General features: G+C 69.6%; 53 protein-coding genes, 1 pseudogene and 1 riboswitch (2 of these 55 running past the window's edge). Of the genes and pseudogenes, 32 read left to right on the forward strand and 22 right to left on the reverse strand.

The genetic code is table 11. From position 1 onward, the window contains the following. From nirB to ACIPC1_RS03430, 6 genes are all read left to right on the forward strand, one after another. A protein-coding gene (nirB, locus tag ACIPC1_RS03405) for a nitrite reductase large subunit NirB (RefSeq protein ID WP_402513392.1) crosses the window boundary here: on the forward strand, positions 1 to 1631 show its 3' portion. It extends 913 nt beyond the left edge of the window; 1631 of the gene's 2544 nt are visible here — the last part of the coding sequence; its start codon lies beyond the left edge, outside the window; its stop codon occupies positions 1629 to 1631. Beyond that, on the forward strand, positions 1628 to 1978 hold the full coding sequence (gene nirD, locus ACIPC1_RS03410; protein ID WP_402512834.1) for a nitrite reductase small subunit NirD: 351 nt from the start codon (positions 1628 to 1630) through the stop codon (positions 1976 to 1978). Before nirB ends, nirD begins: the two co-directional genes overlap by 4 nt. Positions 1979 to 2121: 143 nt before the next feature. Continuing rightward, the gene (locus ACIPC1_RS03415; protein ID WP_402512836.1) at positions 2122 to 2703 is read left to right on the forward strand and encodes a TetR/AcrR family transcriptional regulator; all 582 of its coding nucleotides are present in this window, start codon (positions 2122 to 2124) and stop codon (positions 2701 to 2703) included. 110 nt (positions 2704 to 2813) lie between these two features. Beyond that, the gene (locus ACIPC1_RS03420; RefSeq protein ID WP_402512838.1) at positions 2814 to 3578 is read left to right on the forward strand and encodes an SDR family NAD(P)-dependent oxidoreductase; all 765 of its coding nucleotides are present in this window, start codon (positions 2814 to 2816) and stop codon (positions 3576 to 3578) included. 234 nt (positions 3579 to 3812) lie between these two features. Then, entirely contained in the window at positions 3813 to 4973 is a 1161-nt protein-coding gene (locus ACIPC1_RS03425; protein ID WP_402512840.1) for an alkaline phosphatase PhoX, read from the forward strand. Positions 4974 to 5098: 125 nt separating this feature from the next. Continuing rightward, positions 5099 to 6052, forward strand: coding sequence for an SMP-30/gluconolactonase/LRE family protein (locus tag ACIPC1_RS03430; protein WP_402512841.1), 954 nt, complete (start codon positions 5099 to 5101; stop codon positions 6050 to 6052). A 48-nt stretch (positions 6053 to 6100) separates the two neighbouring features. On the opposite strand, the gene ACIPC1_RS03435 is transcribed toward ACIPC1_RS03430, so the two are convergent. Next, entirely contained in the window at positions 6101 to 6607 is a 507-nt protein-coding gene (locus ACIPC1_RS03435; RefSeq protein WP_402512843.1) for a MarR family winged helix-turn-helix transcriptional regulator, read from the reverse strand. Between the two features lie 191 nt (positions 6608 to 6798). Between ACIPC1_RS03435 and ACIPC1_RS03440 the strand changes: the two genes are divergently transcribed. After that, the gene (locus ACIPC1_RS03440) at positions 6799 to 7710 is read left to right on the forward strand and encodes a carotenoid biosynthesis protein (protein WP_402512845.1); all 912 of its coding nucleotides are present in this window, start codon (positions 6799 to 6801) and stop codon (positions 7708 to 7710) included. A 129-nt stretch (positions 7711 to 7839) separates the two neighbouring features. On the opposite strand, the gene ppdK is transcribed toward ACIPC1_RS03440, so the two are convergent. After that, a complete protein-coding gene (gene ppdK / locus ACIPC1_RS03445) occupies positions 7840 to 10581 on the reverse strand; it encodes a pyruvate, phosphate dikinase (RefSeq protein ID WP_402512846.1) in 2742 nt (913 codons plus the stop codon). Between the two features lie 566 nt (positions 10582 to 11147). Beyond that, the gene (locus tag ACIPC1_RS03450; RefSeq protein WP_402512848.1) at positions 11148 to 12347 is read right to left on the reverse strand and encodes an ROK family protein; all 1200 of its coding nucleotides are present in this window, start codon (positions 12345 to 12347) and stop codon (positions 11148 to 11150) included. Positions 12348 to 12604: 257 nt separating this feature from the next. On the opposite strand from ACIPC1_RS03450, the gene ACIPC1_RS03455 reads away from it, so the two are divergent. Further along, positions 12605 to 14104, forward strand: a complete 1500-nt coding sequence (locus tag ACIPC1_RS03455; RefSeq protein WP_402513394.1) for an MGH1-like glycoside hydrolase domain-containing protein — start codon at positions 12605 to 12607, stop codon at positions 14102 to 14104. Further along, a complete protein-coding gene (locus tag ACIPC1_RS03460) occupies positions 14101 to 16038 on the forward strand; it encodes a glycogen debranching N-terminal domain-containing protein (RefSeq protein WP_402512850.1) in 1938 nt (645 codons plus the stop codon). The genes ACIPC1_RS03455 and ACIPC1_RS03460 overlap by 4 nt, the downstream gene beginning before the upstream one ends. A gap of 10 nt (positions 16039 to 16048) precedes the next feature. Here ACIPC1_RS03460 and ACIPC1_RS03465 read toward each other — a convergent pair whose 3' ends face one another. From ACIPC1_RS03465 to dusB, 3 genes are all read right to left on the reverse strand, one after another. Continuing rightward, positions 16049 to 16531 carry a VOC family protein gene (locus ACIPC1_RS03465; RefSeq protein ID WP_402512851.1) on the reverse strand — a complete coding sequence of 161 codons (483 nt, stop codon included), beginning with the start codon at positions 16529 to 16531 and terminating at the stop codon, positions 16049 to 16051. Between the two features lie 106 nt (positions 16532 to 16637). Then, the gene (locus ACIPC1_RS03470) at positions 16638 to 17168 is read right to left on the reverse strand and encodes a hypothetical protein (RefSeq protein ID WP_402512852.1); all 531 of its coding nucleotides are present in this window, start codon (positions 17166 to 17168) and stop codon (positions 16638 to 16640) included. Between the two features lie 42 nt (positions 17169 to 17210). Next, a complete protein-coding gene (dusB, locus tag ACIPC1_RS03475; RefSeq protein WP_402512853.1) occupies positions 17211 to 18362 on the reverse strand; it encodes a tRNA dihydrouridine synthase DusB in 1152 nt (383 codons plus the stop codon). Between the two features lie 81 nt (positions 18363 to 18443). Here dusB and ACIPC1_RS03480 point away from each other — a divergent pair, with 81 nt between their 5' ends. Both ACIPC1_RS03480 and ACIPC1_RS03485 read left to right on the forward strand, forming a co-directional pair. Next, on the forward strand, positions 18444 to 19895 hold the full coding sequence (locus ACIPC1_RS03480; protein WP_402512855.1) for an MFS transporter: 1452 nt from the start codon (positions 18444 to 18446) through the stop codon (positions 19893 to 19895). A gap of 212 nt (positions 19896 to 20107) precedes the next feature. Further along, a complete protein-coding gene (locus ACIPC1_RS03485) occupies positions 20108 to 20827 on the forward strand; it encodes a tetratricopeptide repeat protein (RefSeq protein WP_402512857.1) in 720 nt (239 codons plus the stop codon). A 172-nt stretch (positions 20828 to 20999) separates the two neighbouring features. On the opposite strand, the gene ACIPC1_RS03490 is transcribed toward ACIPC1_RS03485, so the two are convergent. Then, on the reverse strand, positions 21000 to 21905 hold the full coding sequence (locus ACIPC1_RS03490) for a helix-turn-helix transcriptional regulator (protein ID WP_402512858.1): 906 nt from the start codon (positions 21903 to 21905) through the stop codon (positions 21000 to 21002). Positions 21906 to 22006: 101 nt separating this feature from the next. Between ACIPC1_RS03490 and ACIPC1_RS03495 the strand changes: the two genes are divergently transcribed. Then, on the forward strand, positions 22007 to 23437 hold the full coding sequence (locus ACIPC1_RS03495; RefSeq protein ID WP_402512859.1) for an MFS transporter: 1431 nt from the start codon (positions 22007 to 22009) through the stop codon (positions 23435 to 23437). Here ACIPC1_RS03495 and ACIPC1_RS03500 read toward each other — a convergent pair. Next, positions 23430 to 24329, reverse strand: a complete 900-nt coding sequence (locus ACIPC1_RS03500; protein WP_402512860.1) for an LLM class flavin-dependent oxidoreductase — start codon at positions 24327 to 24329, stop codon at positions 23430 to 23432. The genes ACIPC1_RS03495 and ACIPC1_RS03500 overlap by 8 nt on opposite strands. 153 nt (positions 24330 to 24482) lie before the next feature. Between ACIPC1_RS03500 and ACIPC1_RS03505 the strand changes: the two genes are divergently transcribed. After that, the gene (locus ACIPC1_RS03505) at positions 24483 to 25016 is read left to right on the forward strand and encodes a MarR family winged helix-turn-helix transcriptional regulator (protein WP_402512861.1); all 534 of its coding nucleotides are present in this window, start codon (positions 24483 to 24485) and stop codon (positions 25014 to 25016) included. Between the two features lie 93 nt (positions 25017 to 25109). Continuing rightward, on the forward strand, positions 25110 to 25316 hold the full coding sequence (locus tag ACIPC1_RS03510; RefSeq protein WP_402512862.1) for a hypothetical protein: 207 nt from the start codon (positions 25110 to 25112) through the stop codon (positions 25314 to 25316). Positions 25317 to 25459: 143 nt separating this feature from the next. Here ACIPC1_RS03510 and ACIPC1_RS03515 read toward each other — a convergent pair whose 3' ends face one another. Together ACIPC1_RS03515 and ACIPC1_RS03520 are read right to left on the reverse strand one after the other, a co-directional pair. After that, positions 25460 to 26050, reverse strand: coding sequence for a TetR family transcriptional regulator (locus ACIPC1_RS03515; RefSeq protein WP_402512864.1), 591 nt, complete (start codon positions 26048 to 26050; stop codon positions 25460 to 25462). A 26-nt stretch (positions 26051 to 26076) separates the two neighbouring features. Continuing rightward, the gene (locus tag ACIPC1_RS03520; protein ID WP_402512866.1) at positions 26077 to 27081 is read right to left on the reverse strand and encodes an aldo/keto reductase; all 1005 of its coding nucleotides are present in this window, start codon (positions 27079 to 27081) and stop codon (positions 26077 to 26079) included. Positions 27082 to 27319: 238 nt separating this feature from the next. On the opposite strand from ACIPC1_RS03520, the gene ACIPC1_RS03525 reads away from it, so the two are divergent. After that, positions 27320 to 28372, forward strand: a complete 1053-nt coding sequence (locus ACIPC1_RS03525) for a chitinase (protein WP_402512868.1) — start codon at positions 27320 to 27322, stop codon at positions 28370 to 28372. Between the two features lie 87 nt (positions 28373 to 28459). Here ACIPC1_RS03525 and ACIPC1_RS03530 read toward each other — a convergent pair whose 3' ends face one another. Then, entirely contained in the window at positions 28460 to 29842 is a 1383-nt protein-coding gene (locus ACIPC1_RS03530; RefSeq protein ID WP_402512869.1) for a glycine--tRNA ligase, read from the reverse strand. 132 nt (positions 29843 to 29974) lie between these two features. Between ACIPC1_RS03530 and ACIPC1_RS03535 the strand changes: the two genes are divergently transcribed. The 5 genes from ACIPC1_RS03535 to ACIPC1_RS03555 all read left to right on the forward strand — a co-directional run bounded on the left by ACIPC1_RS03535 (position 29975) and on the right by ACIPC1_RS03555 (position 36015). Continuing rightward, positions 29975 to 30937 (forward strand): metal ABC transporter substrate-binding protein, encoded by a 963-nt coding sequence (locus ACIPC1_RS03535; RefSeq protein ID WP_402512871.1) that lies wholly within the window; start codon positions 29975 to 29977, stop codon positions 30935 to 30937. A 71-nt stretch (positions 30938 to 31008) separates the two neighbouring features. Beyond that, positions 31009 to 31779 (forward strand): metal ABC transporter ATP-binding protein, encoded by a 771-nt coding sequence (locus tag ACIPC1_RS03540; RefSeq protein WP_402512872.1) that lies wholly within the window; start codon positions 31009 to 31011, stop codon positions 31777 to 31779. 16 nt (positions 31780 to 31795) lie between these two features. Next, positions 31796 to 32698, forward strand: coding sequence for a metal ABC transporter permease (locus ACIPC1_RS03545; protein ID WP_402512873.1), 903 nt, complete (start codon positions 31796 to 31798; stop codon positions 32696 to 32698). 59 nt (positions 32699 to 32757) lie between these two features. Continuing rightward, positions 32758 to 33174 (forward strand): Fur family transcriptional regulator, encoded by a 417-nt coding sequence (locus ACIPC1_RS03550; protein WP_402512875.1) that lies wholly within the window; start codon positions 32758 to 32760, stop codon positions 33172 to 33174. A gap of 447 nt (positions 33175 to 33621) precedes the next feature. Further along, positions 33622 to 36015 (forward strand): M4 family metallopeptidase, encoded by a 2394-nt coding sequence (locus tag ACIPC1_RS03555; protein WP_402513395.1) that lies wholly within the window; start codon positions 33622 to 33624, stop codon positions 36013 to 36015. Positions 36016 to 36131: 116 nt separating this feature from the next. On the opposite strand, the gene ACIPC1_RS03560 is transcribed toward ACIPC1_RS03555, so the two are convergent. From ACIPC1_RS03560 to ACIPC1_RS03575, 4 genes are read right to left on the reverse strand one after another with little or no spacing between them, the layout of a single operon-like run. Further along, entirely contained in the window at positions 36132 to 36980 is an 849-nt protein-coding gene (locus ACIPC1_RS03560; RefSeq protein WP_402512876.1) for an isoprenyl transferase, read from the reverse strand. A 28-nt stretch (positions 36981 to 37008) separates the two neighbouring features. Further along, entirely contained in the window at positions 37009 to 37755 is a 747-nt protein-coding gene (gene recO, locus ACIPC1_RS03565; protein ID WP_402512877.1) for a DNA repair protein RecO, read from the reverse strand. A gap of 22 nt (positions 37756 to 37777) precedes the next feature. After that, the gene (locus ACIPC1_RS03570; RefSeq protein WP_402512879.1) at positions 37778 to 38392 is read right to left on the reverse strand and encodes a DUF1266 domain-containing protein; all 615 of its coding nucleotides are present in this window, start codon (positions 38390 to 38392) and stop codon (positions 37778 to 37780) included. Positions 38393 to 38445: 53 nt separating this feature from the next. Continuing rightward, positions 38446 to 38661, reverse strand: coding sequence for a hypothetical protein (locus ACIPC1_RS03575; RefSeq protein WP_384383793.1), 216 nt, complete (start codon positions 38659 to 38661; stop codon positions 38446 to 38448). 319 nt (positions 38662 to 38980) lie between these two features. Between ACIPC1_RS03575 and ACIPC1_RS03580 the strand changes: the two genes are divergently transcribed. Beyond that, entirely contained in the window at positions 38981 to 39814 is an 834-nt protein-coding gene (locus ACIPC1_RS03580; protein ID WP_402512881.1) for a Scr1 family TA system antitoxin-like transcriptional regulator, read from the forward strand. Beyond that, a complete protein-coding gene (locus tag ACIPC1_RS03585) occupies positions 39796 to 40068 on the forward strand; it encodes a DUF397 domain-containing protein (RefSeq protein ID WP_402512882.1) in 273 nt (90 codons plus the stop codon). Before ACIPC1_RS03580 ends, ACIPC1_RS03585 begins: the two co-directional genes overlap by 19 nt. 599 nt (positions 40069 to 40667) lie before the next feature. Here the strand turns inward: ACIPC1_RS03585 and ACIPC1_RS03590 are convergent. After that, positions 40668 to 40906, reverse strand: a pseudogene (locus ACIPC1_RS03590) (transposase family protein); the annotation flags it as partial. A 631-nt stretch (positions 40907 to 41537) separates the two neighbouring features. Further along, positions 41538 to 42467, reverse strand: coding sequence for a LysR family transcriptional regulator (locus ACIPC1_RS03595; protein WP_402512883.1), 930 nt, complete (start codon positions 42465 to 42467; stop codon positions 41538 to 41540). A 133-nt stretch (positions 42468 to 42600) separates the two neighbouring features. Between ACIPC1_RS03595 and ACIPC1_RS03600 the strand changes: the two genes are divergently transcribed. Both ACIPC1_RS03600 and ACIPC1_RS03605 read left to right on the forward strand, forming a co-directional pair. Continuing rightward, entirely contained in the window at positions 42601 to 43860 is a 1260-nt protein-coding gene (locus tag ACIPC1_RS03600; RefSeq protein WP_402512884.1) for an MFS transporter, read from the forward strand. Further along, positions 43857 to 43964 (forward strand): DUF397 domain-containing protein, encoded by a 108-nt coding sequence (locus ACIPC1_RS03605; RefSeq protein ID WP_402513397.1) that lies wholly within the window; start codon positions 43857 to 43859, stop codon positions 43962 to 43964. The genes ACIPC1_RS03600 and ACIPC1_RS03605 overlap by 4 nt, the downstream gene beginning before the upstream one ends. A 91-nt stretch (positions 43965 to 44055) precedes the next feature. Here ACIPC1_RS03605 and ACIPC1_RS03610 read toward each other — a convergent pair whose 3' ends face one another. Beyond that, complete coding sequence (locus ACIPC1_RS03610; RefSeq protein WP_402512885.1) at positions 44056 to 44379, reverse strand: helix-turn-helix domain-containing protein; 324 nt, start codon at positions 44377 to 44379, stop codon at positions 44056 to 44058. 443 nt (positions 44380 to 44822) lie between these two features. After that, a complete protein-coding gene (gene katG, locus ACIPC1_RS03615) occupies positions 44823 to 47042 on the reverse strand; it encodes a catalase/peroxidase HPI (protein ID WP_402512886.1) in 2220 nt (739 codons plus the stop codon). Positions 47043 to 47436: 394 nt separating this feature from the next. Here katG and ACIPC1_RS03620 point away from each other — a divergent pair, with 394 nt between their 5' ends. Beyond that, a complete protein-coding gene (locus tag ACIPC1_RS03620) occupies positions 47437 to 47847 on the forward strand; it encodes a Fur family transcriptional regulator (protein ID WP_402512888.1) in 411 nt (136 codons plus the stop codon). A 12-nt stretch (positions 47848 to 47859) separates the two neighbouring features. Here the strand turns inward: ACIPC1_RS03620 and ACIPC1_RS03625 are convergent, their stop codons facing one another. Then, positions 47860 to 48627: an AraC family transcriptional regulator gene (locus ACIPC1_RS03625; protein WP_402512890.1), complete on the reverse strand. Its 768-nt coding sequence runs from the start codon at positions 48625 to 48627 to the stop codon at positions 47860 to 47862. 305 nt (positions 48628 to 48932) lie between these two features. On the opposite strand from ACIPC1_RS03625, the gene ACIPC1_RS03630 reads away from it, so the two are divergent. The 4 genes from ACIPC1_RS03630 (at position 48933) to ACIPC1_RS03645 (ending at position 52659) form a co-directional block, all read left to right on the forward strand. Continuing rightward, the gene (locus tag ACIPC1_RS03630) at positions 48933 to 49505 is read left to right on the forward strand and encodes a class I SAM-dependent methyltransferase (RefSeq protein ID WP_402512892.1); all 573 of its coding nucleotides are present in this window, start codon (positions 48933 to 48935) and stop codon (positions 49503 to 49505) included. 110 nt (positions 49506 to 49615) lie between these two features. Then, positions 49616 to 49698: riboswitch (cobalamin riboswitch) on the forward strand. A 125-nt stretch (positions 49699 to 49823) separates the two neighbouring features. Then, a complete protein-coding gene (locus tag ACIPC1_RS03635) occupies positions 49824 to 50861 on the forward strand; it encodes a FecCD family ABC transporter permease (protein ID WP_384383761.1) in 1038 nt (345 codons plus the stop codon). Between the two features lie 3 nt (positions 50862 to 50864). Then, positions 50865 to 51632 carry an ABC transporter ATP-binding protein gene (locus tag ACIPC1_RS03640; RefSeq protein ID WP_402512894.1) on the forward strand — a complete coding sequence of 256 codons (768 nt, stop codon included), beginning with the start codon at positions 50865 to 50867 and terminating at the stop codon, positions 51630 to 51632. A gap of 13 nt (positions 51633 to 51645) precedes the next feature. After that, a complete protein-coding gene (locus ACIPC1_RS03645) occupies positions 51646 to 52659 on the forward strand; it encodes an ABC transporter substrate-binding protein (RefSeq protein WP_402512895.1) in 1014 nt (337 codons plus the stop codon). A gap of 7 nt (positions 52660 to 52666) precedes the next feature. Here the strand turns inward: ACIPC1_RS03645 and ACIPC1_RS03650 are convergent, their stop codons facing one another. Further along, the gene (locus ACIPC1_RS03650; protein ID WP_402512896.1) at positions 52667 to 53101 is read right to left on the reverse strand and encodes a protein-tyrosine phosphatase family protein; all 435 of its coding nucleotides are present in this window, start codon (positions 53099 to 53101) and stop codon (positions 52667 to 52669) included. 5 nt (positions 53102 to 53106) lie between these two features. Then, positions 53107 to 53919, reverse strand: a complete 813-nt coding sequence (locus ACIPC1_RS03655) for a FadR/GntR family transcriptional regulator (RefSeq protein WP_402513399.1) — start codon at positions 53917 to 53919, stop codon at positions 53107 to 53109. Between the two features lie 235 nt (positions 53920 to 54154). Here ACIPC1_RS03655 and ACIPC1_RS03660 point away from each other — a divergent pair, with 235 nt between their 5' ends. The 3 genes in view from ACIPC1_RS03660 to ACIPC1_RS03670 are tightly spaced (at most 18 nt apart) and all read left to right on the forward strand, a layout consistent with a single transcriptional unit that may run on beyond the window. Further along, a complete protein-coding gene (locus ACIPC1_RS03660) occupies positions 54155 to 55774 on the forward strand; it encodes an ABC transporter substrate-binding protein (protein WP_402512898.1) in 1620 nt (539 codons plus the stop codon). An 18-nt stretch (positions 55775 to 55792) separates the two neighbouring features. Continuing rightward, positions 55793 to 56752: an ABC transporter permease gene (locus ACIPC1_RS03665; RefSeq protein ID WP_402512899.1), complete on the forward strand. Its 960-nt coding sequence runs from the start codon at positions 55793 to 55795 to the stop codon at positions 56750 to 56752. Continuing rightward, positions 56752 to 56903: the beginning of a dipeptide/oligopeptide/nickel ABC transporter permease/ATP-binding protein gene (locus ACIPC1_RS03670; RefSeq protein ID WP_402512900.1), read on the forward strand. 1840 nt of this gene lie beyond the right edge of the window; 152 of the gene's 1992 nt are visible here — the first part of the coding sequence; it begins with the start codon at positions 56752 to 56754; its stop codon lies off the right edge, out of view. The genes ACIPC1_RS03665 and ACIPC1_RS03670 overlap by 1 nt, the downstream gene beginning before the upstream one ends.

Here is a 56903-nt window from a genome sequence, read left to right on the forward strand (position 1 = left end):
CCGGCGCCGACCTCTCCACCAAGCTCAAGCTCCTCGGCGTCGACGTCGCGTCCTTCGGCGACGCGCACGGCGCCACCGCTGACTGCCTCGACGTCGTGTACTCCGACGCACGCTCCGGCACGTACAAGAAGCTGGTCATCGGCCGCGGCGGCGAGCTTCTCGGCGGGATCCTGGTCGGCGACGCCGACGCGTACGGCACGCTGCGCGCCTTCACGGGTTCCGTCCCGCCGGTCTCCCCCGAGCAGTTGGTCCTCCCGGCGGGCGCGGGCGCCCCGGTCGCCCTCGGCCCCTCCGCGCTTCCCGACTCCGCGGTCATCTGCTCCTGCCACAACATCAGCAAGGGCACGATCCGCGGTGCGGTCACCGAGCACTCCTGCGCGACCGTGCCCGAGGTCAAGAAGTGCACCAAGGCCGGTACGGGCTGCGGGAGTTGCGTGAAGGTCCTCGGGCAGCTCGTCAATGACGAGCTGGCGGCGAGCGGCGTCGAGATCGACCACGGTCTGTGCGGCTGCTTCGGGCAGACGCGCGAGCAGTTGTACGAGATCGTCCTCTCGCTCCGGATCACCTCGCACCAGGTCCTGCTCGACCGCTACGGCCGCGAGGGCGCCCGGGGCGGCGACGGCTGCGAGATCTGCAAGCCCACCGTCGCCTCCATCATCGCCTCCCTCGCCCCCACGATCGGGGCGGACAGTTATGTCCTGGCGGGCGAACAGGCCGCGCTCCAGGACACCAACGACCACTTCCTCGCCAACCTCCAGAAGAACGGCTCCTATTCGATCGTGCCGCGCATCCCCGGCGGCGAGATCACCCCGGAGAAACTGATCGTGATCGGCGAGGTGGCACGGGACTTCGGCCTCTACACCAAGATCACCGGCGGTCAGCGCATCGACATGTTCGGCGCGCGGGTGGAGCAACTCCCGTTGATCTGGGCCCGGTTGGTGGACGCGGGCTTCGAGTCCGGGCACGCGTACGGGAAGTCGCTGCGCACGGTGAAGTCCTGTGTGGGCCGGACGTGGTGCCGCTATGGCGTCCAGGACTCCGTCCGCATGGCCATCGACCTGGAGTTGCGCTACCGGGGGCTGCGTTCCCCGCACAAGCTCAAGTCGGCCGTCTCCGGGTGCGCCCGCGAGTGCGCCGAGGCCCAGTCCAAGGACTTCGGCATCATCGCCACCGCCGGCGGCTGGAACCTGTACGTCGGCGGCAACGGCGGCGCCACCCCGCGCCACGCGGACCTCCTCGCGCAGGACCTGTCCGACGCCGAACTCATCCGCCTCATCGACCGGTTCCTGATGTTCTACATCCGCACCGCCGACCGGCTGGAGCGCACCTCCACCTGGCTGGAGCGGATCCCGGGCGGCCTGGAGCACGTGCGCGAGGTGGTGGTGGACGACTCGCTGGGCATCTGCGAGGAGCTGGAGTCGCTGATGGCCGCGCATGTGGCGGGCTACCGCGACGAGTGGGCCGAGACCGTCAACGACCCGGAGAAACTGGCCCGGTTCGTGTCCTTCGTGAACGCCCCGGACTCCCCCGACCCGGTCGTCGGTTTCGTCCCCGAGCGCGACCAGATCAAGCCCGACCTGCCGCTGCTGACCATCGGCACGCGCCCTCTGGAAGGAAGCGCCCAGCGATGACCCCGGCCCCCGAGACGACGGCCCTCAAGGTCCAACTCCTCCTGGAGAGCGGCTGGTTCACGGTCTGCGACCTGACCCTGCTGACCCCGGGCCGTGGAGTCGCCGCGCTTCTGCCCGACGGCTGCCAGGTGGCGGTGTTCCGCGACCGCGCGGGCCGCACGTACGCCATCGACAACCGCGACCCGTTCACCGGCGCGGCCGTCCTCTCCCGCGGCCTCACCGGCACCCACCAGGGCCGGACCTTCGTCGCCTCGCCGCTCCTGAAGCAGCGGTTCGACCTGGCGTCGGGGCGGTGCCTGGACGATCCGGAGGTGTCGGTGGCGGTGTACGAGGTGCGCGCGGCCTGAGTTTCCTGACGTGCGCACGACCTGGGACTTCTGGACGTATGTGCGGCCCGAGACTTTCTTGGCGTACGCACCGCCCGGGTTTTCTTGACGTCCATGCCCGAACTTTCTTGACCGACCGTTCTTGATTGACCTACGGTCTTCAGGTGGCCAGAACCAAGGAGTTCGATCCGGACGCCGCGCTACAGTCAGCCCTGGAGCTGTTCTGGCGGCGCGGCTACGAGGCGACGTCGATGACGGACCTCGTCGAGCACCTCGGGGTCGGGCGGGCCAGTCTCTACGCGACGTTCGGGAACAAGCACGAGCTGTACCTGAAGGCGTTCGACCGGTACTGCGAGGGCCGCGACACGCTCCTGCTGCGGGAGCTGTCCAGTCCGGGGCCCGCCCTGCCCGCCGTACGGTCCGTCATCCGAAGGTTCGCGGACGAGGCGGCCGAAGAGCGGCGACTGAGCGGCTGTTTCGTCACCAACACGGCCACCGAGCTGGCACCGCACGACCCGGCGGCGGCCCGCCGCGTCGAACAGCGCTGGGACTACGTCGAGACCCTGCTGCACTCGTCGCTGACCCGCGCACAGGCGCAGGGCGAGCTCCGCGAGGACCGTGATCCGCGCATGCTCGCCCGCATGCTGCTGGTCGTGATGCAGGGACTACGGGTCGTCGGCAAGGCGTCGTCGGACCCGGCACGCGTCCGGGACGCCGCGGAGCAGGCCTTGGCACTGCTCGACTGACCCACTTTCCCGGCTCGACGACCCGCATTCCCGAAGGGCTGCGATTCCGCACTCCGTCGCCCCTCCCTCACCTCCCCATACTGAACCGATCGGTCAAGAAAAGAGGACCTGTGTCTACTCGCTTCTCCGGCAGGACCGCCCTCGTCACCGGCGCCGGGTCCGGCATCGGACGCGCCATCGCCCTCGCGTTCGCCGCCGAGGGTGCCCAAGTCGTCGTCGCAGGGCGGCGACGGGATCCACTGGACGAGACGGTCGCTCTGATCGAGGGACTGGGTGGCAAGGCGCTCGCGGTGACCGCCGACGTCTCACGCGCCGCCGACGCCGACGCGCTGGTCGCCGCCACGGTGGACCACTTCGGCTCACTCGACGTGGCGGTCAACAACGCGGGCATCTTCCGGGGCGGGCAGCCGCTGGCCGACCTCCCGGAGGCCGACTGGCGCACCCAGTTGGACATCAACGTCAGCGGCGTCTTCCTGGCACTCCAGGCCCAGATCCGCCGGATGCGAACCCAGTCGTCCGGCGGCGCGATCGTGAACCTCTCCTCCACCTTCGGCCTGCACAAGACCGTCGCCGGGGCCACCGCCTACTCCACGTCCAAGGCCGCCGTGACCGCACTCAGCCGCGGTGCGGCCCTGGACCACATTCGCGACGGCGTCCGCATCAACGTGGTCAGCCCCGGTGCCACCGACACCCCGATGTCGCTGGGCCCCGGCGAGACGGTGGCCGGACGCACCGAGCGCGCGAAGGCGACGCTCCCACTCGGCCGGATCTCCGCCACCGGGGAAGTCGCCGCCGCCGTCCTGTACTTGGCGTCCGACGACGCGGCGTCGGTCGTCGGCACCGACCTGGTGGTCGACAGCGGCGGGTCGCTCTGAGTGGACCCAGGTGTGGGTCGCTCTGAGCGGACCCACACCTCACCACCGCAGAACGACGAAGCCGACCGCGGGGCCGGTACTGCCGACCACCCGTCGGCGGAACCGCCATCCGCCAAGCGCCCCCCGCCGGTCATGAATTGTCCATGACACATCAACTCTTTGCCTCTAGGGTCCAACAGCGCACGACCCCGCCATCGACCGGCGGCGGGGCGGTCACGGCCCTCTGGAGCGAGAGTGGAACGTCGTACCCTTCTGCGTGCAGCCGTCCTCGGTGGTTCGTCCGCCGTCCTGGGCGGAACCCTGTGGCGCGGCGCCGCCTACGCCGCACCTGCCCAGCCCGGCACCGGCCCCTACGGAGCGCTCGGCGCGGCCGATGCCAACGGCATCCAACTGCCGGCCGGATTCACCAGCCGGGTGATCGCCCGTTCCGGGCAGACAGTGCCCGGCACCTCGTACACCTGGCACAGCGCCCCGGACGGCGGCGCCTGTTACGCCGACGGCACGGGCTGGATCTACGTCTCCAACTCGGAGATCAACCCGTCGGGCGGGGTGAGCGCGGTGAAGTTCTCGGCCACCGGCGCGATCACCGCGGCGTACCGCATCCTCGCCAACACCCAGCAGAACTGCGCGGGTGGCAAGACCCCGTGGAACACCTGGCTGTCCTGCGAGGAGGTGTCCCTCGGCACTGTCTACGAGACCGACCCGTGGGGCGTGAACGCGGCGGTGCAGCGGACGGCGCTCGGCCGCTTCAAGCACGAGGCCGCCGCGGCCGACCCGGTGCGCCAGGTGATCTACCTGACCGAGGACGAGACGAACGGCTGCCTCTACCGCTTCGTCCCGACGACCTGGGGCAACCTGTCCTCCGGCACCCTCCAGGTGCTCGTCGCGGGCACGGCCACCTCCGGCTCCTTCACCTGGACGAACATCCCCGACCCGGACGGCTCCCCGACGACCACCCGCACCCAGGTCTCCGCGGCCAAGAAGTTCAACGGCGGCGAGGGCTGCCACTACGCCGACAACACGGTCTGGTTCACCACCAAGGGCGACAACCGCGTCTGGCAGCTCAACCTGGCAAGCAGCACGTACGAGTTGGCATACGACGACTCCCTCGTGACGTCCGGCACGGCCCCGCTGACCGGCGTCGACAACATCACCGGCACCGCCTCCGGTGACCTCTTCGTCGCGGAGGACGGCGGCAACATGGAGATCTGCGTGATCACGCCCAACGACGTGATCGCCCCGTTCCTGCGCGTCGGCGGCCAGTCGCTCTCGGAGATCACGGGCCCGGCCTTCTCACCCGACGGCAGGCGGCTGTACTTCTCCAGCCAGCGCGGCACCAGCGGCAGTTCCTCGGGCGGGATCACGTACGAGGTGACGGGGCCGTTCCGGTCGTAACCACCCCGAGAGAGGTGTGGGTGGGACATATGGCGACCTCGACCGGACTTCATGAGGCTCACAGAGTGCACTGCTTTCCTGTGCTCGCCATGTCCCACCCCCACTCTCCCCGGAGTCCTCGCGCCATGCCTCGGAACCAACCCGCCCCCACCCGCCGCTCGTTCCTCGGCGGTGCCGCTCTCACCACCCTCGCGCTCGCGGCCGGCGCCGGAACGGCGAACGCCTCGTCCGCGCCCCGGACGTCCTCCTCGCCCACCGAGATCCCGCTCCCGAACGGCTTCCTCCCCGAGGGAATCGCCATCGGCGCCCAGCCGTACGCCTACTTCGGCTCCCGCGCGAACGGCGCCGTGTACCGTGCCGACCTGCGCACCGGCGAGGGCGCCGTCCTCTACGCGGGCGCGACCGGCACGATCACCAACGGGCTGAAGCTGGACGACCACGACGGCCTGCTGTACCTCTCGTCGGGATCCGCCGGGGGCGCCGCGAGAGTCGTCGACTCCCGCACGGGCCGCCTGCTGACCACCTACCAACTGACCGATCCGACGGGCCACTTCATCAACGACGTCGCCCTGCTCGGCGACCATGCCTGGTTCACCGACTCCTACGGCGCCGTCCTCTACGGCGTGCCGCGCGGCGGCACGGGAGCCGTCCGTGAGCTGCCGATCGGCGGCGCCTGGGTCCAGTCGGCCACGGGTATCAGCGCCAACGGCATCGTCGACACCCCCGACGGCAAGGCCCTGATCGTCGTCAACGGCGGCAAGCTCTACAACGTGCCGCTCGCGACCGGCACAGCCACCGAGATCACGCTGAGCGGCACCACCGCCCTCACCAACGGCGACGGCCTCCTGCGGATCAACCACACGCTGTACGTCGTACAGAACCGCCTCAACCAGGTCAGCGTCCTCACCCTCGACGCCAAGGCCACCACCGCCACCCTGACCCGCACGATCACCGACCCGCGCTTCAACATCCCCACCACCGCCGCCACCTTCGGCGGCCTCCTCTACGTCACCAACGCCCAACTGGGCCTTCCCACCACGCCGGACACACCGTTCAACGCGGTCGCGGTCGCCCTCTGACCCACCGCGGCAACTCCTGAAGCGCACACGGGCCGAGCAGGTCGACCGTCAGCCCTCGTAGGCGTAGTCGGCGCCGAGCTCCCGCATGTACCCGGCCAGCGCCCGCAGGCCGTCGGCGCCGAGTCGTCGGGCCACGAGCGCGTCGAACTCGGCGACGAAGACGGCGAGTCCCTGTTCGGCCTGTGCGCGGCCGGTCGGCGTGAGCACGGCGTTGATGACCCGTCGGTCGGACGTGGAGGGCTGCCGTTCGATGAGTCCGGCCTGCTCAAGGCGGTCGGCGAGCTTGGTGAAGCCACCGCTGGACAACGAGATGGTCCGGGACAACCTGGTCAGCGACACGGGCTGATCGCCGGCCCGTAGCAGCCGGACCAGGACATCGAAGGAGCGTCCCGGCACCCCGGTCACCGCCTCGACCTTCGCGATGAGGTCCCGCGATACACGGTTGTACGTGAGAACGATGGTGGTCCACGCCTCGACGAGTTCCTCGGACGACGGACTCTCGCCGGGGTCGCTCGGCGGGAGTTCGGGCTGGAGTGGAGACGCGACGGATGCCATGCCTCATGGTACCGATCGGCATGATTCTTGCTGGAAAAAAGCTTCCCAGCTAGCCTCTTCCCAGGAAGGTAAATTGGCTTTGCATTCCACCCACGCGGGCTTGGATCGGCCCTCTCCCCTTATCCAGGCCGACGCCAGATTCCGCACCCCACGGGCCGGTCAGGCGACCGGCCAAGAAGCCGGAGTCGACAATGTCCACCCCTCCCCCACGCTTCAACGCCGCGGCCACACTGTGGGCCATCACCCTCGTCATCGGCCTCGGCCTGGTCGCCAACGGCATCGTTCCCAGCATAGGGATACTGGTGATCGTCCCCCAGGTCCTCTTCGCGCTGCTCCACGGCGCCCGGCGCTACGGCTGGCGCGCGATCTGGGTCTTCGTCGCCGCAGGCCTCCTGATCAGCAACTTCCTGGAAAATCTCGCCATCGAGGTCGGCTTCCCGTTCGGCAACTACCACTACACCGGAGGCGGCAAGCTCCTTCAGGTGCCCTGGTTCATAGGCCCGGCCTACCTGGCCACCGGCTACCTCGCCTGGATCGTCGCCACCGTGCTGCTCGGCGACGTACGCCGCAACTCGTCCTGGCTGACCACCATCGGAACCCCTGTCGTCGCCGCGTTCGCCATGACCGCCTGGGACCTGTCGCTCGACCCCAGGTCCGCGACCATCAAGCAGACGTGGATCTGGGAGCACGGCGGCGGCTACTTCGGCGTACCCCTGGGCAACTTCCTGGGCTGGACCTTCACCGTCTACCTCTTCATGCAGGTCTTCGCCCTCTACCTGCGCAGCCGGGGTCCGCTGCCCATCGCCGAACCGCGCGAGACCACCACCAGTGACCTTCAGGGTGTGCTGCTCTACCTGCTGACCACGGTCTCCTTCTTCACCAGGCTCTTCACCGGCGAGCACACGACCGTCACCGACGCTTCGGGCACCACCTGGCAGACCGCCGACATCTATGAGACATCGGCCCTGGTCACGGTCTACGGCATGTGCTTCATCGCCCTCCTGGCCCTGCTCCGGATCGCCCAACGGCACACCCCGACACCGGCGCCGACCCCACCGGTGGACGAACGGACCGACCGCGAGAGTCTGCACCCGGCCGCATAGCGCCCGGCGACCACGCGAAGGAGGGGCTGCACCCCCGCACAGGGTGCAGCCCCTCCTTCGTGCGCCGGGACCGTTGTCGGGTCGGTGAGGGTCGAGGTGACCCGACAGTGGTCCCGGGGGTTCAGGGGGTCAGCGGTGGTCGCTGCCCGATGATGACGACGCCGCGCGGCCCGCCTCCAGGCGGGCCACCGGGATCCGGAACGGGGAGCAGGAGACGTAGTCGAGTCCTACCTCGTGGAAGAAGTGGACGGACTCGGGGTCGCCGCCGTGTTCGCCGCAGACGCCGAGTTTCAGGTCGGGGCGGGTCGCGCGGCCGGCGACGGCGGCATCGCGTACGAGCTTGCCGACGCCGTCGCGGTCGATGGTCTCGAAGGGGGAGACGCCGAAGATGCCCTTCTCCAGGTAGGCCGTGAAGAAGGAGGCCTCCACGTCGTCGCGGGAGAAGCCCCAGACCGTCTGGGTGAGGTCGTTCGTGCCGAAGGAGAAGAACTCGGCCGCCTCGGCGATCTGCCCGGCCGTCAGCGCGGCGCGCGGGAGTTCGATCATCGTGCCGATGGCGAGCTTGAGTTCGGTGCCCGTCACGGCCTGGACCTCGGCGATGACCTGGTCGGCCTCGTCGCGGACGATCTCCAGTTCCTGGACGGTGCCGACGAGCGGGATCATGATCTCGGCGCGCGGGTCGGCCTTGGCGTTCTTGCGCTCGGCGACGGCCTCGGCGATCGCCCGTACCTGCATGGTGAAGAGGCCGGGGATGACCAGGCCGAGGCGTACGCCGCGCAGGCCCAGCATCGGGTTCTGCTCGTGCAGGCGGTGCACGGCCTGGAGGAGGCGCAGGTCGTTCTCGTTGGAGTCCTTGCGGGACTCCGCGAGGGCCACCCGGACCGACAGCTCGGTGATGTCCGGCAGGAACTCGTGCAGCGGCGGGTCGAGGAGCCGGACCGTCACCGGCAGGCCGTCCATCGCCTCGAACAGCTCGATGAAGTCCTGCTTCTGGAGCGGCAACAGCTCCTTGAGCGACTCCTCGCGCTCCGCGTCCGTGTCGGCCAGGATCAGCCGCTCCACGAGCTCGCGGCGGTCGCCGAGGAACATGTGCTCGGTACGGCACAGGCCGATGCCCTGAGCGCCGAAGCGACGGGCCCGCAGCGCGTCCTCGGCGTTGTCCGCGTTGGCCCGCACCCGCAGCCGACGGACGCGGTCCGCGTACGCCATGATCCGGTGCACGGCGGCGACCAGTTCGTCGGCGTCGTCGGCGCCCGCGTGCATCCGGCCCTCGAAGTACTCGACGACCGGTGACGGGACGACCGGGACCTCGCCCAAGTACACCTTGCCCGTCGAGCCGTCGATCGAGACGACGTCGCCCTCTTCGACCACGACACCGCCCGGCGAGGTCAACCGCCGCCGCTTGGTGTCGACTTCGAGCTCCTCGGCGCCGCACACACACGTCTTGCCCATGCCACGCGCGACCACGGCCGCGTGGGAGGTCTTGCCGCCACGGCTGGTCAGGATGCCCTCGGCCGCGATCATCCCGTCGAGGTCGTCCGGGTTCGTCTCACGGCGGATCAGGATGACCTTCTCGCCCGAACGCGACCACTTGATCGCGGTGTACGAGTCGAAGACCGCCTTGCCGACCGCCGCACCCGGCGAGGCGGCGATGCCCCGGCCGATCTGATCGACCTTCGCCTGGTCGTCGAAGCGCGGGAACATCAGTTGTGCGAGCTGCGCGCCCGTCACCCGCTGAAGCGCCTCCGCCTCGTCGATCAGACCCTGGTCGACGAGCTGCGTGGCGATACGGAAGGCCGCGCCCGCCGTGCGCTTGCCGACGCGCGTCTGGAGCATCCACAACTGCCCGCGCTCGATGGTGAACTCGATGTCGCAGAGGTCCTTGTAGTGGTTCTCCAGGGTCTTCATGATCTGCATGAGCTGGTCGTACGACTTCTTGTCGATCTGCTCCAGCTCGGCGAGCGGGACCGTGTTGCGGATGCCCGCGACGACGTCCTCGCCCTGCGCGTTCTGGAGGTAGTCGCCGTACACGCCCTGGTGGCCGGAGGCCGGGTCACGGGTGAAGGCGACTCCGGTGCCCGAGTCGGGGCCGAGGTTGCCGAAGACCATCGAGCAGACGTTGACCGCCGTACCGAGGTCGTGCGGGATGCGCTCCTGGCGGCGGTAGAGCTTGGCGCGGTCGGTGTTCCAGGAGTCGAAGACCGCGTGGATGGCTAGGTCCATCTGCTCGCGCGGGTCCTGCGGGAAGTCCCGCCCGGCCTCGGTCTTGACGATCTTCTTGAACTTCGTGACCAGCTTCTTCAGGTCGGCCGCTTCGAGGTCCGTGTCGACGGTCACCTTCTTGGCCGCCTTCGCCGCCTCCAGCGCGTCCTCGAAGAGCTCGCCTTCGACGCCGAGGACCGTCTTGCCGAACATCTGGATGAGACGGCGGTACGAGTCCCACGCGAAGCGCTCGTCACCGGCCTGCTTGGCGAGGCCCTGCACCGACTTGTCGGAGAGCCCGATGTTCAGGACGGTGTCCATCATGCCGGGCATGGAGAACTTCGCCCCGGAACGGACGGATACGAGCAGGGGGTTATCGGCCTGCCCGAGGGTCTTGCCCATCCGCTGCTCCAGCGCGTCGAGGTGCGCACTCACCTCGTCACGCAGTGCCGCCGGCTCCTCGCCGCTGTCGAGGTAGGTCTTGCAGGCCTCGGTGGAGATCGTGAAGCCCGGAGGGACGGGAAGACCCAGGTTGGTCATCTCGGCGAGGTTCGCCCCCTTGCCGCCGAGGAGGTCCTTGAGGTCCTTGTTGCCCTCGGTGAAGTCATAAACGAACTTCACCCCCTCGACCGCACTCTCAGCTACGTGGGGATCTTTGTTTTCCGACACGAGTCTCGACTCCTCGACGTCGCGGTGGCTGCCCTGACGACGGGGAACATACCCAGATCGAAGGCGTCTGGGTACGTCCACTTGTGCGTCATGTGCCTGTAACCACTCGTCCGCCACCAGATCGAAAGTCAAGGCTTGGCAAGCGATGAGGTGACGATGTTTTCACTTCTTGAACGCGCCGACCCTCACAGACCGGCCTATCCACTCATCTGAGCGGCCCGCGCTACGCCTGAGTTCAGTTGCTGAACGATCAAGGGGTGGCACTGAGTGCCACCCCTTGGAGAAGTGCAGCCGCTCATGATCCGCTCATCTGAGCCTACTCCCTATCAGGCGTGGCGAGAATCACGCCGGAACGAAGGCCGGATTTCACCATGCGGACCACGATGTGGACACGTCACACGGATGTCACACGACTCGATGAGCCGATGGATGTCACACGACTCCCCGAGCCGATGCCGATGCCCGAGTCCTAGCCGGAGCCCGAGCCGGTGCCGGAGCCCGAGCCGGTGCCGATGCCCTAGCCGGTGCCGGTGCCGGTGCCGGTCACGCGCCGGGCACCCAGCGGGTCACACCCCCAGCGCCGCCAGTCGCTCCTCGACCCGCTCCGGCGCGTACAGGTACTCCACGACCAGCGCCCCGGCCCCGACCAGACCGGCCCGCTCGCCGAGCCGCGAGGTCACCACGTCCAGATGAGCGGTGGAGCGGGGCAGCGCCCGCTGGTACAGCAGCTCGCGTACGCCCGTAAGGAAGGGAGTTCCGGCCAAATCTCCGGCAATCATCAGGACACCGGGGTTGAGCAGCGTCACCACGGTCGCCAGTACGTCACCCACCTGGCGCCCCGCCTCCCGAGCGAGCGCCATCGCCTCCGGGTGCCCGGACGTCAGCAGATCCCGCACATCCGATCCCGAGGCGGCCGCCACCCCGGACTCGACAAGCCGGCGCGCCACCGCACCGCCACTGGCCACCGCGGCCAGACAGCCCCGTGATCCACACCGGCACAGCACGTCGGCGCCCACCCGGATGTGCCCGATATCACCGGCGCCGCCGTCGATCCCCCGGTAGATGGTGCCGCCGACGACCATTCCCGCGCCGATACCGGTGGAGACCTTGACCAGCGCGAACGCCGAACAGTCCGGGTAGCCGGTGCGCTGCTCCCCGTACGCCATGAGGTTGGCGTCGTTGTCGACGAGTACGGGGACGCCGGGCCTGGCGCCCGCGTGATGGGCGAACGCGCGGCCCAGCCGGCCTCTTATGTCGTAACCGTCCCAGCCCGGCATGATCGGCGGCTGCACGACCCGGCCGGTGTCGCTGTCGACCGGACCCGGCACCGCGAGTCCGATGCCGCACACGGCCTCAGCGGGTTTTCCGGCCTTCACCAGCAGGTCGGCGAACCAGCGGCCGAGCTCGCCGAGGACCGCTTCCGGGCCCTCGTCGATGACCAGGAGTCCCGACTGCTCGGCCAGGATCTCGCCGGTCAGGGTGAGGACGGCCGCCCGGCCGTGCCGGGTGTCGAGGTCGGCGGCGAGGACGACGGCATGGGCGTCGTCGAATTCGAGAGTGATGGAGGGGCGCCCGCCCAGCGGTGAGTCCACCGGGCCGCCGGCGCCCTCGCGCAGCCAGCCCGCGCGGAAGAGCCGGTCGAGGCGCTGGCCGACCGTGGCCCGGGACAGACCGGTGGCCTGTTGCAGCGCCCCGCGGGTCGTGGCGCGTCCGCTTCGCACCAGTTCGAGCAGCTCTCCGGCGGTTGCCTGATTCCCTGCCCTCATGGTCCTGTCCGCCCTTCCTGACATGCCCACCCTCTTGCGTTCCTCAACTCTGCATTACATATTGAGTTTTGCGTGTTAAATAGACGTAACCCTACGGTAGCTACAGCCGAACTGGTCGGCAGGATGTCTTCCGGGAGACCTGAGTGGACCGCACAACCCAGCTCACCGCCTTGCGCACGGGAATCACCACCTCCGTACGCACCTCAGGCACACCCCTGGCCGCCTCGGGACCACCCTCCTCGCCCGGTCGGGCCGAGGTGACCCGTACCGGAACACTTGTATACGATCCTGCCGAGACGGCGGGTTCGCTGCACCTCAGGGCGGCCCGGGTGCTGAACGGCAACTGGACGGGAACGTCCACCGTGCCCTCGCGCGGTCTGTACCCGCACCAGTGGTCCTGGGACTCCGCCTTCATCTCCATCGGGCTGCGCCACCTGTCCCCCCTTCGGGCGCAGACGGAGCTGGAGACACTGCTCGGCGCACAGTGGGGCGACGGCCGGATCCCGCACATCGTCTTCAACCCCTCCGTGCCGCTCGACGCGTACTTCCCGAGCCCCGACTTCTGGCGCTCCTCGACCGCGGGGGCCGCCGCGGGCGCCCCGCGCACCGTACAGACCTCCGGCATCGTGCAGCCACCGGTGCACGCGCTCGCCGCGTGGCTGGTGCACCAGGCCGACCCTGGCCTCTCACGGGCCCGCGGTTTCCTCTCCCGTGTCTATCCGCGCCTGGCGGCCTGGCACCGCTATCTGCTGCACCGCCGGGACCTGGGCGGCGGGGGTCTGGCCTCGGTGGTCCACCCCTGGGAGCAGGGCATGGACAACAGCCCCTGCTGGGACGCCCCGCTGAGCCGGATCACCCCGGCCCCGGCCCGCTCCTTCCGCCGCGCCGACCTCGACCACGGGGCCGCCGAGGACCGGCCGACGGATCTGGACTACGGGCGCTATGTGCGACTGGCCACGGACTACCGGGACGGCGGGTACGACGACGGCGGCGGCGAGTTCGCGGTCGAGGACCCCTCCTTCAACGCACTGCTGATCGCCTCCGAGTACGCCCTCGCCCACATCGCACAGGAACTGGGCGCGGCCGGAACCGCCCGGCACGCCCGCGCGGAGCGCCTCACGGCGGCGCTGGTGGAGCGGCTGTGGGACCCGGCGGAGGGGATGTTCTTCTGCCGGGACGTGTACGCCCGTGGTGCGGGCCAGGGCGCACAGCGGGACGGGTGTGCCGGGGAGCTGATCCCCGAGCGCAGTGTCTCCGGCCTGATCCCGCTTCTCCTCCCCGCGCTGCCCCGCGACATCGTCGCGACCCTCGTGCGCACCGCGAGCGGGTCGCACTTCGGGCTCGGTGACGCCACACAGCTCGTGCCGAGTTACGACCTGACCGGGGACGCATTCGATCCGCACCGTTACTGGCGCGGTCCCGCCTGGTTCAACACCAACTGGCTGCTGGAGCGCGGCCTGCGGCTGCACGGCGAGCAGACGCGCGCGGACGGCCTGCGGGCAGCGCTGCTCGACACCGCCGGGGAGTCCGGGTTCGCGGAGTACGTGGACCCCTACACCCGCGAGGCCTGCGGAGCACTCGGCTTCAGCTGGACGGCCGCGCTGACGCTGGACCTGCTGCACTCACCGACGGGGGCGGACCAGTTCGCGTCCCACCCGGGACACGAGACGTTCGACAGGGCACACAGCGCGAGCACCTACGGGAACGCGCGCGCATACGCATTCGAGACGGGCGCCAAGGGAGGGGACCGGGGATGACGGACCGGCATCATCTGCTTGTGCACGGTGGGACGTTCGCCGCCGTGGACGACGGTGGGGACATCAGCGGGGTGCGGGGCGGCAGCTCCCCGGACGGCTTATTCGTGCGCGACGCACGGCACTTGAGCCGCTGGCAGCTGACCCTGGACGGCGCGGTGCCCGAGGCACTCACGCCGGTCGCGGACGGCGACACGGCGCGCTGTGTGCTCGTACCCCGCGGCGGCCGCAACGAGCCGCCCGCGTACACGGTCTTCCGTGAACAGGCCGTCGCCGAGGGCGGGTTCGTGGAGGCGCTGCGGGTCACCAGCAACCGCCCGGCGCCCACGACGGTCCGCGTCGCGGTCACCGCGGACGCCGACTTCACGGACCAGTTCGAGCTGCGCTCCGACTACCGCACATACGCCAAGACGGGCGTCGTCCGCTCCCGCCAAGTCCTCGACAACGGCGTGGAGTTCGGCTATCAGCGCGGTGAATGGCGATCCTGTACGACGGTCACCTCCGAGCCCGCCCCGGATGGCGTGGAGGAGACGGGCACGGGCGCCCGTCGCCTCGTATGGACCCTGGAACTCGAACCGCACGGCAGCGCGGAGCTGTCACTGCGGGTCGCGGCGCGTCCGCACGGCGCCGCACACGAGCCCGACGTACCGCTGTCCCCCGCCGCCGCGAACGACCAACTCCTCGCCCTCGAAGGGGAGTTCACGGAAGGCGTGCCCTTCCCGACCGGCTGGCCGGAGCTGGCCGCGGCCTGCGCGCGCGGCCTGTCCGACCTGGCCGCGCTCCAGGTTCCGGCCCGCGGCCCGGACGGCGAGGAACTGCGCGTCCCGGCCGCCGGAGTGCCGTGGTTCCTGGCCCTGTTGGGCCGTGACGCGCTCCTGACCTCCCTCTTCGCGCTCCCCTACCGCCCCCAGCTCGCCGCCGCCACGCTGCCCGCACTCGCCGCGACGCAGGCGACCGAGGTGGGCGCGGAGGCGGTGTCCCAGCCCGGCAAGATCGTGCACGAGGTGCGGCACGGGGAGTTGGCACACTTCGGGCAGGTGCCGTACGGGCGCTACTACGGTTCGGTGGACGCGACGCCGCTGTTCCTGGTGCTGCTCGGCGCCTACACCGAGCAGACCGGCGATGTGAGCGTGGCCCGCCGCCTCGAGGCCAACGCCCGTGCGGCGATCGGCTGGATGCTGGACCACGGCGGGCTGACCTCACGCGGCTATCTCGTCTACCGCGCGGACGGCGGCGGCCTCGCCAACCAGAACTGGAAGGACTCCCCCGGCGCCATCTGCTCGGCCGACGGCGGCCGCCCCTCCGGCCCGGTGATGGCGGCGGGCGCGCAAGGCTACGCATACGACGCGCTGCGCCGCACCGCGCACCTGTCCCGCACGGTCTGGGACGACGAGGTCTACGCGGCCCTCCTCGAACAGGCCGCCGGTGACCTCCGGGACCGCTTCCAGCGGGACTTCTGGATGCCCGAACACTCCTTCCCCGCCCTGGCGTTGGACGGTGACGGCCGCCACGTGGACGCCCTCGCCTCCGACGCGGGCCACCTGCTGTGGTCGGGCCTGCTCGACAAGGAGTACGGCGAGCTGGTCGGCCGGCGCCTCCTGGAACCCGACTTCTTCTCCGGCTGGGGCGTCCGCACCCTCGCCTCCGGGCAGGCGGCGTACCACCCGCTCTCGTACCACCGCGGCTCGGTCTGGCCGCACGACAACGCCCTGATCGCCCTGGGCCTGGCGAGGTACGGCCTGCACGACGAGGCCCGTACCGTCGCCCACGCCCTGGTCGACGCCGCCACGGCCGCCGGCCACCGCCTCCCCGAGGTCATCGCGGGCTACGGCCGCGGCACCCACAGTGAGCCGGTGCCCTACCCGCACGCATGCGTACGGGAGTCGAGGTCGGCGGCGGCACCGCTGGCGTTGCTGACGGCGGTGGGGGGAGCTTAGGCCTACAGCCCTAATCGCCGGATTCAGTCAGCTCGCCGAGCTCGGTGAAAAGGGTCAGCTGAAGGGCTCCCGGTGCTTCCAGCCGGGAGTTCAGCGAGTTCCAGGGGGTGCGCATCGGCTCCGCGATCACCTCAGCCCCGGCCGCCGCCAGCCTCGCCGTGGTGGCGGCGGAGTCGTCCACCTGGAAGGCGACGCGCACATGGCCGGCCACCCGCCGCCCGACCTCGACCTCGTCGATGAAGGCGGCGTGGTTCGGGTCGGTCAGCTCCAGGGTGGCCCGGCCGGCGTCGAGGATGGTGACCCGCCCGTCGGGCGAGGAGAACGCCCCGCGCTCGGTCAGGCCGAGGACGTCGCGGTAGAAGTGCAGCGCCGCGTCGTAGTCGGCCGCCGTGACGACGAGGCGGAGTTCACGGACGGCGGGTTCGGCGGCAACGGGCTTTTCCTCAGCACCGGGCTTTCCGTCAGCACCGGGCTTTCCGTCGGCGTCGGACATGGCGGCTCCTTGGGGATCGCGAGTACGAGCGAGTACGAGCTGGTCAACCGACCCGTCTAGCGGGCGATTCCCCTTGCGCCGCCACAAGGCGGTCATGCTTGCGCCGCTACGAGGCGACCATGGCCGTACGGGCTTCCCCGATGAACTGTTCCAGCCTGTCGCGGAACGCCCCGTGGGTCTCGCCGAAGAGTTCGCGGGATCCCGGGGCGCCGCTCTCCGAAACCCGCGCCAGCGCACTGTTGGCCTCCGCTGCCGCCCGCATGAGGGCTTCGGCCGCTTCGGCGGCCGGGGCCGGACCCTCCAGCACGATGACCCGGACGCAGCGCATGAGGGGGTCGAAGGCGCTGCGCAGCTCGGTGCGGAGTTCCTGAATGTGCGTCAGTCGTTCGGTGGGGTCGACCAGATGGAAGAACGCTTCGCCGACTCTCCAGTACAGCTGGCCTGTGAGGTGCGCCTGTTCCATGAGGTCCAGATAGGCGGCCCGCCGGATCTCCCGGACCCGGCCCCGTTGCTCGGCCTGCGCGGATGCCTCCGCCTGGACCTTCGCCGCCCGCGCGTTGCCCACAGTGGTCACCCAACTGGCGAGCACCGCGGTCGCACCGGTGAACACCCCGACCCACACCACGCTGTCCGTCACCCGCACATCTTCGGCGAGCCGGATTCCCCCTGTCGAGGTCAACTACCCCCCGGACGTGTCCAGTTCCGCGTCCTCGCCGATCCCCGCGCAGTCGTACGGGTCCTTGAGCCAACCCTCCGGCAGGACAACCCTGTTGTTGCCGGACGTACGCCCGCGGGGCCCGTCCGCGCCGAGCGGCCACGGCTGGTCGAGGTCCAACTCGGCGAGCCCGTCGGAGAGTTCGGCGATGGACGAGGTGACGGCGAGGCGCCCCCGCATCTCGGAGCCGACGGCGAAGCCCTTGAGGTACCAGGCGACATGCTTGCGGAAGTCGATGACGCCACGCGCCTCGTCGCCGATCCACTCGCCCAGCAAGGTCGCATGCCGGACCATCACGGCCGCCACCTCACGGAGCGTCGGACGGGCGTACTCCTGACGCCCCTCGAAGGCGGCCACCAGGTCCGCGAACAGCCACGGCCGCCCCAGGCACCCGCGCCCGACGACCACCCCGTCGCACCCGGTCTCCCGCACCATCCGCACCGCGTCGTCGGCGGACCAGATGTCGCCGTTGCCGAGGACGGGGATCTCCGGCACGTGCTCCTTGAGGCGCGCGATGGCGTCCCAGTCCGCCGTGCCGCCGTAGTGCTGGGCGGCGGTCCGGCCGTGCAGGGCGATCGCCGTGACGCCCTCCTCGACCGCGATCCGCCCGGCGTCCAGGTACGTGATGTGGTCGTCATTGATGCCCTTGCGCATCTTCATCGTGACCGGGAGATCACCGGCCCCGCTCACGGCCTCCCGGAGGATCGCCCGCAGCAGGTTCCGCTTGTACGGGAGGGCGGACCCGCCGCCCTTCCGGGTCACCTTGGGGACCGGGCAGCCGAAGTTCAGGTCGATGTGGTCGGCGAGGCCCTCCTCCGCGATCATGCGGACGGCCTTGCCGACGGTCGCCGGGTCCACCCCGTACAGCTGGATCGAACGCGGCTTCTCGGTCGCGTCGAAGTGGATCAGCTGCATGGTCTTCTCGTTGCGCTCGACGAGCGCCCGCGTGGTGATCATCTCGCTGACGAAGAGTCCTTTGCCGCCGCTGAACTCCCGGCACAGCGTGCGGAAGGGCGCGTTCGTGATGCCGGCCATCGGGGCCAGGACGACGGGTGGCTGGACGGTGTGCGGGCCGATCGACAGCGGGGGCGCGGGAACGAGGGTGGGCGTGGACATTCCCCCATTGTCACGTACGTCGGCGACTACGGCGACAGTCGTTAGTTAGACGCACTATCGAAACAGTCGTACGATGGTGGAATGCCCGAGCTGAGCCCCCGCCACCGCATGCTGGTGCTCGCGATCTGCTGCATGAGCCTCCTGATCGTGAGCCTCGACAACACGGTTCTGAACGTCGCCCTGCCCTCCATGCAGAAGGAACTGCACGCGAGCCTTGCAGGCCTTCAGTGGACGATCGACGCGTACACGCTGGTCCTCGCCTCGCTGCTGATGCTGGCGGGCTCGACAGCCGACCGCATCGGCCGCCGGAAGGTGTTCATCGCGGGCCTGGTCATCTTCACGCTCGGCTCGCTCCTGTGCTCGCTCGCCCCGACCCTCGAAACGCTCGTCGCGTTCCGCATGGTGCAGGCGGTCGGCGGTTCGATGCTGAACCCGGTCGCGATGTCGATCATCACCAACACGTTCACGGACCCGCGCGAGCGCGCCCGGGCGATCGGTGCGTGGGGCAGCGTGGTCGGCATATCGATGGCCCTCGGGCCCCTGGTCGGCGGGCTGCTCGTGGACTCGGTCGGCTGGCGTTCGATCTTCTGGATCAACCTCCCGGTGGGCTTGGCCGCGCTCCTGCTCACCCTGCGCTACGTCCCCGAGTCCCGCGCTCCCAGGGCCCGCCGCCCCGACCCGGTCGGCCAGATCCTGGTCATCGCGCTCCTCGGCTCCCTCACCTACGCGATCATCGAGGCGCCCACCTCGGGCGCCGTCAAGATCGTGGCCTTCGGCGCGGTCGCCGTCGCCTCGCTGATCGGCCTCCTCCGGTACGAGCACCGGCGCGAGGAACCCCTCATCGACCTGCGCTTCTTCCGCTCCGCGCCGTTCAGCGGGGCCACCGTCATCGCCGTCTGCGGATTCGCGGCGCTCAGCGGCTTCCTGTTCCTCTCGACGCTCTATCTGCAGAACGTACGCGGCCTCGACGCGCTGCACGCGGGCCTGTGGATGCTGCCGATGGCAGTCATGTGCTTCGTCTGCGCACCGCTGTCGGGCCGGCTGGTCGGCAGCCGCGGCCCCCGTGTGCCCCTCCTGATCGCCGGGGTCGCGATGACGGCGAGCGGGGTGCTGTTCGCCGCGTTCGAGGGCGAGACCTCGAACACCACGCTGGTCATCGGCTACGTCCTCTTCGGCCTCGGCTTCGGCTTCGTGAACGCGCCCATCACCAACACCGCCGTCTCCGGCATGCCCCGCTCGCAGGCCGGCGTCGCCTCCGCCGTCGCCTCCACCAGCCGCCAGATCGGCGGCACGCTCGGCGTCGCGGTGATCGGCGCGGTGCTGGCCTCCGGGGTGAGCACGACGGCGTACAAGGACACCTTCGTGGCGGCCGCCGGCCCCGCCTGGTGGATCATCGCCGGCTGCGGCCTCGCGGTGCTCGTCCTGGGCGCCCTGACCAGCGGAGCCTGGGCACGGAAGACGGCCGAGCGGACGGCGGTCCGGCTACAGCCGGAACCCGTGCGGACACGGGACTCGACGGGCGTAGGGGCCTGACACCGCGACCCCGTCCGCGCCCGGGCCGACTGACGCGGGCCGACTGACCCGGACTGGCTGACCCGGGCCGACCGACCCGGACTGGCTGACCCGGACCGACTGACCCGGGCCGACCGACCCGGACTGGCTGACCCGGGCCGACCGACCCGGACTGGCTGACCCGGGCCGACCGACCCGGGCTGGCTGACCCGGGCTGGCTAACCTCTTCCGGTATGACCTTCTACGAAGAGGCCGTCGAAGCCTTTCGCCGCCGCGAGATCGACGTGGTGCAGCGCCTGAGCGAGGCAGAGATCACCCGCGCCCAGGCTGCCGGTGACGTCGCCGCCGAGGTGGAAGCGGTGGGCTGTCTGGCACGTGTCGCCATCGTGGCCGGCGACCTGCCCGAGGCCCGGCGTCTGGCCGAGGAGGCACGGGAGCTCGCACAGCGGACCGGCGACCGCCGCCTGGAGCGGACCCCCCTGCACATCCTGGCGGGCACCGCACGCATGGCCGGTGACGTGCCCGCCGCTCGCCGCCTGCTCGCGGAGAGCATCGCTCTCAACGAGTCCCTGGGCGAGCGCAGAAGCGTCGCGAACGAACGGCACAACCTGGCGTATCTGGAACTGCACGCGGGCGAGGTCCAGAAGGCCCGTGAGCTGTTCTCCGCGGCCCGCCGCGAGGTGGTGGAGGGCGAGATGACGGACGTGTACCCGCAGGTGGCTCTGAGCACAGCGGTCATCGCGGCCGCCGACGGCGACCACCGCCGTGCGACCCGGTACCTGGCAACGGTCGACAGCGAACTGCGAAGGCTCGGGCATCAGCTGGACCCGGATGACGCCCAGGAGCACCAGACCCTCCGTGCACGGCTGGTGGAGGAGCTCGGCCGCGACTCGTTCGACGCCGAGTACGGGGCGGGATCCGGCCATGCCCTCCTGGAAGTGATCTCCCGGTAGACCACCGCACCGCGGCCGGTCGGCCCGGACCGCCGTGGTCCCGGCCGCCCTCGCCGTGCTCCACGCCTGAGAAGCCGGGCACGACATCACCGGACATCACCCGGACACCGCCGGCTCGGGGACGAACCCGGTCCCGAAAGCCACGGGCGTACGAAGCCCGAGCCAATGCGGCTCAGGCCATGACCACCCCGCGCTCCCCCGCGATCGCGTGCAGCTTCTCCAGCCGCTCGCGCGACTCCGCGTCGGCGGGCACATACGTCACCAGGCGCGGCCCCACATCCGGACCGAGCCACAGGTCGGTGTGGTCGACGGTGATCCGGCCGACGTACGCGTTGCGGAACTCCTTGCGCTTGGTGCCCACGCCGACCACCTCGTGGCGGTCCCAGGCCTCGCAGAAGTCCGGCGACTCCGCCCGCAGCCGCTTGAGGAGCGTCTTCCAGGCGGGCGAGGCGAGATGCCCGGCCATCGAGGCGCGGAACTTGGCCGCCATGAGCCGGGTGGTCTCGTCCAGATGCACGATCGAGGAGCGCCACTCCTCGTGCGTGTAGGCGAGGACCATGCAGTTCCGGTCCTCGCGCGGTACGGCGTCGAGGTCGCAGAGCAGCAGGCTGTACGTGCGGTTGTACGCGAGGATGTCGTACCGGCTGTTCTGGACGCAGGCCGGCATCGGCTCCAGCTGCTCCAGGATGGCCCGCAGGGCCGGGGACACCGTCGGGCAGGTCATGGGGGGCGCCGGGTCGACGGCTCCGGCCAGCTGGAAGAGGTGGACGCGCTCGCTCTGGTCGAGCATCAGGGCGCGGGCGAGTGCGTCGAGCACCTGCACGGAGACATGGATGTCGCGGGCCTGTTCCAGCCACGTGTACCAGGTGACCCCGACGGCGGCGAGCTGCGCGACCTCCTCGCGGCGCAGGCCGGGGGTGCGGCGGCGCGCGCCGCGGGGCAGACCGACCTGTTCGGGGGTGACGTGCTCGCGACGGTGGCGCAGGAAGGCGGCCAGTTCGTGCCGCCGGATCTCCGCCTCGCGACCGCCGTGCCGCCTGGCCGCCGCCCCCGAATAGTCCTGTGCCATCGTTGTCATGCTCCTAGCGTGCCGTACGTCTTACCCTGTTGCCAGGTACTGCCTCTACCAGGATAAGTAAACTCTGGTACCAGCCTCGGGCCGAGGGCAGGCTGGAGCACGTGACCGAAACCGGAACGCTCACCACCCCCGTCAGATCCCCCGTCTCTCCACCCGTGCTCGGCGGCCTCGGACTCTTCACCGTGCTGATCGGCGCGGCCCTGCCGTTGATCGACTTCTTCATTGTGAACGTCGCACTGCCGACCATGGGACAGGACCTGCACGCGAGTGCGTCCGTCCTCGAACTCGTCATCGCCGGGTACGGAGTCTCGTACGCCGTCCTCCTCGTCCTCGGCGGCAGGCTCGGCGACCTCTTCGGCCGGCGTCGGCTCTTCCTCGTCGGCATGGCGGCCTTCGGCCTGACCTCGCTGGCGTGCGGGCTCGCGCCCAGCGCCTGGACGCTGGTGGCCGCACGGGTCGCGCAGGGAGCGGCGTCCGCGGCGATGCTGCCGCAGGTGCTCGCCACCATCCAGTCGGCGACCGCCGGCCCGCGCCGCGCCAAGGCGATGAGCCTGTACGGCGCGACGGCCGGGCTCTCCATGGTGGCCGGGCAGATCCTCGGCGGCGTACTCATCGCCGCCGACATCGCGGGCACCGGCTGGCGCGCGGTGTTCCTCGTCAACGTGCCCGTGGTGATCCTCGGTCTGGTGCTGGCCACCCGGGCGGTCCCCGAGACGCGCTCGCAGCACCCGGAGCCGATCGACGGCCCCGGCACGGTCCTGCTCGCTGTGGCGCTGCTCGCGCTGCTGGCCCCGCTGACCGAGGGCAGGGCGGCGGGGTGGCCGCTGTGGACCTGGCTGTCGCTCGCACTGTTCCCGGTCGCGGCGGCGGCGTTCTACTTCGTCGAGCGCCGGGAGGACCGCAAGGGCCGTACGCCGCTGGTGCCGCCGAGCCTCTTCGCGCTGCTGTCGTTGCGCCGCGGCCTGGTGATGATCGTGCCGTTCTCGATCGGCTTCAGCGGGTTCATGTTCGTGATCGCGGTGGCCCTTCAGGAGGGCGCGGGGCTCGGTCCGGTCCAGGCGGGGCTGGCCCTCGCGCCGATGGCGGCGGCGTTCTTCGTCGTCTCGCTGTGCGGTCCGCGGCTGATCGCGCGTTACGGCACCCGGGTCGTCACCGCCGGCGGACTGATCCAGGCGGTGGGCCTGGCCCTCATGGCGCTGGCCGCCTCACGGTCCTGGCCGGACCTGGGCATCTGGGAACTGGCGCCGGGCGCGGCGGTGGCGGGCGCGGGCCAGGCCCTCCAACTCCCCGTTCTCTTCCGGATCATCCTCTCCGAGGTCGCGCCCGCTCGCGGCGGCGTGGGCAGCGGCGTCATGATCACCACCCAGCAGTCCGCCCTCGCCCTCGGCGTGGCCACCCTGGGCTCCCTCTTCCTGTCCCTCGTCCCGGGCCACGGAATGCAGGACGCGCTGGTGACCACGCTGCTGGTCCAGCTGGCGCTCGGGATCCTGACGACGGGCCTGAGCCTGCGGCTGCCCCGCACGATCAGCTGACGGCCCGCTCCTTGGCCACCAACTCCCGCACAGCAGGGGCGACTTCATGGGCGAACCGTTCGAGGGTCGGGGCGTCGTCGGAGGCGAGGAGATAGGCGCTCACTCCTTGGGTGAGGGTGAGTTCGGCGAGCCGCTCGGCGAGCTGCCCCGCCGGGGCGGGACCGGGGAGCTCGTACCCGGCAGCCGCGACGCCGGGGCCCGGCAGGTTGAGGAGACGGCGCACCGACCGTGGGTCGCGTCCCGCGGCGGCCGCCGCCTCGTCCACGATCCGCTGCCCCGCGGCGAGTTCGGCGGGCGGCAGCCGGGTGGCACTGGGCAGCCAGCCGTCGGCGGCGCGCCCGATGAGCCGCAGCATCCGCGGGCCCAGGGCGCCGACCCAGATCCCGATCGGGTGAGCGGCCGGAGGCCCCGGCCGGGCCCCGTCGAGCCGGTAGTGCCTGCCGTCGACTCCCTTGCTTCCCGCATCCGTCGACCACAGCGCCCGGATGACGTCGATCGCCTCGCCCAACGCCTCGACGGCCTCCCCGGGCGTGCGCCGCGCCTGCCCCTCACTGGCGATGGCATCCCAGTACCCACCGGCTCCGAGCCCCAACTCCACCCGCCCGCCACTGAGTACGTCGAGACTCGCCGCGGCCCGCGCCAGCCCTGCCGGCGGCCGCAGCGGCAGGTTGGCCACGTTCGGGAAGACCCGCACCCGCTCGGTACGCGCCGCGATGACGGACAGCAGGGTCCAGGCGTCCAGGAAGTCCGGCCGGTACGGATGGTCGGCGACGCTGACGAGATCGAGCCCCGAGCGGTCGGCGAGCCGGGCCAACTCGATGACGGTGTGCGGCTGTTCGACGTCGGGGGTGAGCACCGCGCCGAAGAGGAGGTCGTGGCCGTAGTCGGGCATGGCGGTCCTTAAGGGGGTCGCTGATGTCGCTGATATCGGGGGTGTCGACAGAGTTGTTCGACCGTCGGGATCACGTCGCGGTGCGACTCTGGATCACATCGCGACGTAATCATTACATGCCGACACTATTACGTCGAGGGTAGGGTTACGGGCATGGCAGCGACCCGCGACGACGCCCCCACCGACAGGCCGGACGGGACCCTGCACACCCCGGACTCGCCGGCCCCGCGCCCCCCGACCCTGCTGGCCCTGCCCTCCTACCTGGCGGGCCACGTGGCCCGGATCGGCCACCGCGCCCTGGTCGAGGCCCTCGGGGAACACGGCCTGCGCCTCCCCCACTTCGCGATCCTCGCGGGCCTCGGCGACTTCGGCCCCCTCGCCCAGCACGAACTCGCCGACCGCCTCGGCCTCAATCGCAGCCACCTCGTGGGCTATCTCGACGAGGTCGAGCAACAGGACCTCGTACGCCGCGACCGCGATCCCGGAGACCGCCGCCGCCAGCACGTCGCCCTCACGGCGGCGGGCGAGAAACGACTGAAGGACCTCAAGAAGGTGGCCGCCCATTCGCAGACCGACTTCCTGGACGGCCTGTCGGACACCGAACGTGAGACTCTCATCACCTTGATGCGGCGGATCGTGGCGACGGACGACCGCGCCGCCAACTCACCGACAAAGAATCCCCGTTGATCTTCGCCATGCTGCACACTCCTTGCTGCACACTCCTTGTTGCGCAAGGGAATGCGGTATACGCGGCATCACGCGGTATCACCAGGAGGTGGCATGCTGCAGATCAACACGAGCAAGGTAAGCCGCTGGGACCAGCACGGCCGCGAGCACGTCGTGCACGTTCAGCGGTCGGGCGTACAGCGCACGATCAAATGTGACACGTGCGGGTGGCGCAAGGCGGCACAGTTCCTGCCCTGGCTGAAGGCCGAGGAACACCTGGCGGAGGCGCACCAGGCGACGGTGGACCCGACGGAGCGGTAGCCGGTCCGGCCGGTTACGTGCCGGCCGGGGAGCCTCACTGCGCCGGGGCGGTGGGCGGCTCCACCGACACCGCCCGTGGCCTCCGTAACAGCCTGGCGCGCGGCGAGAACCCCGCACCCGGTGCCGCGAGCAGGGGCTCCCGGTCAGGCTCGCACCCCTCGTACGACCAGGTCCACGAGCGCCTCGAACTCCCCGTCGATACCGGGCTGTTCCCACTCCCGGGAGTAGCCGGGGTCGTGGAAACGGTTCGTGGCGTCGAAGAGGGCGCGGGCCGTGACGTCCGGGGCGTCGGACGCGAAGACGCCACGCCGCACGCCGTCCTCGACGATCTCGACGAGCTGGCCGGTGAGGTCGGCGACGTGCCGGTCGACGACCCCGCTGTTCTCGCCTGTCAGCAACACCATGTAGGTGGCGAAGAGTTGGGGGTCGTCGCCCGCCTTGCGGCGCTTGGCGGCGAAGAGCGCCGTGAACCAGTCACGCAGGCGGGACTCGGGGTCGCGGTCCTCGGCGACGATGCCCGCGAGGGACTCCGACGTACGGTCAAGCCAGCGCTTCGTGACCGCCTCCCGCAGCGCCGCCTTCGTGGCGAAGTGGCGGTAGACGCTGCCGTGACTGACGCCGAGTGCGCGGGCCACGTCCACCACGGTGGCCTTGGCGGGCCCGTGGCGGCGCAGGACCTCCTCGGTCGCTTCGAGGATGCGCTCGGCGGTCAGTGCTTCGGTGCTCGGTGCCATGACGAGGACGGTACCTGCCGGTACCGTCAGCGCTCCGTGCCGAGGTGCGCCATCTGCGCCTGCGGGTAACGGTCGCCCGCGGCGGCGCCGTCCGGCACGGCCTCCTCGATGGCGGCGAGGTCGCCGGCGCCGAGCGTCACGTCCAGCGCGCCCAGCGCCTCCGTCAGCCGGTCGCGGCGCCGGGCGCCCACCAGCGGCACGATGTCCTCGCCGCGCGAGAGCACCCAGGCGATCGCGATCTGCGCGACGCTGACGCCCTTCTGCTCGGCGACCTTCCGCAGCGCGTCGACCAGGTCGAGGTTGTGCTGGAGGTTGTCGCCCTGGAAACGCGGGCTCATCCCGCGGAAGTCGTTCGCGGCCAGCTGCCGGTCCCGCGTGAAGTGTCCGGAGATCAGCCCGCGCGACAGCACGCCGTACGCGGTGATGCCGATGCCCAGCTCACGGGTGGTCGGCAGCACCTCGTCCTCGATGCCGCGCGAGATGAGCGAGTACTCGATCTGAAGGTCCGAGATGGGGGCGGTGGCGGCGGCCCGGCGGATCGTCCCGGCGCCCACCTCGCTCAGCCCGATGTGCCGTACGTGCCCGGCCTCCACCAGCTCCGCGATCGCGCCCACCGTCTCCTCGATCGGCACCTCGGTGTCGGCCCGGGCGATCCGGTACACGTCGATGTGGTCGACGCCGAGGCGCCGCAGCGAGTAGGCGGCGAAGTTCTTCACGGCCGCCGGGCGGCCGTCGTATCCCATCCAGCCGCCGTCCGGGTCGCGCAGCGCGCCGAACTTGACGCTCGTCAGCGCCTGCTCCCGCCGAGCGGTCGGCGCAGTGCGCAGGGCCTCGCCGATCAGCAGCTCGTTGTGACCCATGGCGTAGAAGTCACCGGTGTCGAGCAGGGTCACACCCGCTTCGAGCGCGGCGTGGATGGTCGCGATGGACTCGGCCCGGTCGGCGTCGCCGTACAACGCGGACATGCCCATACAGCCGAGGCCGAGGGCGGAGACCTGGGGTCCGGTGGATCCGAGGGGACGGGTTTGCATGAGGGCTCCTTGGGGGTTCTCCAGGCGGGAACGCGCTCGGAGGGGTGTCGTACATCCACCATGACATGACAGATGACAGATTTCAATATCTGTCAGTTGTCACCCGTCGACCTCGGCAGGCCCGAGGCCGGTCGCCATCCGCCATCGCATTTGGTCCAGACCTCTTGACGACTGGTCTGGACCAAGAGCACTGTCATGCCTACGACACCTCACCGCACCCCCCACCGGGAGGCCTCGCATGATCCGTCGGAAGCTGCGTCTGCTCGCCGTCGCGCTGGCGACAGTGGTACTCACCCCACTGTCGATCGCCATCGCGCCGAACGCATCCGCTGCCGATACCTGCGCCGTGAAGTCCCGCCCTTCAGGCAAGGTGCTCCAGGGCTACTGGGAGAACTGGGACGGCTCCTCCAACGGCGTCCACCCGCCCTTCGGCTGGACCCCGATCACCGACTCCCGTATCGCGCAGCACGGTTACAACGTGATCAACGCGGCGTTCCCGGTGATCCGTTCGGACGGGACGGCGCTGTGGGCGGACGGGATGGACACGGGTGTGAAGGTCGCGACGCCCGCCGAGATGTGCGCGGCGAAGGCGTCGGGGCAGACGATCCTGATGTCCATCGGCGGGGCCGCGGCCGGGATCGACCTCAGTTCCGCCACCGTGGCCGACAAGTTCGTCGCGACGATCGTCCCGATCCTCAAGCAGTACAACTTCGACGGTATCGACATCGACATCGAGACCGGCCTGGTCGGCAGCGGCAACATCAACACGCTCTCCGCCTCGCAGGCCAACCTGATCCGCATCATCGACGGGGTGCTGGCCCAGATGCCGCCGAACTTCGGGCTCACCATGGCCCCGGAGACCGCCTATGTCACCGGCGGCAGCGTCGCGTACGGCTCGATCTGGGGCTCGTATCTGCCGATCGTGAAGAAGTACGCGGACAACGGGCGCCTGTGGTGGCTGAACATGCAGTACTACAACGGCAGCATGTACGGCTGCTCCGCCGACTCGTACTCCGCGGGCACCGTCCAGGGCTTCACCGCCCAGACCGACTGCCTGAACAAGGGACTTGTCGTCCAGGGCACCACCATCAAGGTGCCGTACGACAAGCAGGTCCCCGGCCTCCCGGCCCAGTCGGGCGCCGGCGGCGGCTATATGACCCCGAGCCTCGTCTCCCAGGCATGGCGCACCTACGGCACCTCGCTCAAGGGCCTGATGACCTGGTCCATCAACTGGGACGGCTCCAAGAACTGGACGTTCGGCGACAACGTCAAGGCGCTGCAAGGCCGTTGAGAAGCCCCCGCGGGACCGGTTGAAACACTGGTGCCGGGCCCCCGTTGTTCCGGGGCCCGGCACCAGTGATGTTGCCCACGACCTGACTCAGCAGCCGATCAGCCGGGTGGCGAGGTAGCCCTCGATCTGGTCGAGCGACACACGCTCCTGCTTCATCGTGTCGCGCTCGCGCACGGTCACGGCGTTGTCGTCGAGCGTGTCGAAGTCGACCGTGACGCAGAACGGGGTGCCGATCTCGTCCTGACGGCGGTAACGGCGGCCGATGGCGCCGGCGTCATCGAAGTCGATGTTCCAGTTCTGCCGGAGCGCGGTGGCGAGCCCCTTGGCCTTCGGGGAGAGCTCCGGGTTGCGGGACAGCGGGAGGACCGCGACCTTGACGGGCGCCAGGCGCGGGTCGAGGCGCAGCACCGTGCGCTTCTCCATCTTGCCCTTGGCGTTCGGGGCCTCGTCCTCGATGTAGGCGTCGAGGAGGAAGGCGAGCATCGAGCGGCCGACACCGGCGGCGGGCTCGATGACGTACGGGGTCCAGCGCTCGCCGGCTTCCTGGTCGAAGTAGGAGAGGTCCTGGCCGGAGGCCTTGGAGTGCGCGTTCAGGTCGTAGTCGGTGCGGTTGGCGACGCCCTCCAGCTCACCCCATTCGTTGCCGCCGAACTGGAAGCGGTACTCGATGTCGGCGGTGCGCTTGGAGTAGTGCGAGAGCTTCTCGGCCGGGTGCTCGAACCAGCGCATGTTCTCCTCGCGCATACCGAGGCCGGTGTACCAGTTCCAGCGCTCCTGCATCCAGTACTCCTGCCACTTCTCGTCCTCACCCGGCTTGACGAAGAACTCCATCTCCATCTGCTCGAACTCGCGGGTGCGGAAGATGAAGTTGCCGGGCGTGATCTCGTTGCGGAAGGACTTGCCCATCTGCGCGATGCCGAACGGCGGCTTGCGGCGCGAAGTCTGCTGCACCTGGGCGAAGTTGGTGAAGATGCCCTGCGCGGTCTCGGGGCGCAGATAGGCGACGGAGCCGCTGTCCTGCGTCACGCCGAGGTGGGTGGAGAGCAGGCCGGAGAACTGCTTGGGCTCGGTGAACTGGCCCTTGTTACCGCAGTTGGGGCAGTTGACGTCCGCGAGGCCGTTCTCAGGGAGGCGCTTGTGCTTCGCCTCGTAGGCCTCCTCCAGGTGGTCGGCGCGGTAGCGCTTGTGGCAGGAGGTGCACTCGGTAAGGGGGTCGGTGAACGTGGCGACGTGTCCGGAGGCGAGCCAGACCTCGGTGGCCAGGATCACGGACGAGTCGATACCGACGACGTCCTCACGGGAGGTGACCATGTAACGCCACCACTGGCGCTTGAGGTTCTCCTTGAGCTCGACGCCGAGCGGGCCGTAGTCCCAGGCGGCCTTCTGCCCACCGTAGATCTCACTACAGGGGTAGACGAAGCCACGGCGCTTGCTCAGGCTGACGATGGTGTCGATCTTGTCGGCGGCCACGGTGCTCTCTTCATTACGAACGGACGGCAGCGAATGACTTAGGTTACCGGCGCCTCCCACCCCGGTATCAAATCGGTTGGGTGACCGAACCCTTGTTGACAATCGTTTCCACATTTGTTGAAAATGACTGTCATGAACGTACGACGACGCCTCATATCCGGGACTGCTGTGACCGCGGCCACATTCCTCGGTCTCGGCACCCTCTCCGCCTGCTCGGACTCGTCCGCCGCCGACAACAACAGCAGCGGGAAGCTCGACGTCGTGGCGTCGTTCTACCCCCTCCAGTATCTCGCCGAGGAGATCGGCGGGAACCACGTGAGTGTCACGGACCTGACCGAGCCCGGTCAGGAGCCGCACGACCTGGAGATCAGCGCCAAGCAGACCGCGCAGCTCCAGGAGGCCGACGCCGTCCTCTACCTGAAGAACCTCCAGCCGGCCGTCGACGACGCCGTGGCTCAGTCCGAGGTCAAGACCAAGATCGACGCGGCGACGCTGACCACCCTGGAGAAGCACGGCAACGAGGTCGGCGGCCACGCGGCCGAGCACGACGACACCCAGGGCGAGGAGACCGGCGCCACCGACCCGCACATCTGGCTGGACCCGGTGAAGTACGCCGAGGTCGCCGAGGGCGTGGGCAAGGCCTTCGAGAAGGAGGACCCGGACAACGCCGCGGAATACAAGAGCAACACCGCCGCGCTGGTGAAGAAGCTCGACGCGCTCAACACCCAGTACGAGGACGGGCTCAAGAACACCAAGAGCAAGGTCTTCATCACCACCCACGCGGCCTTCGGCTACCTCGCCGAGCGCTACGGCCTCACCGAGGAGGCCATCAACGGCCTGGACCCGGAATCGGAGCCCAGCGCGAACCGCGTCAAGGACCTTGAGACCATGGCCAAGGCGGACGGCGTCACGACGGTGTTCTACGAGACCCTCGTCAGCGACAAGACCGCCAAGACCATCGCCGGCGACGCGGGCCTGAAGACCGACGTCCTCGACCCGATCGAGGGCATCACCGACAAGTCCAAGGGCGACGACTACCTCCAGGTCATGGAGTCGAACCTGAAGGCGCTGGAGACAGCCCTGGGCGCGAAATGACAGAAAGCGCCCAGTGACAGCACGCCCCACACGCACCACGAAGTGACGCAACGAACACGGAGGACGGCGGAATGAAGAGCGGGCCCGTCATATCCCTGCGCGGAGTGACCGCGGAACTCGGCTCACGCCCCGTCCTGCGCGGTATCGACCTCACCGTGAACCACGGCGAGGTCGTCGCCCTGCTCGGCGCCAACGGCTCCGGCAAGTCCACCGCCGTGCGCAGCATCATCGGCCAAGTCCCCGTCAGCGGCGGCGAGATCGAGATCTTCGGCACCCCGCGCCGCCGCTTCGGCGACTGGGCGCGCGTGGGCTACGTACCGCAGCGCACCACGGCCGCGGGCGGCGTACCCGCGACGGTGACCGAGATCGTCGCCTCCGGACGACTGTCCCGCGCCCGCTTCGGCGTGCTGCGCAAGGCCGACCACGAGGCCGTACAGAAGGCCATCGCGCTCGTCGGCCTGGCGGACCGCGCCAAGGACTCCGTGAACGCGCTGTCCGGCGGCCAGCACCAGCGGGTCCTGATCGCCCGCGCCCTGGCCTCCGAGCCCGAGCTGCTGATCATGGACGAGCCGATGGCCGGCGTCGACCTGGCGAGCCAGGAGGTACTGGCCTCGACCCTGCGCAAGCAGGTCGCCCAGGGCACCTCCGTCCTCCTCGTGCTGCACGAACTGGGCCCTCTGGAGCCGCTGATCGACCGCGCGGTCGTGCTGCGCGACGGCTGCGTCCTGCACGACGGCCCGCCCCCGGCCGCACTCGGCCAGCACGCACTGCCCGGCCACGACCACGTACACCCGCACGCGGCTCACGACGCCGAACCGGTCCGGACAGGACTGCTGAGCTGATGGGACCGAAGAGCTGATGGACATCCTCGACTACGCCTTCATGCAGCGGGCGCTGCTCGCCGCCGTCCTGGTCGGCATCACCGCGCCCGCCGTCGGCATCTACCTCGTGCAGCGCCGCCAGGCCCTGATGGGCGACGGAATCGGCCACGTCGCGATGACCGGCGTCGGCCTCGGCTTCCTGCTCTCCTGGTCCCCGGTCTGGATGGCGACGGCCGTCTCCGTGGTCGGCGCGGTCCTCATGGAACTGATCCGCTGGTACGGCAAGACGCGCGGCGACATCGCCCTCGCCATGCTCTTCTACGGCGGCATGGCGGGCGGCGTGATGTTCATCAACCTCGCGCCGACCGGCTCGAACGCCAACCTCACCTCGTACCTCTTCGGCTCGCTGTCCACCGTCTCGGAGTCCGACGTGACGGCGATCTGTGTACTGGCGGCCTTCGTCGTACTCGTCACGATCGGCCTGCGCCGCCAGTTGTTCGCGGTCAGCCAGGACGAGGAGTTCGCGCGCGTGACGGGCCTGCCGGTGCGCGCCCTCAACCTGCTCACGGCCGTCACGGCGGCGGTGACGGTGACGGTCGCGATGCGCGTCGTGGGCCTGCTGCTTGTGTCCGCCCTGATGGTCGTCCCGGTGGCCGCGGCGCAGCAGCTCAGCCGGAGCTTCGCCGCCACCTTCGCGATCGCGGTGGCCATCGGCGTGAGCGTGACGATCGGCGGCACCGTGACCTCGTACTACCAGGATGTGCCGCCGGGAGCGACCATCGTGCTGCTGACCATCGGCACGTTCATGGTGCTGACCGTGCTGGCGACACCGCTCGCACGGCGCAGGGCCCGGGCACTGGCGGCCGCGCAGACGGTCGGGGATCCGGCGGAGTGCGCAATTCCGGCCACCCGCGGGATGGACGGGAAGGTCGGCGCCTGACTACGTACCGCCCGGACTGGCACAATGGCGGGGCAAGTGCAGACGTGGAGGAGGCAACGGTGACAACCGCTGGATCGCCCGTACGGGGCCGTTCCACCCGGCAACGTACCGCCGTGGCGGCGGCGCTGGACGAGGTGGACGAGTTCCGCAGCGCGCAGGAACTCCACGACATGCTGAAGCACAAGGGCGACTCCGTCGGGCTGACCACCGTGTACCGCACGCTTCAGTCCCTCGCCGACGCCGGCGAGGTCGACGTCCTGCGCACCTCCGACGGCGAGTCCGTCTACCGCCGCTGCTCCACCGGCGACCACCACCACCACCTCGTCTGCCGCGTCTGCGGCAAGGCCGTCGAGGTCGAGGGCCCGGCCGTCGAGACCTGGGCCGAGGCGATCGCGGCGGAGCACGGGTACGTGAACGTGGCTCACACGGTCGAGATCTTCGGGACCTGCGCGGAGTGCGGGGCGAAGAGCGTCTGAGGTACCTCTGACGTCTTCCGGGCCTCCGGGCCTCCGGGCCTCCGGGCCTCCGGGCCTCCGGGCCTCCGGGCCTCCGGGCCTCCGGGCCTCCGGGCCTCCGGGCTTCTGAGGGGGATGCGCGGCGGGGCCGGCCGGGTCCTTCCGGCCGCCGCCGGCGTCATGGAAGAGTCATCGATCGGTCATCAAACGGCATGCTCACCCGCTGGGCACAGGGATAACCCTCGACCTCCCCGGGTTCGGATGACATGCCCTCATCAGGGGTGCCACTCTTCCTTCAGCCATCCCCCACGTCTGTCACACCCTGCCCCGCGCGAGGGATGCGCACTGCTCAGCTCGTCCCGGGCCGCACACCCCCGTCCGCCCGGGTCTGTCTCCGGCCGCCGTAGTGCGGCCGTCGCAGTAGGAGTACGAGTGAGACGCAACAGCCCCCACAGATCCGCCCGCCTCGTGAACCGGCGCTCCTCCAGGGCGACCACGGCCGGCGCGCTGGTCGCCGCCGCCGCGCTCCTGGCCGTCGGAGTCCAGACGGTTCCGGCCGCCGCGAAGCCCGCGTCCCCCGGCCCAAGCCCCCTGCGCTCCAGCGCACTTGAGGCAGAGCTCACCCCCGCCCAGCGCACCGCGCTGATCAAGAGCGCGGCCGAGAAGACCACGCAGACCGCCGACACCCTGGGCCTCGGCGCCCAGGAGAAGCTGGTCGTCAAGGACGTCGTCAAGGACAACGACGGCACGCTGCACACACGGTACGAGCGCACCTGGGCCGGTCTGCCGGTACTCGGCGGTGACGTCGTCGTGCACACTCCGCCCGCCTCGCAGGCCTCGGGCACGGTGAGCAGCACCTTCAACACCAAGCAGACCATCAAGGTCGCGTCCACCACCCCGACCTTCAGCAAGTCGGCCGCCGAGACCAAGGCGCTGAGCGCCGCCGAGGCGCTGGACGCCGAGAAGGCCACCACCGACAGCGCCCGCAAGGTGATCTGGGCCGGCGGCGGTACCCCGAAGCTCGCCTGGGAGACGGTGATCGGCGGCTTCCAGGACGACGGCACGCCCAGCCAGCTGCACGTCATCACCGACGCCACCAGCGGCAAGGAGCTGTACCGCTACCAGGGCATCAAGACCGGTACCGGCAACAGCCAGTACAGCGGAACGGTCACCATCGGCACCACGCTGTCCGGTTCGACGTACCAGCTGAACGACACCACACGCGGCACCCACAAGACGTACAGCCTGAACAACGCGACGTCCGGCACCGGCACCCTGATGACCGACGCCGACGACGTCTGGGGAACCGGCGCCGGCTCCAACACCCAGACCGCCGGTGTCGACGCCCACTACGGCGCCCAGATGACGTGGGACTTCTACAAGAACACCTTCGGGCGCAGCGGCATCAAGAACGACGGGGTCGCCGCCTACTCACGCGTCCACTACAGCACCGCGTACGTCAACGCGTTCTGGGACGACTCCTGCTTCTGCATGACGTACGGCGACGGCACGAGCAGCACCCACGCGCTCACCTCGCTGGACGTGGCCGGGCACGAGATGTCGCACGGCGTCACCTCCAACACCGCGAACCTCACCTACTCCGGTGAGTCGGGCGGGTTGAACGAGGCGACCTCCGACATCTTCGGTACCGGCGTGGAGTTCTACGCCAACAACAGCACCGACGTCGGCGACTACCTCATCGGCGAGAAGATCAACATCAACGGCGACGGTACGCCGCTGCGTTACATGGACGAGCCCGACAAGGACGGCGGCTCCTACGACAGTTGGTTCTCCGGCATAGGCAGCTCGGACGTCCACTACTCCTCGGGCCCGGCGAACCACATGTTCTACCTGCTCTCCGAGGGCAGCGGCTCCAAGACCATCAACGGCGTGACCTACAACAGCCCGACCTCCGACGGTGTCGCCGTCGCGGGCATCGGCCGGGCCGCCGCCCTCCAGATCTGGTACAAGGCGCTGACGACGTACATGACGTCCAGCACCACCTACGCCCAGGCCCGCACCGCCGCGCTGAACGCCGCTTCGGCGCTCTACGGCGCCAGCTCCACCCAGTACGCCGGAGTCGGCAACGCCTTCGCCGGCATCAACGTCGGCAGCCACATCACCGTGCCGACCACGGGCGTCTCGGTCACCAACCCGGGCAGCCAGTCCTCCACCGTCGGCACCGCGGTGAGCCTCCAGGTCGCGGCCAGCAGCACGAACGGCGGGACGCTGACCTACGCGGCGACCGGTCTGCCCACCGGCCTCTCGATCAGCTCCACGGGCGCCATCACCGGCACCCCGACCACGGCGGGCACCTACAGCACCACGGTCACGGCGACCGACAGCACGGGCGCCAGCGGCACGGCGTCCTTCACCTGGACGGTCAGCTCGACCGGCGGCGGCACCTGCACCTCGGCGCAACTGCTCGGCAACCCCGGCTTCGAGTCGGGCGCCACCACCTGGACGGCCTCCAGCGGGGTCATCACCACCGACAGCGGCCAGGCGGCCCGTACCGGCTCCTACAAGGCCTGGCTGAACGGCTACGGGACGACGCACACCGAGACGCTGTCCCAGTCGGTGACGATCCCGAGCGGCTGCACGGCCACCACGTTCACCTTCTACCTGCACATCGACACGGCCGAGACCACCACCAGCGTCCAGTACGACAAGCTGACGGTCACCGCCGGATCGACGACGCTGGCCACCTACTCCAACCTGAACAAGGCCAGCGGATACGTCGCGAAGTCCCTCAACCTGGCCGCCTACGCCGGCACCACCGTCGCGCTGAAGTTCACCGGTGTCGAGGACTCCTCGCTCCAGACGAGCTTCGTGATCGACGACACGGCGGTGACGACCCACTGATCCCGTAGGCCCGTACGACAGACAGCGGCACCCGGCGCGGGGAGCGCCGGGTGCCGTGTCGTCGTGTCGTCGTGTCGTCGTGTCGTCGTGTCGTCGTGTCGTCGGTGGCAGCTGCCTCAGTCTTCCGTGCGGCCCCGCATGTCCCGCTCCATCTCCAGCAGTTGCTCGTTCGGGACGGCGCCGCCGAAACGGCGGTCGCGGGAGGCGAATTCGACGCACGCGCGCCACAGATCGCGCCGGTCGAAGTCCGGCCACAGCACGTTCTGGAAGACCATCTCGGCGTAAGCGCTCTGCCAGAGCAGGTAGTTGGAGGTGCGCTGCTCACCGCTCGGCCGCAGGAACAGGTCCACGTCCGGCATGTCCGGGTAGTAGAGATACTTCGCGAAGGTCTTCTCGCTGACCTTCGACGGGTCGAGCCGACCGGCCTTGATGTCCTGCGCCATGGCCTGCGCGGCATCGGCGATCTCGGCGCGACCGCCGTAGTTCATGCAGAAGTACAGGGTCAGCTTGTCGTTGTCCTTGGTCTGCTCCTGGGCGATCTGGAGCTCCTTGGCCACCGATTTCCACAGCTTGGGCATCCGGCCCACCCAGCGGACCCTGATGCCGAGTTCGTCGAGCTGGTCGCGGGTCTTACGGATGAAATCGCGGTTGAAGTTCATCAGGAAGCGCACCTCGTCGGGCGACCGCTTCCAGTTCTCGGTGGAGAAGGCGTACAGCGAGATGGAGCCGACCCCCACCTCGATCGCACCCTGTAGTACGTCCAGGACGCGCTCGGCGCCGACCTTGTGCCCCTCGGTACGCGGCAGCCCACGGTCCTTGGCCCAGCGTCCGTTGCCGTCCATGACGATCGCCACGTGGTTCGGCACGAGCTCACCGGGGAGTTTGGGCGCACGGGCACCGGACGGGTGCGGTTCCGGCGTCCTGTACTCGCGGCGCTGGCGTCCCAGGATCCCGCGTACGACCATGTGTTTCTCGTCTCCTTGTTTCTTCTTTTTACTTCTCTACGTAACGCAGTGAGCGAAGGCCCCGTTCCAGGTGCCAGTGGAGGTAGGCCGACACCAGCCCGCTGCCCTCCCGGACGTGCCGCGACTCGGCGGCGTCCGCGGTCTCCCAGTCCCCCGTCAGCAGCGCGGCGAGCAGTTCGAGAGCCTGCGCCGAGGGTACGACGCTGCCGGGCACCCGGCAGTCGACGCAGACGGAACCTCCCGCGGAGACCGAGAAGAACCGATTCGGTCCCGGCATCCCGCACTTCGCACAGGCGCTGAAACTGGGCGCGTAGCCGTTCACCGCGAGGGAGCGCAGCAGGAAGGCGTCGAGGACGAGATGCGGCTCGTGCTCACCGCGGGCGAGCGTGCGCAGGCCGCCGACCAGCAGCAGATACTGCTGCACCGCCGGCTCCCCCTCATGGTCGGTGAACCGCTCGGCGGTCTCCAGCATGGCCGTCCCGGAGGTGTACCGCGCATAGTCGGTCACGATCCCACCACCGTACGGAGCGATCGTCTCGCTCTGCGTACACAGCGGCAGCCCCCGCCCGATCAGCTCACTCCCCCGCGCGAAGAACTGCACGTCCACATGCGAGAACGGCTCCAGCCGCGCCCCGAACTTCGACTTGGTCCGCCGCACCCCCCGCGCCACGGCGCGTACCCGTCCGTGACCGCGGGTGAGCAGGGTGATGATGCGGTCCGCTTCACCCAGCTTCTGGGTGCGCAGCACGATGCCGTCGTCGCGGAACAGGCTCATGGGGTCATTCTCGCGTACTGAGTCAGCGTGCGTGGTCGGGGTGGCCAATCGCTTCCCACGGAGCCATGTTCCAGGGGCTCGCCCGGTTCGCCGGGTCGAGGAGGGACTTCAGGTGCGCGTCGGACACGGCCTGCGGGGCGGGGAAGTCGGCGTCCGGCGTGCCCTGGAGGTTGTCCCGCCAGACCATCCGGCCCAGCAGATAGTGATCGGCGTACTCGTTCCAGGAGGCGTACGACCGCACCACCGCCGGCACGATGTTCTTGAGCGCGGTCCACGCCTCGGCCTCGCCCAGCATTCCGGACGCGAAGCCCCTGCGGGAGATGTCCACGTACAGCCCGGCGTCCCACGCCAGTGGTTCGACGCCGAGCCGTAGCCGCGCCCGGGTGCGATATCCGGTCCGCGCGAGGTCGTCGAGCCGGCCGACCAGAGCGTCACGCGAGGTGATCTCCCACTGGTCGGCCAGCCAGCGCCGGGCCTTGTCGTCGTCGATGCGGGTGAACGGGTACAGGGTCGTCCGCGACGCGTCCCGGTCCCGGTTCACCGGCGCGCTGAGCGACACCATCCACAGCTGGTGCGCGGTGAGGGGAACGGGGTACTTTCTCGCCGCCTTCGGCTTACGACGGTTCCATATCGCCATGGCGCAGCACCCTATGCCACGCCGCTCCTTGTGGGTTCAGGGCGCTTCCCCCTTCAAGGGACCTCACCGCGGCTGCGTGCGTTGGCATACGCCGTCGCCGCGCTGAGCCGCTCCGCCGCGGTGGCTCCCCGGACGGCGTCCGGTTCGCAGTCCCACTCCTTGCCGCCGCCGTACGGTCTCAGCTGGACGTACGGCCCCTCGTGCCCCATGACCATCCCCACCCTTCCGGTCCGTGTGTCCAGCGCGTACGAGCCGATCACCGGCCTCACCGCAGGGCCGCCGCGAGCCGGGCCGCCAACTCGACGGAACAGCCGCCCAATTCGATCCGCGGACAAGGCGCCTCTCGCGCCAAACTCGCCTGGTCGATCCGCAGTGACGGCAGCGTAATTCCGGGGTTCGCGAGCACCGTCCGCAATTCCTTCACCGTTTCCTCCGCCTCTTCGACGCACCGCGCCGAGTGTTGTGCCTTCACCCTGCTCCCCTGTCTTTTCGACTTTCACTCTTCACATCTCCAGGATGACGCTCCCCGCCTACACTCGGCAGGAGTCTGTCCTCTACAAGTGCAGCGCAGTGCAAGGGGGTTGGCCTGTGGCCAAGGGTTCACGGCAGGCGGCTTGGGAGTTCTTCGGGACGGAGTTGAAACGGCGCCGGGAGGACGCGGGTTTCTCCCAGGTGGAGTTGGGCATCCGGGTATTCGTCTCCGGAGGCTACATCGGACAGTTCGAACAGGCCATTCGGAAACCGCAGCTGGACGTCGCGCAGAGGATCGACGAGATCCTTCAAACCGGCGGTTTTTTCGAGCGGACATGGCGAAAGCTGATTGACGACAAGCGGTACGCGGACTATTTCGCGGAGGTTGTGGAGCTTGAGCGGCTGGCGACGAAGATCGCCGAGTTCGCGCCCACGCTGGTGCCGGGGTTGTTGCAGACGGGCGCGTACGCACGGGCGGTCACTCTGGCGGCCAACCCGTTCGTCACAGACGAGTACATCGAGGAGAAAGTGACCGCGCGACTGGAGCGGGTGCGCATCCTCAGCGACGCTACAAGGCCCGAGTATTGGGCCGTGCTGCATGAGACCGCGCTGCGTATCCCAGTGGGTGGCCCGGCCGCGATGGCGGGGCAACTCGACCACATCGCGGTGATAGTGCGAGAGCACAAGGCGGTGGTGCAGGTACTGCCGTATGCGCAGGGAGCGCATGCGTCCATGGGCGGGATGCTCACGCTCATGGAGTTCGACGACGCACCGCCAACTGCCTATACAGAGACGTCGTTTTCGGGAACGCTCGTCGACGATCCGGCGGTGGTGAAGCGAGCGCATCGAGCATACGATCTACTCAGGGCCGCCGCGCTGTCGCCGGAGGCGTCCCTTGCCCTGATCGAATCGGCGGCGGAGGACTTCAGACGATGCCCGAATACGACCTGAGCAACGCCTGCTGGCGCAAGAGCAGTTACAGCAATGGCGAGGGTGGCAGCTGCGTCGAGGTCGCGTCCGACTTCATTGGCGCCGCCCAGTGGCGCAAGAGCACTTACAGCGACGACAACGGCGGCGGCTGCGTCGAGGTCGCCGACGGGTTCCCCGGCGTCGTCCCCGTCCGCGACAGCAAGGTCCCGGACGGTCCCGTTCTGGTGATCGGCTCCGCCGCCTGGACGGAGTTCACTCACGCCGTGGCGGAGTGACCCTAACCTCGGGCTTTCATGAGGTGGTCTGTCCGAGGCTTGATCATAAACGCGAGAAGTGCTCCTGAGCTGGAACGATAGGACTTGTCGAGGGTCCAGATCGCGCCGTGGAAAGAAGCACTTCTCAGGTGAAGAAGCGTATCGGGTCGTACCCGCGTGTCCGCGTTGAAGGCAGCGGTCGTGGAGTGGTCTCGCAGGCCGGGGCCGTGCTGTTGGACACCGGGAAAGTGGAACCCGGCGCCCACCCGACGCGACAACCGGGCCGTCAACGCTCCCCGGGCCCGAAAAGGACCGCACCTCGCAAACACAGAGTCCCCGTCAGCACACCGACGAGGACTCATGAACGATCGAGGCAAGGGCTGTCCTACCTTTCACGCGTGGGTCTGATCCGATGGTTCGTAGAATCGGAGGGCCCGGGGGCTCCGGGTATGGCTGTAGAGACTGAGCCGCTGGATGGCTTACGGGACTTGGCCGCCCGGAGCTCCGCGACGACTCGACCGCCAATTGGGAGACGCGACTCGATCGCTGCTGTAGGACAACGTCGGCGAGGTCGTCTGCGGGTCGGTGTACGACGAGCCGGCGGAGGTGACCGTGGCCGAGATCTGGGCCGGGGCAGACTTGGAGACCTCGAACAGCGGGGCCAGCTGGCGCATGGTCAGTTCGTCCGCCAGTAGGCCGCTACCAGAAGTGCCCGGTCCTCCAAGGGCAGGCTCCACGGCCGGCCCCGGCGCACCGCGTCAGCGCCTTCGCACCTCAACATCGTGATCAGCTTGCCGAACGCACGTGGGCTCAGGCCGGTGAACGGGGCTATCCAGAACGATTCCGACGCCGTGATCACACAAGCTACTTCAAGGTCATCACATCGCTACCCCGCTGCCCCTGACTCCCGTTGCTCCACCCTGTTCTTCCCAGTCAGGCACCATCCGTCGCGACGCTCAGGTCTTATTGGGGTTGGCTGCCGACGGCGAGGGTGGATGCTCGTCGCGGCTCTCCGGGGTGAGGGCATCGCGGCGGGCGAGGGCCACCGACAGAGGCAAACCCAGCCGCTCGGCCGCGCGTCGGCGGACACGCACCTGTGCTCGGGTCCGGGGACGGAACGAGGGGAGCGGCGAGCACCCGCAGCCCGGGCGGTGGTCGTAGGTCAGCCCCTCTGCCAGCACGGTAGCAACGACGGACCATGCCTTCGTGTCGCGTCGCCGGGGCGCGGCGAAGTCGTAGCCAGCGAAGGCTAGCTGTTCACGACAGCCAGGACAGATGCGCTTCCGGATCGGCCAGGTGCTGCCCTTGAAGGAGAGCCGGCATGCAACGCACACGTAGTGCCGTAAGGCGCCGTTGAACGCGTGGTAGCACATGGTCCAAGAGGCTACGCGTAGTTCGCGGGCGGCCCCAAACGGATTCGTTATGCCGATCTGGCCAGTCAGCCGCTGAAGCGCACAAGGGGTGTGGATGAGCGAATAGCGGGACAGCCCTTAGGCCCATGCCGGCGTCCAGGTCTCGGCGGTGGAGTGCTCGGGCCGCCGCCCGGAGCTGAAGTGGTCGCGGAGTGCGGCGAGCGCCGGGTGTGAGTTGTTGCGGTGCCAGACCAGTGAGTGCGGGTAGACCGGTGTGGGATTCCGCACCGGGATGCGGCGCAGGCCGTGGTCGGCGGGCCAGACGAGGTGGGTCCGCTTGCCGACGAGCGTCACCAGTGACCGGGAGCCGGCGATGGTGTCGAGCAGCGGCTTGGTGCCGAAGTCGGGGCCGGTGACCTCGATGGTGAGCCCGAACGCGGCGGCGAGGTCGTCGTAGTAGGCGCCCCACTCGGTTCCGGGCACGAGGCCGGGCATCCAGATCCGGTGCCCGACGAGCTCGGCGGGCCTGACCGCACCGGCGGCGGCGAACTCGTGGGCCGGTCCGACAAGAAGCTCGATCGGCTCGTCGAAGGCTCGGATGACCCCGATGTCGTCGGGGAGCCGTTGGCCTGGCCTGGCAACGGCGCGGAAGGACGCGTCGATCGTGCCGGACCGGATGGCGTCGATGGCCGCGACGGCGTCGAAGCGGGTCACGACATCGAGCTCGACCTCGGGGTGCGCGCGATGGAAGTCGCCCAGCACGGCGGCCGGGGCGAGCCGTCGGCCGATCACGTCGACACGCAGCGGGCGTCGGCCGGGACGGACGGAGGCGACCGCCCGCTCCTCGGCCCGCAGGAGCTCGCGGGCGTGGGGCAGGAACGCCTGACCGTCGATGGTGAGCTGTACTCCGCGCGCGGTGCGGGTGAACAGCCGTACGCCGAGGGCCTTCTCCAGCGTGGCGATGCGTTTGGAGACGGCCTGCTGGGTGACCGCCAGCTCGGCGGCGGCGTCCTGGAACCGCCCCGCGTCCGCGGCGGTCACGAAGGTGCGTACAGCGGCGAGGTCCACGCCGTGATGCTAGTGACACAACCAATGGTTGTGGATTCCTGGCTGGTTGGTTGTTTGCTCTCGTCACTCGCCACTCGCTTGGATGCAGACGTCAACGTGTGGTGGTTCCGGGGTGGCGAGAGGTGCGGTGGGGATGACGGGGAGACAGGCGCTCGGGCGGCGGTTCGGATGGCTGTGGGCGTCGTTCGCCGTCAGCTCGTACGGCACGGCGCTCGGGTTCGGCGCGTTTCCCATGATCGCGGTCCTCGTGCTGCACTCCGGGCCGACCCAGGTGGCGGCGCTGGCTGCGGCGGGGCGGGCGGTGGGGGCCGTGGTGGCGGTGCCGCTCGGTCCGTGGGTGGAGTTCCGCCGTAAGCGGCCGGTCATGATCGCGATGGACCTGACCCGGTTCACGGCGCTGCTGAGCGTCCCCCTCGCGTTCGCGCTCGGCCTGCTCAGTTTCGCCCAGCTCCTCGTCGTCTCCGTAGTCGTGGCCGCGGCCAACATCGCGTTCAACGCGGCAAGCGGCGCCTACCTGAAGGCGCTCGTGCCACCGGAGGACCTGATCGTCGCGAACAGCCGCTTCGAGTCCACGACATGGACCGCGACGACGGTCGGACCACCGCTCGGCGGAGCCGCGATCGGGATCTTCGGCCCGGTGACGACCGTGATCGCCGATGCGGTCAGCTATCTGCTCTCCGCCTTGGGCATCCGCGCCATCGGCGGGACGGAACCACAGCCGACGCGGGCCGCCGCACCCCGGCTGCGAGCGGGCGACCTCCTCGAAGGCTGGCGCTACATCCTCACCCACCCCACCCTGCGCCCCCTGTTCTTCAACGTGCTCGCGGTCAACGGCCTGATCATGGCCTCCGAACCGCTGATCCTCGTACTCCTGCTGGGCGACCTGGGGTTCGCACCCTGGCAGTACGGCCTCGTGTTCGCGTCCCCCTGCGTCGGTGGCCTCGTGGGCGCACGCCTCTCGCGCCGGCTCGTGCCGCGGTTCGGGCAGCACAGGGTGATGCTCGTCTCCGGGGCACTGCGGGCGTGCTGGCCCCTCGGGCTGGCGTTCGTCCAGCCCGGTGTCCCCGGAATCGTGCTCGTCATCGCCGTCCAGTTCGGCCTGGTGACCTGCATCGGCCTGTTCAACCCGGTGCTGGCCACCTACCGGCTCGCCCACACCGACCCCGGGCGGGTCGCCCGCACCCTGACCGCGTGGTCGGTCAGCAGCAGTGCCACGATCGCGGCCCTGACCGCCGTATGGGGGCTGCTCGCCGCCGTCACCACCCCGCGCACCGCGATCGCGATCGCCGGAGTACTCCTCCTCGCCACCCCGCTCCTGCTCCCGCGCCGCGAGAAGGCCCCCCAGGACAAGCTCACCGACACCGAAACCCCAGAAGCCGTCGACCGCGTCTGAGCCTCGGTGTCGTCCCTGTCCGCGACAGCAAGGACCCGGACGGTCCCGTCCAGGTGATCGGATCCTTCGCCTGGACGGAGTTCACTCGCGCCGTGGCCGGGTGACCCCACCCCGGTTCTCAAGTGACTGTCGGGGCCGCCCGCACCGTGTCCCCGGCCGACAAGCACCCCCGCACGCTCCACCACCCACGCCCGGTCAACCGACCTTGCGCAACTCCCCGTCACCAAAGACCGCGACCAGCACCAGATTCCCACCCAGCGCCTCGACGTACCGCGCCACGACATCCGTACCGGAGACCTGACCACTCTCGATCTGGGAGACCCGTCCCTTGCTCACACCCATACGCTCAGCCACTTGGGCCTGGGTGAACCCACGCTCCTGACGCATGTCGACCAGCCGCCAGGCCTGTGCCTCGGTGAGCATGCGCTGGGCACCCTCCAGAAACGCGTCCCGACCACCCGCCAGCGTCTCCGCCCGTTCTCGGTGCCCACTGTCCGACCAGCTGACGTATCCGCTCACTTCCCCGACTCCTTCTTCCGATCAGCCACGTACTCCGCATACCGAAGCTCGGCCAACGGGATCGCCTCGTCGTACCAGGCGCTCCAGTTCCCCGCCTTGTCTCCGGCCACCGACAGGATCGCGGAACGCCATGGGTCGAACGTCCCACTGCTCTTCCACGTTCAATCCCTTCGCGAGTTTAGCATTCACTAAACCAGCGGGAGGTGGAGTCTCAGGTCCGGTCCGAACCCGGAGCCTTCACTCATACGAGGCCGATGCACTCACCGGCCATCAGGCTCCGCCACCTGGACCCTGTTTGGCGAAGGACTGCACAGGCACGTTCGAAGCCAGACGGCCAGGGCTCGACGGCACCGGAAAAAGGAACGTCCAGGCCGACCCCTAAGGGCTGGCCTGGACGTTCCTTACCCGCGGATCACCGCCGGATCACCGGTGAATCGGGATGATCAGACCAGGTCGAACCGGTCCAGGTTCGAGACCTTGACCCACGCGGCGACGAAGTCGTTCACGAACTTCTCCTTCGCGTCATCGCTGGCGTAGACCTCGGCGACGGCGCGCAGCTCGGAGTTGGAGCCGAAGACCAGGTCGGCACGGGTGCCGGTCCACTTGACCGCGCCCGAGGCGTCGCGGCCCTCGAAGGTGTTCTGGTCCTCGGACGTCGCCGACCACGTCGTGCCCAGTTCGAGCAGGTTGACGAAGAAGTCGTTGGTCAGGATCCCCGGAGTGGTGGTGAGGACGCCGTGCTTGGTGTCCCCGTAGTTCGCACCCAGGACGCGCAGGCCGCCGACGAGGACCGTCAGCTCGGGCGCGCTCAGGTCCAGCAGGTTCGCCTTGTCGATCAGCAGGTACTCGGCCGGCAGGCGGTTGCCCTTGCCGAGGTAGTTGCGGAAACCGTCGACGGTCGGCTCAAGCGCGGCGAACGACTCCACGTCCGTCTGCTCCTGCGTGGCGTCCACGCGGCCCGGCGTGAAGGGGACCTCGATGTCGAAGCCGGCGTCCTTGGCGGCCTTCTCGACGCCCGCGGCACCCGCGAGGACGATCAGGTCGGCCAGCGAGATCTGCTTGCCGCCGGCGTTGAAGGACGTCTGGATGCCCTCCAGGGTGCGCAGCACCTGCGCGAGCTGGTCCGGCTCGTTGACCTCCCAGCCGATCTGCGGCTGGAGGCGGATGCGCGCACCGTTGGCGCCGCCGCGCTTGTCGCTGCCACGGAAGGACGAGGTCGCCGCCCACGTGGTGGAGACGAGCTGGGAGACCGACAGGCCCGAGCCGAGGATCAGGGTCTTGAGGGCGGCGATCTCCGCCGCGTCGACGAGCTCGTGGGTCACCGCGGGCAGCGGGTCCTGCCACAGCAGCGTCTCGGAGGGGACCTCGGAGCCGAGGTAGCGCACGATCGGACCCAGGTCGCGGTGGGTCAGCTTGAACCACGCGCGGGCGAAGGCGTCCGCGAACTGGTCGGGGTTCTCGTAGAAGCGCCGCGAGATCTCCCCGTATGCCGGGTCGACCTTCAGGGCGAGGTCGGTGGTCAGCATCATCGGAGCCTTGGTCTTCGACGGGTCGTGCGCGTCGGGGATGGTGCCCGCGCCCGCGCCGTCCTTCGCGACCCACTGGTTGGCGCCGGCGGGGCTCGACGTCAGCTCCCACTCGTAGCCGAACAGGTTCTGGAAGAAGTAGTTGCTCCACTGGGTCGGCGTCTGCGTCCAGGTGACCTCCAGGCCACTGGTGATCGCGTCGCCGCCCTTGCCGGTGCCGTAGGTGCTCTTCCAGCCGAAGCCCTGCGCCTCGATCGGAGCGGCCTCGGGGTCGTCGCCGACGGCGTCCGCCGGGCCCGCGCCGTGGGTCTTGCCGAAGGTGTGACCGCCCGCGATCAGGGCGACCGTCTCCTCGTCGTTCATCGCCATCCGGCGGAAGGTCTCACGGATGTCGCGGGCCGCGGCCAGCGGGTCCGGGTTTCCGTTCGGGCCCTCGGGGTTGACGTAGATGAGGCCCATCTGGACGGCGCCGAGCGGGTTCTCCAGCTCGCGGTCACCGGTGTAGCGCTGGTCGTCGAGCCAGGTGGTCTCGGGACCCCAGTAGACGTCCTCGTCGGGCTCCCAGACGTCCGCGCGGCCGCCGGCGAAGCCGAAGGTCTCGAAGCCCATCGACTCCAGGGCGACGTTGCCGGTGAGGATCATGAGGTCGGCCCACGAGATGGACTGGCCGTACTTCTTCTTGACCGGCCACAGCAGACGGCGGGCCTTGTCGAGGTTGCCGTTGTCCGGCCAGCTGTTGAGGGGGGCGAAGCGCTGCTGGCCTGCACCGGCGCCGCCGCGGCCGTCGCTGATGCGGTAGGTGCCCGCGCTGTGCCAGGCCATCCGGATCATGAACGGGCCGTAGTGCCCGAAGTCGGCCGGCCACCACTCCTGCGAATCCGTCAGCACCTCGGCGATGTCCGCCTTCACGGCGGCGAGGTCGAGGGTCTTGAACGCGGCGCTGTAGTCGAAGTCCTCACCGAGGGGGTTGGCCACGGCGGGGTTCTTGGCGAGGATCTTCACGTTGAGCCGCTCGGGCCACCACTGGCGGTTTCCGCCGCCCTGGGTCGGGTGCGCGGCTCGGTCGTGCGCGACCGGGCAGCCACCGCCGCCCTCCGTTTTCGCGTCGGTGACGATTGCGTCGTGGTTCTCAGTCATGGGAATCCTTCCGGACCTGGCGGATCACGGTGCTCAGGAACTGCGGGCGGTGGAACGGTCGGGCGGGGGGTACGAAGACTGGGGTGGGCGGCGGCGAAGTCGGGCTGACCGGCCTCGCCGACCTGCGGAGAACCTCACACACGACCTGAGGGGAGATATGGCTCGCGCGACCGCGCATCCCGGAGGGGATGGATCGCCTCGAAGCCGAGGTGGTCCCGTCACGTCTCTGTCTCATGTCGTACTGGAGTCTTCCTGTCCCTTGGCTATCGCCGGAACCGATCCTACGATGGACCGAGTCCAAGTCAAGAAGCGGGCCAAGCCCATATCCAACCGGGACCCGGACGTCCACCGGTAAACTCCGGGCATCCCACTGAACCTGAATAGGTGAACCGATATGAGTGACCTGCTGGAGCGACTGCGAGGACGTGGCTGGCGGATGACCTCCCAGCGACGTGTCGTTGCGGAGGTCCTCGACGGCGAGCACGTACACCTCACGGCCGACGAGGTGCACGCCCGCGCGGCACAGCGGCTGCCGGAGATCTCCCGGGCGACCGTCTACAACGCCCTGGGCGAGCTGGTCTCCCTCGGTGAGGTCCTCGAGGTCTCCACCGACGGCCGCGCCAAGCGCTACGACCCGAACGCCCACCACCCCCACCAGCACCTGGTCTGCTCGAACTGCGGCACCATCCGCGACGTCCACCCGGCCGGAAACCCACTGGCCGACCTCCCGGCCGACGAGCGCTTCGGCTTCACGGTCTCCGAGGTCGAGGTCACCTACCGCGGCCTGTGCCCGGCCTGCGCCTAGCGTGCCCTGTCGTCAGGGTTGGGCAGGGAAGTACTGGCGCGGTGTGACGCCCGTGATCCGGTGGAAGGCCGCGACGAAGGAACTGGCTGAGGCGTAGCCGACGTGGCGCGCGACGGTCTCCAGGGTCAGGCCGTCGGCGAGCAGGGGCATCGCGGCCCGCATCCGCAGTTGTTCCCGCCACTGGGCGAAGGCCAGGCCCGTGTCGGCGACGAAGAGGCGGGCCAGCGTACGGGCGCTCGCGCCGACCTCCTCCCCCCAGGCGGACAGCGGGCGCCCGTCGGACGGATCGGCGGTCAGGGCCCGGGCCACGGCACGGGTGCGCGGGTCCCGGGGCTCGGTCACCACGATGCTCGTCACGGGGACGGGGCTCAGTACGTCCAGGAGTACGGCCTCCGCGCGGGACCGGGCCTCCGGGGCGAGGTCCGTGCGCACCAGGTGGTCGATGAGGGCGCGTTGCAGCGGCCCGACCGCCACCACCGTCGGCTCCGTCCAGGCGATCTGCGGGCAGCTCGCGGGATCGACGTACGGGCTGCGCATCACCGCGTCGCCCTCCGATCCGGTCGAATGCGGCAGCCCGGCCGGGATCCACAGGGCGAGCGAGGGAGGCAGCAGCCAGGATCCCTTTTCGCTGCCGACGCGCAGCAATCCCTTTGCCGACCAGGCCAGTTGGTGGAAGGAGTGCCAGTGCGTGGTGAAGGCGGTGCCCCGCGGCATGCTGAAGTGCCCGACGAAGATCGCGGTGGCGGACGTGGGCGACTGCCTCCCGGCACCCGGCGTCACAGGCGACTGCCTCCCGGCACCCGGCGTCACAGGCGACTGCCTCCCGGCACCCGGCGTCACAGACGACTGCCTCCCGGCACCCGGCGTCACAGGCGACTGCCCCTTCCGCGATGTCACAGGCGGCTGCCCGTCCCGTGGCACCCCCGACGGCTGCCCGTCCCGCGGCACCCCCGACGGCTGCCCGTCCCGCGGCACCGCCGACAGCTGCCCCTTCCGCGACACCCCTGGCCGCTGTCCGTTCTGCGACATGGAACGGCAGCCTAGCCCGTGGCGGACAGGCCGGGGCGGCCTCTAGCGTCGGGTGCATGCCGATGAACCGAGCCCACCGCAGGCTGTGCAGCTCCGAGGGATGGGCGCAGACCACGAAGGACCGCATTCTGCCCTGGGCCCTGGAGGGCGTGGAGCTGGGTGCGGACGTACTGGAGATCGGGCCGGGCTACGGGGCCAATCTGCGCGTACTCGTCGAAGAGGTTCCGCACCTGACCGCCGTGGAGATCGACGGGGACACCGCGCGGCTCCTCCAGGACGGGTGGGGCGAGCGCGCCCGCATCCTGCACGCCGACGGCGCGGCCACGACGCTGCCCGACACCTCGTACGACTCCGTCGTCTGCTTCACGATGCTCCACCATGTCCCCACGACCGAGCACCAGGACCGGATCTTCGCCGAGGCCTTCCGTGTGCTGCGTCCAGGCGGCACCTTCGCGGGCAGCGACAGCCAACTGAGCCTGCCTTTCCGGATCCTGCACTTCCGCGACACGATGAACACGCTGGACCCGCGCACCCTGCCCGCGCGCCTGACCGGGGCCGGCTTCACCGGCGTATCGGTGGACCTGCACCCGAAGAGCGGCAGCCTGCGCTTCCACGCCACCCGCCCTTGAGCGGCCGAAACGGCGACCGCGCCACCCACCCCCGAGCAGCCGAACCGGCGCCCCTGCCACGGCCGGCATCGGCCCATCGCCCGTTTGTTACGCTCGGGGCGCGTCCCGTGGGGGAAGCCGGTGAGAGTCCGGCGCTGACCCGCAACGGTAAGCGTGGCAGGCCGCCCGGCCCGCCGCGTGAGCCCGATTACCCACGGGGTGGCATGTGACCCGATGACGCTCGCCGCGGACTGCGAGAGGGGAGCGCACGGTCGTGCCGTGCCGCCCATCCCCCTGCTTGTGTTCACGAGGCGGCCCGAGGCTTAGGACCCGCCGCCCGTGCGCCGAATACCCGTCGTGCCGCTGGTCGTTGGGCTGGCGCTGTTGCTGTGTCTGTCGCTGCTCTGCGGGGTCGGGCTGGGCGCTTCGGGGATTGGGTGGGGGCAGGTACTGCGGTTCTTGTGGGCCGGGGTGACCGGCGGCGGTATCGCCCCCGGTGACGTCGCCCCGTACACCATCGTCTGGGAGATCCGGCTGCCCCGTGCGATGCTCGCCGCCGTCGTCGGCGCCGGGCTCGCGGCCGTCGGCGTCGCCGTACAGGCCATGGTGCGCAATGCGCTCGCCGATCCGTTCGTGCTCGGGATCTCATCCGGCGCGGCCGTGGGTGCCAACGCGGTCATCCTGCTAGGCCTGTTCGCGGGGCTCGGGGTGTGGGCGCTGTCCGTCGCCGCCTTCGGGTCGGCGCTGGCCGCCATGGCGCTCGTCTACGCGGTGGCCAGGTCACCGCTCGGGCTCACACCCCTGCGGCTGGTGCTGACCGGGACGGCACTGGCGTACGGCTTCGAGGCCCTCACCACCGTCATGGTCTTCGGCGCGGCCCGCGGTGAGGCCGCCCGGTCGGCGATGATGTGGCTCCTTGGCAGCCTCGGCGGCGCGACCTGGGAGAAGGTGCCGCTCGCCGCCGTGGTGGCGCTCGCGGGGTGGGCCTGGCTGCTGCGGCGGGCCGGGTCTCTCAACGCCCTCGCCATGGGGGACGAGACCGCCGCCGCGCTCGGTGTGCGGCCCGAGCGGTTGCGCCGGGAGCTGTTCCTGGTCACGGCCGCCGTGACCGGGTGTGTGGTCGCCGTCAGCGGAGCCATCGGGTTCGTCGGGCTGATGGTGCCGCATGTCGTACGGATGCTCGTCGGCGCCGATCACCGGCGGGTGCTGGTGGTGGCGCCGCTCGCCGGAGCAGTCCTGCTCGTGTGGGCCGATGTGCTGTCCCGGCTGCTGCTGGCGCCGTCCGAACTGCCGGTCGGCGTGATCACCGCCGTGGTCGGAGTGCCCGCCTTCCTGCTGCTGATGCGGCGCGGCGGCTACGCGTTCGGAGGGCACTGACCGATGCGGCTCGATGTGGAGGGTGTGTCGTTCGACGCCGGTGCGGTCCGGCTCGTGGACGACATTCGACTGAGCGTGAACAGTGGGGACTTCGTCGGACTCGTCGGGCCCAACGGCAGCGGCAAGTCGACACTGTTGCGGTGCGTGTACCGGGCCTTGCGGCCGGCGGGCGGGGTGGTGCGGCTCGACGGGAACGACGTGCACGCGATGGATTCGCGGGCCGCCGCCCGGCTGCTCGCCGCGCTGCCGCAGGAGTCGTCGTCCGAGTTCGACTTCACCGTCGCCGAGGTGGTCGGCATGGGGCGGCTGCCGCATCAGGGGCGTACCGCCAAGGAGGACCGGGCGATCTGCGCCGATGCCATGGCCCGTACCGGAGTCGCGCATCTCGCCGAACGCGGCTTCCTCGCGCTCTCCGGCGGCGAGAAGCAGCGCGTCCTGATCGCGCGGGCACTCACCCAGCAGCCGCGCGTGCTGGTACTGGACGAGCCGACCAACCACCTCGACATCGCCCACCAGTTGGACGTGCTGTCCCTGGTCCGGGGCAGTGGCCTGACCGTGCTGGCCGCCCTGCACGATCTCAACCTGGCCGCCGCGCACTGCGATCTGCTGTACGTCATCGACGGGGGCCGTGTCGTCGCGTCGGGCCCGCCGCACGACGTGCTTCAACCGGCGTTGCTGGCCGAGGTGTTCGGGGTCCGCGCCCATCCCGTGCGGCATCCGGAGACCGGCGCCGTGCAGTTGCTCTTCGACCTTCTCCCCCAGGCCCGATAAAGGAACTCCCCGTATGCGCAAGCCCGTTGCAGCCGCCGCCGTATGCCTCGCCACTCTCGCCACCGGATGCGGCGCCCAGGTCGAGACCGCGGAGTCGAAACCCGCGTCGTCGGCCGTCACCCTCACCAACTGCGGTCAGAAGGTGACGTACGAGAAGGTCCCCGAACGTGTCGTCACGAACGACGTCGGTATCACCGAGATCATGTTCGCGCTGGGCCTGGAGGACCGCATGGCCGGGTTCGCCATGCCCGACGACAAGGGCGATCTGACCGGCGTTCCCTGGAAGGACGGCTACGACGAGGTGAAGTGGCTGTCCAAGCAGCAGCTCACCCAGGAGAACGTCCTCGACGCCCGCGCCGACCTGGTCTTCGCCGGCTGGAACTACGGCTTCCGCGAGGACAGCGGCTTCACCCCGGACGCCCTGAAGAAGCTCGGCGTCCCCTCGTACATCCTCACCGAGTCCTGCCGCAACGGCCGTACCGATTCCTCGCGCGGCATCATGCCGCCGCTGGACGCCCTGTACGCCGACCTCACCAACCTCGGGAAGCTCTTCGGCGTCGAGAAGCGGGCGGCCACGCTGGTCGCGGACTTCAAGAAGCAGGTCGCCGCCGTGCAGGCCGAGGCACCGACGGGCGCGGACCGGCCGAAGGTCTTCCTCTACGACAGCGGCCAGGACCAGCCCTTCACCTCCGGCCGGTACGCCGCCCCCGAGGAGATCATCAGCAAGGCGGGCGGCGTGAACATCACGCACGACGTGAACGACTCCTGGACGACGGTGGGTTGGGAGACCGTCGTCGAGCGGGACCCGGACGTCATCGTGATCTGCGACTACGGGGACGTCAGCGCCGAGGAGAAGCGCAAGTTCCTGCTGTCGTATGCGCCGTTGAGGAACGTCTCCGCCGTCAGGAACAAGCGGATCTTCGTCCTCGACTACGCCGACCTCGTCGAGAGCCCGCGCAACCCGTCGGCCATCGCCCGCCTGGGCGCCTACGTACGGACGGTGGCGGAAACCGACGCCGCTTCGTAGTCCTCGCTCAGGCGGCGAAGCGCCGTACGTACCTCCGCTGCCACGGCGTCTCCACCGCGTGCCGGTCGTAGTGGCGCCGTACGAAGTCCACGGCCCCCTCCGGCGGTACCCCGTCGAGGACGGCCAGGCAGGCCAGGGCGGTGCCCGTGCGGCCCCGGCCGCCGCCGCAGGCGAGCTCGACGCGGTCGGCAGGGGTCCGGCGCCAGGCCTCGGTGAGGAGTTCGACCGCGCGGGCCCGGTCGGCGGGCAGCCGGAAGTCCGGCCAGCGCAACCAGTGGGTCTCCCAGGGGACTTCGGGCGGCTGCTTGCCGAGGAGATACACGGCGTACGTCGGCGAAGGGCCGTCGGGTGGCAGCGGGCGGCGCAGGGCGCGGCCTCGGACCAGGCGGCCGGAGGGGAGGCGCAGGACGCCCGCGCCGTTCGGGTCCCAGGTCTCGGTCACGAGGCTCAACCTACCCCGCGTGACTCCTGCGCCGCCCGCGCCTCGATGCCGCGGAAGTGGACCGTCATCGCCCGCTGCGCGCCTTCGACGTCGTGGGCGCGCAGGGCGGTGACGATGTCGCGATGGCGGCGGACGGTGACCTCGGGTGCCGGGTCGTCGGTCCAGCCGCGGATGCCGGAGACGCGGCGGAAGACGGTCCAGAAGGCGCCGAGGAGCTGGGGGACGAGGGCGTTTCCGAGGGAGGCGTACAGCAACTCGTGGAATTCGCGGTCGAGTTCGGCGAAGGGGCCGCCCTCCCGGCCGGGAATGTCCGTCGGGCCTGTGCTCCCTGTCCGGCCCGCGGCCTCCACCCCGCCCACGCTCTCCATCCGGCCCGCGCTCTCCATCCTCGTCACGATCGATTCGAGCCGGTCCAGCTCGGTTTCGGAGAGCGTGCCCGCGACCCGGCGGATCAGCCCCTCCTCCAGCACCTCGCGGACCTGGAGTATCTCGGCCAGCGCGCTCGCGTCGTCGACGGGCCGGGCGAGTGTCCGGAAGGTCAGGCCGTCCACCAGCGGGGTCAGCGACGCCTCGCCGACGTAGGTGCCGTAGCCGTGCCTTATGTCGACTATGTCGAGGGCCTGGAGCGCCTTGAGGGCCTCGCGGACGGAGTTGCGGCTGACGCCGAGGTCCTCCATCAGCTCCGTCTCGGTCGGCAGGGGCGCACCGGCCCGGAGTCCGCGGTCGAGGATCAGCTGCATCACCTCGCGCTGTATCTGGCCGCCCAGCCGACGCTCGGGTCTGCGCCGGTTACCGGTCTCCTCGGGCATGCGCCGCATCGTACGCTCGCTGGACATCCGACGTCCCACCTCCGGAATGAAGAAACGTCAATCAGTCATTGACCAGTCGTCAATTAGGCCTATTTCTCTGTGCCATTGGTCGCACCTTTGGAACATACGCCATTCGTGTGTGTTCCCTTGACCCTCCTTACGCCCCCTCTTATGGTCACGCTGCCCCCTATGACGTAGGACGTCGTATCTCCCACTCACTGGACCACTCCTCACTGGAGGAACCGTGCGCGACGTGACCCCCACTCCGGCGCTGCACCGCCGGTCGTTCCTGAAGTACACCGGCGCGCTGGGCGCGGCCGCCGCCGTCTCGTCGTCGCTGTCGGCGTGCTCGTGGGGGCCGGAGTCCACGAACGACACCGGTGGCGGAGGGAGCGGGACGCTGACCGCCGTCATCGGCTACGGGAACGACGGCAGCTGGGATCCGACGCAGACGGCGTCCGCCTTCTCCATGGCCGCCAACAACCACATCTACGAGGGCCTGCTCGACACGGACCCGATCTCCCGCGAGCCGTACGCCGCACTCGCCACCCAGGTGCCCGCCGACCTCACCGGCACCTCCTGGAAGTTCGAACTGCGGCCGGGCGCCAGGTTCCACGACGGGAAGCCCGTCACCGCCGACGACGTGGTGTTCGTGTTCGACCGGATCCTCGATCCGAAGACGCAGACGCTCGGCAAGGGCTTCTTCGCGAGCTGGCTGCGGGAGGTCAGGAAGATCGACGCGATGAACGTCGAGCTGCTGCTCAAGTTCCCCTTCCCCGAAGGGGTTTCGCGGCTCACCCTCGCGAAGGTCATGCCGAAGCACGTCTTCTCCCTGCCGGGCGCCTGGGACGACGCGATCAGGGGCAAGGCGATCGGTTCGGGACCGTACCGGCAGACCGCCCACCACCCGAAGTCCAACACCACCTTCGAGGCCTTCGCCGACTACAACGGCCCGCGCAAGGCGGCCTTCAAGAAGATGAACTGGCTGACGATGGTGGACGCCGCGCCGCGCGTCGCGAAGATCTCGGGGGCCAGCGCCGGAGCGCCGATCGCCGACAACATTCCGTACGCCAACATCCAGCAGCTCACGAAGGGCGGGATGACCGTCGAGGGCGGCGCGGGGATGAACAACCTCTTCCTGATGTTCAACACCCGGCGCAAGCCCTTCGACGATGTGCGGGTGCGCCAGGCGCTGCACTACGCCATCGACACCGACAAGATGGTCCAGGTCGCGCTCAAGGGACATGGCAGGCCGTCGAGTTCGTTCCTCAACGAGGGCAACCCGGGCTATCGGCCGGCGAAGACCGTGTACGCGTACGACCCGGAGAAGGCGAAAGCTCTCCTGGCGGAGGCCGGGGTCAAGGGGCTGAAGGTCGACATCATGGCGGTCAACGTCAGTTGGATCGTGGACTGCCTTCCGACGATCAAGGCGTCCTGGGACGCGATCGGCGTGAAGACGACGCTCGACCCGCAGGAGACGACGGCCGTCTTCACGAAGATGGACCAGAAGCAGGACTACCAGGTGGTCGCGGCGGCCTCGAACCCCAACCAGTTCGGCCTCGACGCAGACCTGATCATGCACTACAACTACGGCCCGCAGAACCTGTGGATGGGCTACGCCCGCTGGGCCGACAACTCCGTCGCCAAGAAGCTCTTCAAGGACATGGACCAGGCGACGCGGGAGCCGGACGCCACCCGGAAGAAGACGATGATCCAGGACTACATCGACGTCGTCGCCGAACAGGCCGTGCTCTATCCGGTCGTGCACAACGAGCTGATGACCGCCTGGGACCCGAAGAAGCTCACCGGGATAAGGGCTCAGCCGTACCCCGGGATCAACCTCCTGCAAGCCAAGTGGGCGTAGACCGGAGGTAGTCAGCACGTGGTCACCGTCGTCAGAATCCTGCTCCGCCGCATCGCCCTGCTCGTGCCGCTGATGCTCGGAATCGTCCTGTTCGTGTTCATCGTGATGCGGTTCTCGGACGTCGATCCGGCGTCGGCGTTCTTCCAGGGCGCCAATCCGACTCCGCAGCAGCTGAACGACTTCCGGGAGCGGAACGGCCTCCTCGATCCGTTCCCGGTCCGCTACTTCTCCTTCCTCGGTGACCTGCTGCACGGCGACCTGGGCACCAGCGCGCTGACCAGGGAGCCGGTACTCCAACAGATCACCACCGCGCTGCCACTCACGCTCCAGCTCACCTTCCTGGGGCTCGGCGTCGCCGTGGTGCTCGCGCTGCTCGGCGGGGTCACCGCCGCGATCTACCGCGACCGGCTGCCCGACCAGATCATCCGCGTGGTCTCGCTGACCGGTGTCGCGGCGCCCGGCTTCTGGCTGGCGCTGCTGATGATCCAGTACCTGGCCGTCGACCTGGGCTGGTTCCCGACCGGCGGCTACATCAACCCGGGCGACTCGCTGACCGGCTGGCTCAAGACCATGACGCTGCCCGCGCTGGCGCTGTCGCTGCCGGTCGCCGCGCAGCTCACCCGGATCGTGCGCACGTCGGTGGTCGAGGAGCTCGACAAGGACTACGTGCGGACGGCGATCGGCAGCGGCCTGCCGCCGCACGTCGTGGTCGGCCGCAACGTCCTGCGCAACGCCCTGATGAACCCGCTCACCGTGCTCGGACTGCGCGTGGGCTATCTGCTCGGCGGGGCGGTCGTCATCGAGACGATCTTCTCGCTGCCCGGCATGGGGAAGCTGATGATCGACGCCGTGAAGAACGGTGATCCGGCGGTCGTGCAGGGCGTCGTCCTGACCACGGCCACCGGCTTCGTCGTCGTGAACCTCGCCATCGACATCCTGTATCTGCTGGTCAACCCGCGGCTGAGGGAGGCGACCTGATGTTCACGCCGTTCCATCGCACACGTCTCACCGAGGTCCTGTCCCGCCCCGGCATCCGGCTGCGCGGCTGGCACCGGCTGCCGCTGCTGTCCAAGATCGCCGTGTGCTTCCTGGCCCTGGTGGTGCTGGTGGCGGTGTTCGCGCCGCTGCT

The organism is Streptomyces sp. NPDC087263 (genome assembly GCF_044744645.1).
GTDB lineage: Bacteria > Actinomycetota > Actinomycetes > Streptomycetales > Streptomycetaceae > Streptomyces.

Bases quoted from the DNA above. Each gene is read 5' to 3' on its own strand.
- ACIPC1_RS03480 (WP_402512855.1), top strand. From the start codon at position 18,444: ATGCCCGAGCTGAGCCCCCGCCACCGCATGCTGGTGCTCGCGATCTGC.
- ACIPC1_RS03505 (WP_402512861.1), top strand. From the start codon at position 24,483: ATGGCAGCGACCCGCGACGACGCCCCCACCGACAGGCCGGACGGGACC.
- ACIPC1_RS03535 (WP_402512871.1), top strand. From the start codon at position 29,975: ATGAACGTACGACGACGCCTCATATCCGGGACTGCTGTGACCGCGGCC.
- ACIPC1_RS03540 (WP_402512872.1), top strand. From the start codon at position 31,009: ATGAAGAGCGGGCCCGTCATATCCCTGCGCGGAGTGACCGCGGAACTC.
- ACIPC1_RS03460 (WP_402512850.1), top strand. From the start codon at position 14,101: ATGACGGACCGGCATCATCTGCTTGTGCACGGTGGGACGTTCGCCGCC.
- ACIPC1_RS03500 (WP_402512860.1), bottom strand. From the start codon at position 24,329: ATGCCCGACTACGGCCACGACCTCCTCTTCGGCGCGGTGCTCACCCCC.
- ACIPC1_RS03515 (WP_402512864.1), bottom strand. From the start codon at position 26,050: ATGGCACCGAGCACCGAAGCACTGACCGCCGAGCGCATCCTCGAAGCG.
- nirD (WP_402512834.1), top strand. From the start codon at position 1,628: ATGACCCCGGCCCCCGAGACGACGGCCCTCAAGGTCCAACTCCTCCTG.
- ACIPC1_RS03645 (WP_402512895.1), top strand. From the start codon at position 51,646: ATGCGCAAGCCCGTTGCAGCCGCCGCCGTATGCCTCGCCACTCTCGCC.
- ACIPC1_RS03600 (WP_402512884.1), top strand. From the start codon at position 42,601: ATGACGGGGAGACAGGCGCTCGGGCGGCGGTTCGGATGGCTGTGGGCG.
- ACIPC1_RS03620 (WP_402512888.1), top strand. From the start codon at position 47,437: ATGAGTGACCTGCTGGAGCGACTGCGAGGACGTGGCTGGCGGATGACC.
- ACIPC1_RS03465 (WP_402512851.1), bottom strand. From the start codon at position 16,531: ATGTCCGACGCCGACGGAAAGCCCGGTGCTGACGGAAAGCCCGGTGCT.
- recO (WP_402512877.1), bottom strand. From the start codon at position 37,755: ATGAGCCTGTTCCGCGACGACGGCATCGTGCTGCGCACCCAGAAGCTG.
- ACIPC1_RS03570 (WP_402512879.1), bottom strand. From the start codon at position 38,392: ATGGCGATATGGAACCGTCGTAAGCCGAAGGCGGCGAGAAAGTACCCC.
- ACIPC1_RS03450 (WP_402512848.1), bottom strand. From the start codon at position 12,347: ATGAGGGCAGGGAATCAGGCAACCGCCGGAGAGCTGCTCGAACTGGTG.
- ACIPC1_RS03435 (WP_402512843.1), bottom strand. From the start codon at position 6,607: ATGGCATCCGTCGCGTCTCCACTCCAGCCCGAACTCCCGCCGAGCGAC.
- dusB (WP_402512853.1), bottom strand. From the start codon at position 18,362: ATGTCCACGCCCACCCTCGTTCCCGCGCCCCCGCTGTCGATCGGCCCG.
- ACIPC1_RS03490 (WP_402512858.1), bottom strand. From the start codon at position 21,905: ATGACAACGATGGCACAGGACTATTCGGGGGCGGCGGCCAGGCGGCAC.
- ACIPC1_RS03640 (WP_402512894.1), top strand. From the start codon at position 50,865: ATGCGGCTCGATGTGGAGGGTGTGTCGTTCGACGCCGGTGCGGTCCGG.
- ACIPC1_RS03430 (WP_402512841.1), top strand. From the start codon at position 5,099: ATGCCTCGGAACCAACCCGCCCCCACCCGCCGCTCGTTCCTCGGCGGT.
- ACIPC1_RS03520 (WP_402512866.1), bottom strand. From the start codon at position 27,081: ATGCAAACCCGTCCCCTCGGATCCACCGGACCCCAGGTCTCCGCCCTC.
- ACIPC1_RS03560 (WP_402512876.1), bottom strand. From the start codon at position 36,980: ATGGTCGTACGCGGGATCCTGGGACGCCAGCGCCGCGAGTACAGGACG.
- ACIPC1_RS03485 (WP_402512857.1), top strand. From the start codon at position 20,108: ATGACCTTCTACGAAGAGGCCGTCGAAGCCTTTCGCCGCCGCGAGATC.
- ACIPC1_RS03525 (WP_402512868.1), top strand. From the start codon at position 27,320: ATGATCCGTCGGAAGCTGCGTCTGCTCGCCGTCGCGCTGGCGACAGTG.
- katG (WP_402512886.1), bottom strand. From the start codon at position 47,042: ATGACTGAGAACCACGACGCAATCGTCACCGACGCGAAAACGGAGGGC.
- ACIPC1_RS03440 (WP_402512845.1), top strand. From the start codon at position 6,799: ATGTCCACCCCTCCCCCACGCTTCAACGCCGCGGCCACACTGTGGGCC.
- ACIPC1_RS03630 (WP_402512892.1), top strand. From the start codon at position 48,933: ATGCCGATGAACCGAGCCCACCGCAGGCTGTGCAGCTCCGAGGGATGG.
- ACIPC1_RS03545 (WP_402512873.1), top strand. From the start codon at position 31,796: ATGGACATCCTCGACTACGCCTTCATGCAGCGGGCGCTGCTCGCCGCC.
- ACIPC1_RS03655 (WP_402513399.1), bottom strand. From the start codon at position 53,919: ATGCGGCGCATGCCCGAGGAGACCGGTAACCGGCGCAGACCCGAGCGT.
- ACIPC1_RS03510 (WP_402512862.1), top strand. From the start codon at position 25,110: ATGCTGCAGATCAACACGAGCAAGGTAAGCCGCTGGGACCAGCACGGC.
- ACIPC1_RS03585 (WP_402512882.1), top strand. From the start codon at position 39,796: ATGCCCGAATACGACCTGAGCAACGCCTGCTGGCGCAAGAGCAGTTAC.